The organism is Halapricum hydrolyticum (genome assembly GCF_025517535.1).
Taxonomy (GTDB): Archaea; Halobacteriota; Halobacteria; order Halobacteriales; family Haloarculaceae; genus Halapricum; species Halapricum hydrolyticum.
In genome coordinates this window covers 1-54,313 of record NZ_JAOPKC010000011.1, presented here as the reverse complement: position 1 = coordinate 54,313, position 54,313 = coordinate 1, and the positions used below count along the sequence as shown (strand labels likewise).

At 65.2% G+C, this 54,313-nt stretch carries 61 protein-coding genes and 1 pseudogene (1 of these 62 cut by a window edge); 34 read left to right on the top strand and 28 right to left on the bottom strand.

The window, feature by feature from the left end; translation table 11 throughout:
- Positions 1-161: the 5' end (the start) of an inositol monophosphatase family protein gene (locus OB916_RS10610; protein ID WP_315909270.1), read on the bottom strand. The gene continues 628 nt to the left of window position 1, outside the view; only the first 161 of its 789 coding nucleotides appear in the window; its start codon is at positions 159-161; the stop codon falls past the left edge of the window.
- A gap of 430 nt (positions 162-591) precedes the next feature.
- Here OB916_RS10610 and rdfA point away from each other — a divergent pair, with 430 nt between their 5' ends.
- Both rdfA and OB916_RS10600 read left to right on the top strand, forming a co-directional pair.
- Positions 592-1,212, top strand: a complete 621-nt coding sequence (gene rdfA / locus OB916_RS10605) for a rod-determining factor RdfA (protein ID WP_315909269.1) — start codon at positions 592-594, stop codon at positions 1,210-1,212.
- 72 nt (positions 1,213-1,284) lie between these two features.
- A complete protein-coding gene (locus tag OB916_RS10600) occupies positions 1,285-3,597 on the top strand; it encodes a DEAD/DEAH box helicase (RefSeq protein ID WP_315909268.1) in 2,313 nt (770 codons plus the stop codon).
- A gap of 171 nt (positions 3,598-3,768) precedes the next feature.
- On the opposite strand, the gene OB916_RS10595 is transcribed toward OB916_RS10600, so the two are convergent.
- Positions 3,769-4,122 carry a hypothetical protein gene (locus tag OB916_RS10595; RefSeq protein WP_315909267.1) on the bottom strand — a complete coding sequence of 118 codons (354 nt, stop codon included), beginning with the start codon at positions 4,120-4,122 and terminating at the stop codon, positions 3,769-3,771.
- Between the two features lie 181 nt (positions 4,123-4,303).
- On the opposite strand from OB916_RS10595, the gene OB916_RS10590 reads away from it, so the two are divergent.
- The 7 genes from OB916_RS10590 (at position 4,304) to guaA (ending at position 11,725) form a co-directional block, all read left to right on the top strand.
- Positions 4,304-6,109: a hypothetical protein gene (locus OB916_RS10590; protein WP_315909266.1), complete on the top strand. Its 1,806-nt coding sequence runs from the start codon at positions 4,304-4,306 to the stop codon at positions 6,107-6,109.
- Positions 6,110-6,213: 104 nt separating this feature from the next.
- Positions 6,214-6,339, top strand: coding sequence for a hypothetical protein (locus OB916_RS10585; protein ID WP_315909265.1), 126 nt, complete (start codon positions 6,214-6,216; stop codon positions 6,337-6,339).
- A gap of 30 nt (positions 6,340-6,369) precedes the next feature.
- Positions 6,370-6,708 (top strand): hypothetical protein, encoded by a 339-nt coding sequence (locus OB916_RS10580; protein WP_315909264.1) that lies wholly within the window; start codon positions 6,370-6,372, stop codon positions 6,706-6,708.
- 264 nt (positions 6,709-6,972) lie between these two features.
- Positions 6,973-8,220 (top strand): glycosyltransferase family 2 protein, encoded by a 1,248-nt coding sequence (locus OB916_RS10575; protein WP_315909263.1) that lies wholly within the window; start codon positions 6,973-6,975, stop codon positions 8,218-8,220.
- Positions 8,221-8,365: 145 nt separating this feature from the next.
- Positions 8,366-10,021, top strand: a complete 1,656-nt coding sequence (locus tag OB916_RS10570; protein ID WP_315909262.1) for a CTP synthase — start codon at positions 8,366-8,368, stop codon at positions 10,019-10,021.
- Complete coding sequence (locus OB916_RS10565; RefSeq protein WP_315909261.1) at positions 10,022-10,699, top strand: HAD family hydrolase; 678 nt, start codon at positions 10,022-10,024, stop codon at positions 10,697-10,699. It abuts the gene before it with no gap.
- 108 nt (positions 10,700-10,807) lie between these two features.
- Positions 10,808-11,725: a glutamine-hydrolyzing GMP synthase gene (guaA, locus tag OB916_RS10560; protein ID WP_315909260.1), complete on the top strand. Its 918-nt coding sequence runs from the start codon at positions 10,808-10,810 to the stop codon at positions 11,723-11,725.
- Positions 11,726-11,749: 24 nt separating this feature from the next.
- Here guaA and OB916_RS10555 read toward each other — a convergent pair whose 3' ends face one another.
- Positions 11,750-12,793, bottom strand: a complete 1,044-nt coding sequence (locus tag OB916_RS10555; protein ID WP_315909259.1) for a hypothetical protein — start codon at positions 12,791-12,793, stop codon at positions 11,750-11,752.
- A 57-nt stretch (positions 12,794-12,850) separates the two neighbouring features.
- Positions 12,851-13,831, bottom strand: coding sequence for a flap endonuclease-1 (gene fen, locus OB916_RS10550; protein WP_315909258.1), 981 nt, complete (start codon positions 13,829-13,831; stop codon positions 12,851-12,853).
- Between the two features lie 145 nt (positions 13,832-13,976).
- Here fen and OB916_RS10545 point away from each other — a divergent pair, with 145 nt between their 5' ends.
- Positions 13,977-14,582, top strand: a complete 606-nt coding sequence (locus OB916_RS10545) for a hypothetical protein (RefSeq protein ID WP_315909257.1) — start codon at positions 13,977-13,979, stop codon at positions 14,580-14,582.
- A gap of 17 nt (positions 14,583-14,599) precedes the next feature.
- On the opposite strand, the gene OB916_RS10540 is transcribed toward OB916_RS10545, so the two are convergent.
- On the bottom strand, positions 14,600-15,124 hold the full coding sequence (locus tag OB916_RS10540; protein ID WP_315909256.1) for a GNAT family N-acetyltransferase: 525 nt from the start codon (positions 15,122-15,124) through the stop codon (positions 14,600-14,602).
- A 75-nt stretch (positions 15,125-15,199) separates the two neighbouring features.
- Here OB916_RS10540 and OB916_RS10535 point away from each other — a divergent pair, with 75 nt between their 5' ends.
- On the top strand, positions 15,200-15,775 hold the full coding sequence (locus OB916_RS10535) for a class I SAM-dependent methyltransferase (RefSeq protein ID WP_315909255.1): 576 nt from the start codon (positions 15,200-15,202) through the stop codon (positions 15,773-15,775).
- A 23-nt stretch (positions 15,776-15,798) separates the two neighbouring features.
- The gene (locus OB916_RS10530) at positions 15,799-16,221 is read left to right on the top strand and encodes a DUF3054 domain-containing protein (protein ID WP_315909254.1); all 423 of its coding nucleotides are present in this window, start codon (positions 15,799-15,801) and stop codon (positions 16,219-16,221) included.
- Between the two features lie 31 nt (positions 16,222-16,252).
- On the opposite strand, the gene OB916_RS10525 is transcribed toward OB916_RS10530, so the two are convergent.
- Complete coding sequence (locus tag OB916_RS10525; RefSeq protein ID WP_315909253.1) at positions 16,253-16,423, bottom strand: DUF7331 family protein; 171 nt, start codon at positions 16,421-16,423, stop codon at positions 16,253-16,255.
- Between the two features lie 341 nt (positions 16,424-16,764).
- Here OB916_RS10525 and OB916_RS10520 point away from each other — a divergent pair, with 341 nt between their 5' ends.
- Positions 16,765-17,760: an ornithine cyclodeaminase family protein gene (locus tag OB916_RS10520; protein WP_315909252.1), complete on the top strand. Its 996-nt coding sequence runs from the start codon at positions 16,765-16,767 to the stop codon at positions 17,758-17,760.
- 23 nt (positions 17,761-17,783) lie between these two features.
- On the opposite strand, the gene OB916_RS10515 is transcribed toward OB916_RS10520, so the two are convergent.
- From OB916_RS10515 to OB916_RS10480, 8 genes and pseudogenes are all read right to left on the bottom strand, one after another.
- On the bottom strand, positions 17,784-18,869 hold the full coding sequence (locus OB916_RS10515) for a presenilin family intramembrane aspartyl protease PSH (RefSeq protein ID WP_315909251.1): 1,086 nt from the start codon (positions 18,867-18,869) through the stop codon (positions 17,784-17,786).
- Positions 18,870-18,956: 87 nt separating this feature from the next.
- Positions 18,957-20,060 (bottom strand): mechanosensitive ion channel family protein, encoded by a 1,104-nt coding sequence (locus OB916_RS10510; protein ID WP_315909250.1) that lies wholly within the window; start codon positions 20,058-20,060, stop codon positions 18,957-18,959.
- A gap of 178 nt (positions 20,061-20,238) precedes the next feature.
- Positions 20,239-20,469 (bottom strand): H/ACA ribonucleoprotein complex subunit GAR1, encoded by a 231-nt coding sequence (locus OB916_RS10505; RefSeq protein WP_315909249.1) that lies wholly within the window; start codon positions 20,467-20,469, stop codon positions 20,239-20,241.
- The gene (srp19, locus tag OB916_RS10500) at positions 20,469-20,747 is read right to left on the bottom strand and encodes a signal recognition particle subunit SRP19 (protein WP_315909248.1); all 279 of its coding nucleotides are present in this window, start codon (positions 20,745-20,747) and stop codon (positions 20,469-20,471) included. The genes OB916_RS10505 and srp19 overlap by 1 nt, the downstream gene beginning before the upstream one ends.
- A gap of 32 nt (positions 20,748-20,779) precedes the next feature.
- Positions 20,780-22,312 carry a cobyric acid synthase gene (locus OB916_RS10495; RefSeq protein WP_315909247.1) on the bottom strand — a complete coding sequence of 511 codons (1,533 nt, stop codon included), beginning with the start codon at positions 22,310-22,312 and terminating at the stop codon, positions 20,780-20,782.
- A 25-nt stretch (positions 22,313-22,337) separates the two neighbouring features.
- Positions 22,338-23,056: pseudogene (locus OB916_RS10490) on the bottom strand (cob(I)yrinic acid a,c-diamide adenosyltransferase).
- Positions 23,053-23,418 (bottom strand): hypothetical protein, encoded by a 366-nt coding sequence (locus tag OB916_RS10485; protein ID WP_315909246.1) that lies wholly within the window; start codon positions 23,416-23,418, stop codon positions 23,053-23,055. Before OB916_RS10485 ends, OB916_RS10490 begins: the two are co-directional and overlap by 4 nt.
- Before the next feature lie 7 nt (positions 23,419-23,425).
- Complete coding sequence (locus OB916_RS10480) at positions 23,426-24,595, bottom strand: PGF-CTERM-anchored ABC transporter substrate-binding protein (RefSeq protein WP_315909245.1); 1,170 nt, start codon at positions 24,593-24,595, stop codon at positions 23,426-23,428.
- Positions 24,596-24,656: 61 nt separating this feature from the next.
- On the opposite strand from OB916_RS10480, the gene btuC reads away from it, so the two are divergent.
- Both btuC and OB916_RS10470 read left to right on the top strand, forming a co-directional pair.
- Positions 24,657-25,757 (top strand): vitamin B12 ABC transporter permease BtuC, encoded by a 1,101-nt coding sequence (gene btuC / locus OB916_RS10475; RefSeq protein WP_315909244.1) that lies wholly within the window; start codon positions 24,657-24,659, stop codon positions 25,755-25,757.
- Positions 25,754-27,028: an ATP-binding cassette domain-containing protein gene (locus tag OB916_RS10470; protein ID WP_315909243.1), complete on the top strand. Its 1,275-nt coding sequence runs from the start codon at positions 25,754-25,756 to the stop codon at positions 27,026-27,028. Before btuC ends, OB916_RS10470 begins: the two co-directional genes overlap by 4 nt.
- An 18-nt stretch (positions 27,029-27,046) precedes the next feature.
- On the opposite strand, the gene OB916_RS10465 is transcribed toward OB916_RS10470, so the two are convergent.
- Both OB916_RS10465 and trxA read right to left on the bottom strand, forming a co-directional pair.
- Positions 27,047-27,484: a MaoC family dehydratase gene (locus tag OB916_RS10465; protein ID WP_315909242.1), complete on the bottom strand. Its 438-nt coding sequence runs from the start codon at positions 27,482-27,484 to the stop codon at positions 27,047-27,049.
- Positions 27,485-27,595: 111 nt separating this feature from the next.
- The gene (trxA, locus tag OB916_RS10460; RefSeq protein ID WP_315909241.1) at positions 27,596-27,997 is read right to left on the bottom strand and encodes a thioredoxin; all 402 of its coding nucleotides are present in this window, start codon (positions 27,995-27,997) and stop codon (positions 27,596-27,598) included.
- 333 nt (positions 27,998-28,330) lie between these two features.
- Between trxA and OB916_RS10455 the strand changes: the two genes are divergently transcribed.
- A complete protein-coding gene (locus OB916_RS10455) occupies positions 28,331-28,723 on the top strand; it encodes a helix-turn-helix domain-containing protein (protein WP_315909240.1) in 393 nt (130 codons plus the stop codon).
- A 144-nt stretch (positions 28,724-28,867) separates the two neighbouring features.
- Here OB916_RS10455 and OB916_RS10450 read toward each other — a convergent pair whose 3' ends face one another.
- A complete protein-coding gene (locus OB916_RS10450) occupies positions 28,868-29,065 on the bottom strand; it encodes a DUF7550 family protein (RefSeq protein WP_315909239.1) in 198 nt (65 codons plus the stop codon).
- A gap of 101 nt (positions 29,066-29,166) precedes the next feature.
- Between OB916_RS10450 and OB916_RS10445 the strand changes: the two genes are divergently transcribed.
- From OB916_RS10445 to OB916_RS10435, 3 genes are all read left to right on the top strand, one after another.
- Entirely contained in the window at positions 29,167-29,736 is a 570-nt protein-coding gene (locus OB916_RS10445; protein WP_315909238.1) for a hypothetical protein, read from the top strand.
- A gap of 56 nt (positions 29,737-29,792) precedes the next feature.
- The gene (gene hisF / locus OB916_RS10440) at positions 29,793-30,605 is read left to right on the top strand and encodes an imidazole glycerol phosphate synthase subunit HisF (protein ID WP_315909237.1); all 813 of its coding nucleotides are present in this window, start codon (positions 29,793-29,795) and stop codon (positions 30,603-30,605) included.
- A 305-nt stretch (positions 30,606-30,910) separates the two neighbouring features.
- The gene (locus OB916_RS10435) at positions 30,911-31,735 is read left to right on the top strand and encodes a hypothetical protein (RefSeq protein ID WP_315909236.1); all 825 of its coding nucleotides are present in this window, start codon (positions 30,911-30,913) and stop codon (positions 31,733-31,735) included.
- Here OB916_RS10435 and OB916_RS10430 read toward each other — a convergent pair.
- Both OB916_RS10430 and OB916_RS10425 read right to left on the bottom strand, forming a co-directional pair.
- Positions 31,717-32,001 carry a DNA-directed RNA polymerase subunit L gene (locus OB916_RS10430; RefSeq protein ID WP_315909235.1) on the bottom strand — a complete coding sequence of 95 codons (285 nt, stop codon included), beginning with the start codon at positions 31,999-32,001 and terminating at the stop codon, positions 31,717-31,719. The two genes, OB916_RS10435 and OB916_RS10430, sit on opposite strands and share 19 nt — an antisense overlap.
- A gap of 135 nt (positions 32,002-32,136) precedes the next feature.
- Positions 32,137-33,297: an NAD(P)/FAD-dependent oxidoreductase gene (locus tag OB916_RS10425; RefSeq protein WP_315909234.1), complete on the bottom strand. Its 1,161-nt coding sequence runs from the start codon at positions 33,295-33,297 to the stop codon at positions 32,137-32,139.
- Between the two features lie 312 nt (positions 33,298-33,609).
- Here OB916_RS10425 and OB916_RS10420 point away from each other — a divergent pair, with 312 nt between their 5' ends.
- Both OB916_RS10420 and OB916_RS10415 read left to right on the top strand, forming a co-directional pair.
- Positions 33,610-34,533 (top strand): DUF7139 domain-containing protein, encoded by a 924-nt coding sequence (locus OB916_RS10420; protein WP_315909233.1) that lies wholly within the window; start codon positions 33,610-33,612, stop codon positions 34,531-34,533.
- A 113-nt stretch (positions 34,534-34,646) separates the two neighbouring features.
- Positions 34,647-35,684, top strand: a complete 1,038-nt coding sequence (locus tag OB916_RS10415) for a cell division protein FtsA (RefSeq protein WP_315909232.1) — start codon at positions 34,647-34,649, stop codon at positions 35,682-35,684.
- A 62-nt stretch (positions 35,685-35,746) separates the two neighbouring features.
- On the opposite strand, the gene OB916_RS10410 is transcribed toward OB916_RS10415, so the two are convergent.
- Complete coding sequence (locus tag OB916_RS10410) at positions 35,747-36,247, bottom strand: hypothetical protein (RefSeq protein ID WP_315909231.1); 501 nt, start codon at positions 36,245-36,247, stop codon at positions 35,747-35,749.
- 83 nt (positions 36,248-36,330) lie between these two features.
- On the opposite strand from OB916_RS10410, the gene ubaA reads away from it, so the two are divergent.
- Together ubaA and OB916_RS10400 are read left to right on the top strand one after the other, a co-directional pair.
- The gene (gene ubaA / locus OB916_RS10405) at positions 36,331-37,152 is read left to right on the top strand and encodes an SAMP-activating enzyme E1 (RefSeq protein ID WP_315909230.1); all 822 of its coding nucleotides are present in this window, start codon (positions 36,331-36,333) and stop codon (positions 37,150-37,152) included.
- 111 nt (positions 37,153-37,263) lie between these two features.
- Positions 37,264-37,629 (top strand): hypothetical protein, encoded by a 366-nt coding sequence (locus tag OB916_RS10400; RefSeq protein ID WP_315909229.1) that lies wholly within the window; start codon positions 37,264-37,266, stop codon positions 37,627-37,629.
- 3 nt (positions 37,630-37,632) lie between these two features.
- Here the strand turns inward: OB916_RS10400 and OB916_RS10395 are convergent, their stop codons facing one another.
- A complete protein-coding gene (locus tag OB916_RS10395) occupies positions 37,633-38,532 on the bottom strand; it encodes a cobalamin-binding protein (protein WP_315909228.1) in 900 nt (299 codons plus the stop codon).
- 36 nt (positions 38,533-38,568) lie between these two features.
- Positions 38,569-38,859, bottom strand: a complete 291-nt coding sequence (locus OB916_RS10390; RefSeq protein ID WP_315909227.1) for a DUF6432 family protein — start codon at positions 38,857-38,859, stop codon at positions 38,569-38,571.
- Between the two features lie 109 nt (positions 38,860-38,968).
- Between OB916_RS10390 and OB916_RS10385 the strand changes: the two genes are divergently transcribed.
- Positions 38,969-39,877, top strand: a complete 909-nt coding sequence (locus OB916_RS10385; protein ID WP_315909226.1) for a DUF7093 family protein — start codon at positions 38,969-38,971, stop codon at positions 39,875-39,877.
- A gap of 41 nt (positions 39,878-39,918) precedes the next feature.
- On the top strand, positions 39,919-40,311 hold the full coding sequence (locus tag OB916_RS10380) for a DUF5611 family protein (RefSeq protein ID WP_315909225.1): 393 nt from the start codon (positions 39,919-39,921) through the stop codon (positions 40,309-40,311).
- 108 nt (positions 40,312-40,419) lie between these two features.
- Here the strand turns inward: OB916_RS10380 and OB916_RS10375 are convergent, their stop codons facing one another.
- The 4 genes from OB916_RS10375 to OB916_RS10360 all read right to left on the bottom strand — a co-directional run bounded on the left by OB916_RS10375 (position 40,420) and on the right by OB916_RS10360 (position 43,126).
- Positions 40,420-41,295, bottom strand: a complete 876-nt coding sequence (locus tag OB916_RS10375; protein ID WP_315909224.1) for a CheF family chemotaxis protein — start codon at positions 41,293-41,295, stop codon at positions 40,420-40,422.
- A gap of 100 nt (positions 41,296-41,395) precedes the next feature.
- Positions 41,396-41,821, bottom strand: coding sequence for a DUF7112 family protein (locus tag OB916_RS10370; protein WP_315909223.1), 426 nt, complete (start codon positions 41,819-41,821; stop codon positions 41,396-41,398).
- Positions 41,822-41,825: 4 nt separating this feature from the next.
- Positions 41,826-42,218 carry a 30S ribosomal protein S6e gene (locus OB916_RS10365; RefSeq protein ID WP_315909222.1) on the bottom strand — a complete coding sequence of 131 codons (393 nt, stop codon included), beginning with the start codon at positions 42,216-42,218 and terminating at the stop codon, positions 41,826-41,828.
- Positions 42,219-42,697: 479 nt separating this feature from the next.
- Positions 42,698-43,126, bottom strand: a complete 429-nt coding sequence (locus OB916_RS10360) for a dCTP deaminase (protein WP_315909221.1) — start codon at positions 43,124-43,126, stop codon at positions 42,698-42,700.
- Positions 43,127-43,235: 109 nt separating this feature from the next.
- Between OB916_RS10360 and OB916_RS10355 the strand changes: the two genes are divergently transcribed.
- From OB916_RS10355 to OB916_RS10345, 3 genes are all read left to right on the top strand, one after another.
- Positions 43,236-43,910, top strand: coding sequence for a helix-turn-helix domain-containing protein (locus OB916_RS10355; RefSeq protein ID WP_315909220.1), 675 nt, complete (start codon positions 43,236-43,238; stop codon positions 43,908-43,910).
- A gap of 96 nt (positions 43,911-44,006) precedes the next feature.
- Positions 44,007-44,909, top strand: a complete 903-nt coding sequence (cysK, locus tag OB916_RS10350) for a cysteine synthase A (RefSeq protein WP_315909219.1) — start codon at positions 44,007-44,009, stop codon at positions 44,907-44,909.
- A 102-nt stretch (positions 44,910-45,011) separates the two neighbouring features.
- A complete protein-coding gene (locus OB916_RS10345) occupies positions 45,012-45,866 on the top strand; it encodes an inositol monophosphatase family protein (RefSeq protein WP_315909218.1) in 855 nt (284 codons plus the stop codon).
- 6 nt (positions 45,867-45,872) lie between these two features.
- Here OB916_RS10345 and OB916_RS10340 read toward each other — a convergent pair whose 3' ends face one another.
- Entirely contained in the window at positions 45,873-47,207 is a 1,335-nt protein-coding gene (locus OB916_RS10340; RefSeq protein ID WP_315909217.1) for an alpha-amylase domain-containing protein, read from the bottom strand.
- A gap of 356 nt (positions 47,208-47,563) precedes the next feature.
- Here OB916_RS10340 and OB916_RS10335 point away from each other — a divergent pair, with 356 nt between their 5' ends.
- The 5 genes from OB916_RS10335 to hemL all read left to right on the top strand — a co-directional run bounded on the left by OB916_RS10335 (position 47,564) and on the right by hemL (position 53,621).
- A complete protein-coding gene (locus OB916_RS10335; RefSeq protein WP_315909216.1) occupies positions 47,564-49,459 on the top strand; it encodes a cation:proton antiporter domain-containing protein in 1,896 nt (631 codons plus the stop codon).
- Positions 49,460-49,905: 446 nt separating this feature from the next.
- On the top strand, positions 49,906-51,243 hold the full coding sequence (locus OB916_RS10330) for an ammonium transporter (RefSeq protein ID WP_315909215.1): 1,338 nt from the start codon (positions 49,906-49,908) through the stop codon (positions 51,241-51,243).
- Complete coding sequence (locus OB916_RS10325; protein WP_315909214.1) at positions 51,240-51,593, top strand: P-II family nitrogen regulator; 354 nt, start codon at positions 51,240-51,242, stop codon at positions 51,591-51,593. Before OB916_RS10330 ends, OB916_RS10325 begins: the two co-directional genes overlap by 4 nt.
- Before the next feature lie 25 nt (positions 51,594-51,618).
- Positions 51,619-52,104 (top strand): Lrp/AsnC family transcriptional regulator, encoded by a 486-nt coding sequence (locus tag OB916_RS10320; RefSeq protein WP_315909213.1) that lies wholly within the window; start codon positions 51,619-51,621, stop codon positions 52,102-52,104.
- A gap of 182 nt (positions 52,105-52,286) precedes the next feature.
- Entirely contained in the window at positions 52,287-53,621 is a 1,335-nt protein-coding gene (hemL, locus tag OB916_RS10315) for a glutamate-1-semialdehyde 2,1-aminomutase (RefSeq protein ID WP_315909212.1), read from the top strand.
- A gap of 142 nt (positions 53,622-53,763) precedes the next feature.
- Here hemL and OB916_RS10310 read toward each other — a convergent pair whose 3' ends face one another.
- Positions 53,764-54,000, bottom strand: a complete 237-nt coding sequence (locus OB916_RS10310) for a hypothetical protein (RefSeq protein WP_315909211.1) — start codon at positions 53,998-54,000, stop codon at positions 53,764-53,766.
- A gap of 112 nt (positions 54,001-54,112) precedes the next feature.
- Here OB916_RS10310 and OB916_RS10305 point away from each other — a divergent pair.
- Positions 54,113-54,313, top strand: a 201-nt coding sequence (locus OB916_RS10305; protein WP_315909210.1) for an SDR family NAD(P)-dependent oxidoreductase, incomplete at its 3' end; no start/stop codon positions are given.

The window sequence follows — 54,313 nt, the reverse complement described above, 5'->3', positions numbered from 1 at the left end:
ATCACCGAGACGATCTGCCGCTGCGTCCGCCGGTCTGCCTCGGTTACCGGATCGATCTGGCTCGATTTCGACGCTACGTCGAGATCGGTTCGGAAGTGCTTCGCGGCCACCATTGCGCCCGTACTGGCGATGGTCACCGCTGCTAGCTCGCGACTGTCCATGTTCTGTAGTCGCCCCAGACCGACAAATAACGAGGGGACGCTCGACGAAAATCCCTCCCGGTATTCGAAAATATATCAGAATACAATATAACTAGTCTATTTGTATTATACACCTGAATAGCGACTTTCGGCAAAGTATTCCTTACTTGTGAACTCATGTGGTGCAGTATGTGCCTAATGTGCTTAGTATCGACTTTAGACGCCTTTAAGTCCAATTTTCAGCACAAAAACTTGTTTTTGTATTCGGATATTTGTGCATATGAGGTAGATTTTGATGAGGGAGATCTACGATCTCTTGCTCCATAGTATATATAATATAGACTTTATTAAAGCATAATAATCAAAGGTCCGTTATTATACACGGGTTTCTAGTGCTCCGACTAGTACGGACACCGCAGAAGCTAAACGAGCCGCAAGAGGAATCAGACGTATGACGGAACCACAGGCCGGTCGAACCGACGGCGGACGGCCGCGGGTCAAGGTCGCCCGGGTCATCGAGGCGTACGGTCTCGACGAACTCGGAGCGGAGCTGGAGCGACGGTGGCTCGGGGAGGGCGACCAGCAGATGAGTCTCCGGGACCTCGCTGATTATTTCAACGAACAGGTGCTGGAAGCGGCTATCGAGGATAGCGACCTCAGTCCGATCGACACCGATGTCGGGACACTTTACGAGCAGTTGACCGGCGAGGACGTGAGCGCAGGGACCAGGACGCGTGTCGAGCGCCGCCTCGATCGCAACGGCGTCGACGTCGAGGCGGTCAAAAGCGACTTTGTCACCCATCAGTCGATGCACACGTACCTGCGGAAGTACCGCGAAGTCAGCCAGCCGGAAGCCACACCGGAGGAGCGACTGGACACCGCCCGCGAACGCGTCCAGAAGCTCCAGGACCGTACGGCAGCGGTCACCGAAGACGCACTCCAGAGTCTCCAGCGCGAGGGGATCGTCCCCGAAGGAGACGTCGACGTGCTCGTCGATCTGCAGGTGCTCTACACCGAGACCGGCGAACAGTACAGCGTCTTCGAGTTGCTCGAGAACGCCACCGAAGAGTGACGCTCCGGCGTACGGGAGCGCAACGCCCACCCGAGGCGGAATCGACTTATCTCTCTCGCCGATAGACCGGACGTGGACGAGACGATCGACTGGCTACGCGACCGGCCGTACTACGAGGAGCAGATCGTAGCCGAACGAACGCTCGACGGCCGAGACGCCACGTTTGCGGACCTAGAGCTGGACGCCCGGATCGGGAGCGTCCTCGAAACGGCGGGGATCGAGTCGCTCTACGGCCACCAGGCCGACGCGATCGAAGCGGTCCGGAACGGCGACAACGTCGTGCTATCGACTCCGACTGCCAGCGGCAAGAGTCTCGCCTACACCGTGCCCGCGTTCGAGCGAGCCCTCGAGGACCGGCGGACGACGCTCTATATCGCCCCGCAGGTCGCGCTGATCAACGATCAGGCGGAGACGCTCTCCGAATGGGCGCGCGGGCTCGGGTTCGCCTCCGGCGTGACCGTCGACCGCTACACCGGCCGCCTCTCGAAAGGCGAGAAGCGCGACGTCCGCGACCGTCAGCCGACGGTTCTGCTGACCACGCCCGACATGCTCCATTACGGGATTCTGCCTCACGCGCACCGCCTGTGGGACTGGTTTTTCGACCGCCTGGAGACGGTCGTCCTCGACGAGGTCCACGAGTACCGCGGGATCTTCGGCAGCCAGATCGCGCTCGTCGCCCGCCGACTCGACCGCGTCGCCCGGCGGTTCGACAGCCACCCGCAGTTCGTCTGCTGCTCGGCGACGATCGGCAACCCCGTCGAGCACGCCGCGACCGTCACCGGCCGGGACGCCGATTCGTTCTCGCTCGTCGACCGGAGCAGTGCCGCGACGGGGCCGACCCACTGGCTGCTGTGGAACCCGCCCGAGTACGACGGTGGCGGCTGGGGCGGCGGTCGCCGCAAGTCCAGCCACACCGAGGCCAAACGGCTGTTCGTCGACCTGCTCCAGCGCGGGCTCCAGACCGTTGTATTCACCTCCTCCAGGCAGGTCGCCGAGCGGTACGCGACCGAGAGCGCCGACGCATTGCGCGAGCGCGGCGAGCACGAACTGGCGGCCGGCGTCGGTGCCTACCAGGCCGCCCTTCGGGGCGAGCGACGGCGCGAGCTCGAAACCGGGCTCCGGGAGGGATCGATCCGCGGGCTCTGGAGCACGAACGCGCTCGAACTCGGCGTCGACATCGGCGGACTCGACGCAGTCCTCCTCGACGGCTATCCCGGGACGCGGATGAACGCGTTCCAGCAGGCTGGGCGGGCCGGCCGGGGGACCGACCCCGCGCTGGTCGCGCTCGTCGCCGGCGAGGACCAGCTCGACCAGTATCTCATGTCTCATCCGGACGCGCTGTTCGAGCAGGATCCCGAGCGAGCCATCGCGAACCCCGAGAACGAGTACCTCCTGCCGAAGCACGTGCTCGCGGCCGCCCGCGAGAACTGGCTGCGTCCTGGCGACGACCGGTACTTCGGCGGACGGTTCCCGGACGTGGTCGCTGACCTCGAGTCGACCGGCGAACTCGACCGCCGGGAGACGGGCAAAGGAATCCGATGGACGTACGCCGGTGACGGTAGCCCTCAGCACGAGATGTCTCTCAGGACGGCCGAAGACCGGGAGGTCGTCCTGCAGACCCGAGGTCGCGACGATCCCATCGCGACGCTGCCGTTCGGCGACGCGCTACGGGACGCCCATCCCGGCGCGATATACCACCATCAGGGGACGAGCTACGAGGTGACTGATCTGGATCTACGACACGACGTCGCCACGCTCCAGCGAACCTACGCCGACCACTACACGCAGGTGCTCCACGACAAGGAGATCACCGTCGAACGCGACCGCGAGGAGAAGCCCTTCCCGGCTCACGAGGGCGTCACCGTCAGGCTCGCCGACGTGACGATGCGCAAGCAGATCACGGGCTTCGAACGCCGGGATGGATCCTCCGGCGAAGTTCTGGGACGGGAATCGCTGGACCTGCCCGAGACCAGCCTGGAGACGACGGCGCTGTACTACACGCTCCCGCCGGCGTTGACCCGTCGCCTGGAGTCGATGGGCGATTTCGCGGGCGGCATCCACGCGGCCGAGCACGCCATGATCTCGCTGTTCCCCTTCGAGTTCCTCTGCGATCGCCGGGATATCGGGGGACTCTCGACGCCGATCCACCCCCATACCGATCGGAGCACGGTCTTTATCTACGACGGCTATCCCGGTGGTGTCGGCCTGGCCGAACGCGGCTACGAGGAGATCGCCGATCTCGCGGCGACGACGCTGGAGATGTTGCGATCCTGTGGCTGTGCGGACGGCTGTCCAGCGTGCGTTCAGTCACCACATTGTGGCAACGCCAACGACCCGCTGGACAAGGACGTCGCGATCGAACTGCTGTCCGCGCTCGTCGCATAGTGTGTCAGCGGCTCTTGCAGGCGCTCGTCGCATAGTGTGTCAGCGGCTCTTGCAGGCGCTCGTCGCGTAGCGTGTCAGCGGCTCTTGCAGGCGCTCGTCGCGTAGCGTGTCAGCGGCTCTTGCAGGCGCTCGTCGCGTAGCGTGTCAGCGGCTACGGCAGGCGCTCGTCGACTACCGCGTCACGACGAGCACTCCTGCCCCGGCCAGTGCGCCGGCGACGGCACTTGCGGAGAGCGCGAGCTGGAGGTCGCCGCTCGCGGCGTAGCCGACGAGAAACACGCCCAGAAACGTCGTGCCGAAGGCGCCGCTGGCGAAGGCGATGCGGTACTCCCGGCTGCCGGCTCGCCCGGCCAGCCCCATATACGTTCCCGTCATCGCGGCCATCCCGAACCCGAGCGCGATCGGCATGCTCACCTGCTCGGGGTTCGGCAGCGCCGCTCCGACTATCGGGACGGCTGCCGCGAACACGAGCGCGAACGCGGCGATTCCGGCGGCAGTCGCGAGCACGGCGTCGGTATAGCCCATCGAAAGCCACGTTCTCACGACTGGGGTATAGTGGTTCTGCCTGTCACACGTCTCAGATTGACGCACAACCCGAGCCCTGCTTGACGACTGCTGTCGTCCCGTCCGCGCGACGATCGGCGCCACTATCAAAACTGATGAACGAGGGTGAAGATTAAGACCCTACTCCGGGCATATAAGGACAATGTCGAACGCAGCCGAACGCGACAACGTCGAACAGCAGCTCACGACCGTCGCCGAGACGCTCTCGCTGCCGAGTAGTACCGTTCAGATCACCCGCGTCCGGCTCAACCAGCTCGGATCCGAACCCGAGATCGAAGATAGCTCGCTGTCGATCGTCGGCGCGACGACGCTGGCGCTGTCGGCGCGCGAAGACGGGCTGCCAGTGACAGTATCGGACGTCGCCGAGGCGTGGTCGGAGGCGCTCGACGGCACGACGATCGAGCCCGGGGCGATGACAGCGTTGTTCGAGGACGTCGCGTCCAACCTCGACATCGACGGCGTCCCGCCCGAGCCGCGGGCGCTGATCGAACGGTTCGGGACGGAACTGGACCTGGCCGACGGCATCGTCGTCGTGGCGAAGCGAATTCTCGAAGACGCCTTCGAGGCCGACCCACAGATGATCGCCGGCGGCACCTCGCCCGCCGGGACTGCCGGCGCTGTCCTCTATCTCGCTGCGGACGTCAACGACGTCGACGGTGCCGACGAGGACGCGCTCGGAGACGTCACCGGGACGAGCCCGGTCACAGTCAGAAACCGCTACAGGGAGTTGCGAGATCTGCTCGGCGAGCAGCACCTTGAGTCGGCACAGCGATATCGACTCGATCCCGACACCGGCGCGCCGATGGCGACCAGCAGTGCGCCCGCCGCGAGCCCCGAGCGCACGTCCGAGGCAGACGACGAACCCGTGCCCGAAGACGGAGACGACGAACCCGCGCCGGAGACGGCCGACGAGCACGCCCCCAAGGCAGATAGCGACGCGGACGGCGAATCCAGGGCGGCCGAGGCGACCGACGACGACAGCGAGCAAGGCGGGAAAGCGGAGGCAGACGTGCTCAAGGTTGTCACGGCGCTGTTTCCCGACGAGTTGCCGACGACCGACCGCGTCGCCGACGAACTCGACGCGGACCCGGACGCGGTCGCGACTGATCTGGACGGGCTCGCCGACGACGGGGCGGTCGAGCGCAAGCGCGCCGGTTCGACGGACGTCTGGCTGCCCGGCGACCGGGACGCGCTCGGCCCGGACCTCACCGAGGACGCCGTCCAGCGGGAGGTCGACGCCATCGCCGACGAACTGGATCTCGATGCGTCGGTGCGACTGTTCGCCCGGGGGCTTGTCAGCGACGTGGTCGAAGACATCGACGTCGAGAACGCGGGCGAACTCGGCGGCGCGGCGCTGCTTGCGGCCAGTCGGATCAACGACGTCGACGTCGATCCGGAGGCGGTTGCGACGGCTGGCGAGTTCCGGAGCCGGGCGCTGTACGACTGGCTGGCGGAACTCGAAGCGGCGGCCGACGTCGAGATCCCGACTGCCGACGCCGAGACGTACGTCGATCGGCTGGCCGACGCGCTCGATCTCGACGACGGGGTTCGCGAGGAGAGTTTGCGCGTCCTCGAACAGTACGAACCGCGGTCGGACGATCCAGCATACACGCCGCCGGAACTGGCCGCCGGTGCGACCGTCTTCGCGGCGACTGTCCGGGGTGCGGAGGTCGACCCGGAGGAACTCGCCGAGGCCAGCGGAGCCGACCCCGAGTTCGTCTCCGAGGCGACCAACTCCGTGCTGGTCTCGCTGTGTCTCGGTCTCGTCCAGGAGGACATCGACTACGAGGAGACCGCCTGGACGAGTGACCTGCTGGAGTCGGAACTCTCCCCGGAGTTCGGCGACTCGGAGACCGGCGCGGCGATCGCGCTGGCGAAAGCCTACGCTGCCGGCCGCGAATCTCAGCCCGTCGATCAGACGACGATCGACGTGCTCATCAATCGGTGACCCGTTTGGTAGTCAGTCATATGTGTTCTTCAGTTAATCAAAACATAATATCCTATGCTTTAATTAAACTACGGATTGATGCCCAATTGCGGAGTCCGCAGTATGTGCTTCTGACATATTGGCGCGAACTCGCGGGCTCCCTGCCGTATTTAGTCGATGGACAGCGTGGCGTCGGAGACGCACGGGCAGACGGCGATGCCGTCGACATCGAGATGCTCTCGGTGAATTAATACGCGTTGACGGCGACCCTCAAAGCGAGAATGTCCGACGACGACATCGACGCCATCGCGGACGCGCTGGGTGCGGTCAAGGCGGGGGCGAGCCGCTCGCGACTGCCGGTCGTTTCGGTCGCGGATGACGGCCAGACGGTCACGCTCGTCCTCCAGACGCCGGGTGGGAACAGCGTCGAGCGTGACTTGAAACGGCCGCCGGTGTGGGGACCGAACTGTAAACTGAAGACGCTGCTCGAGGCGTACGATCTCGGTCCCGACGAGGTCGAACAGCTGCAGGGCAAATCGCTGCCTGTCGATCGCGAAATCGTCGACGGGCGGCCGCGGTTCGACCTCGATTTCGACAGGCTCGCCGACGAGACCGCGTAGCTCCTTCGGGGAAGTCCGCTGAATTGCCCCGCCTCGATACTTTCTGGAACTGACGCGCCCTGGGTAGCAACCGGTCGCGACGGAGTCCTCGGACGGATCGAGTCGCGTGTGAACGCCCTTCGTGTCACGACTAGCCACAGACGTTCAGCCGTGCGGTTCCTCCCAGTTAAGCCCGTTTTAGGCCTCAAAACCGGGGCCAAAACAGGTGTATTCGGGCCGGACGCCTGGCCCGTTCAAGGGCGTGTAGCGACTGGATCGGGCACGATGAACACGGAACGATTCGCGCTGATCGTGGTCACGCTGGCGCTGCTCGTCGGCGGGGCTGCGACGCTGCTGGCACCGGCCGTCGTGTCGGGGCCCGGGAGCGCTCCCGGCCAGGCTGCTCCGACCACGACAATCACTACTGATGCCGGTCTCGGATCGCTGTTCGGGATCGCACTGTGGGGCGTGACGATCCTCTTTGGCGGCACCGCGATCCTGTGGGTCGTATTGACCTACGTGATCGGCGTGGGGTACGAGGCCCCGCCCGTCGAGTACGGCCCCGAGAACGTCCAGGTCCGGATCATGACCGTCGACGCCGCCGCGGTCGTCCAGGAGACAGTCGACTCGCTCCCGAACGGGCTCGACGACGTCCACGTGATCGCCGAGGAGGCCATCGACGTGGCTGGCGCGAGCGTCCACGTCGTGGCCGAGGACTTCGAGTCCCGGGCCGTCCGGAAGGGACGCGCCCAGGAGTGGGCGCGCCAGGCCATCGACACCGACCGGGAGTTCGTCCTCTATCTGGACGAGGACAGCCTCGTCGAGTCCTTCGAGGGGCTGCCCGACGCCGACATCGTCCAGCTCCGGGAGAAGCCGCGACGGACGGATTCGAGTCTGAGCTTCCTCGCGGACGTCTACCGGATGGGCGTCCAGATCGAACAGCGGGCGTTCGCGCGGCTTTCGATCCCGCTTTTCGCCTGGGGTGGCGGGATCGCCGTCCGAAGCGAGGTCGAGGACGCAGTCACCTGGGACCGCGAGACGCTCGTCGAGGACACCGCCTTCGTCTGGGCGGCCTTCCGTGAGTACGACGTCGACTTCGCGCTGTCGGAGTCGGTCTGTCGCAACGAGGCGCCGCCGTCACTGTACGAGATCTGCCAGCAGCGCCGGCGTTGGTCGGCTGGCAACGTCCGTGCTGCGAAGCTGCTCCCGCTTCGCTACGAGATTCTGACCCGCGTCCGCAACTACGCGTGGGCGCTGTCGCCGATCGTGACGCTGGTCGTGTTGCCCCTGTCGATACTCGGCGCGTCAGTCGCCTACGGCGGCGCGCTGCTTCTGGCGTCGCTGGGACTGGGGCTGTTCACGGCTTTCTGGTTCCTTCGCGGGGTCGCCTACTACGGAGAGGGACACGCCGGCTGGCTGCTGGCGCTGCCGCTTGCTCCGCTCGTGACCGTCGTCCACTCGATGGGGACCGTCGCCGGCATCGTCAACCCGCCGCAGCACTTCCGGGTGACGACGAAGGTCGGCGGCGACTGATCGTGACTGTTGGAGGTCCGCTCCGGATCGGTCGAACGCTGTCATGCGGTCTGGCGGATACATCGTCACAATTGACCGTATGCCAGACGTCCACGAACGCGATCGGTCCCGAAATCGTTTTGACCCGCGCGAGCGCACCGTCAGTATGCCCACAGAATCCGACACGGGGTACGACCCCACCCTCGGAAACAAGTTCGTTTTCGTCACCGGCGGGGTGATGTCCGGGCTCGGCAAGGGGATCACGGCAGCCAGCACCGGCCGCCTCCTGAAAAACGCCGGGTTCGACGTCACTGCCGTCAAGATCGACCCGTATCTGAACGTCGACGCCGGCACGATGAACCCCTTCCAGCACGGGGAAGTGTACGTCCTCAAGGACGGCGGCGAGGTCGACCTCGACCTGGGGAACTACGAGCGGTTCCTCGACGAGGACATGACCTTCGACCATAACGTCACTACGGGCAAGACCTACCAGCACGTCATCGAGAAGGAACGTGCTGGCGACTATCTGGGCAAAACTGTCCAGATCATCCCACACATCACCGACGACATCAAGCGACGGATCCGCGAGGCCGCCGAGGGGACCGACGTCTGTCTGGTCGAGGTCGGCGGCACCGTCGGCGACATCGAGGGCATGCCCTATCTGGAGGCGCTCCGGCAGTTCGCCCACGAGCAGGACGACAACGATATCCTCTTCGCGCACGTCACGCTCGTCCCCTACTCGAAGAACGGCGAGCAGAAGACCAAGCCGACCCAACACTCCGTCAAGGAACTCCGGAGCATCGGTCTCCAGCCGGACATCCTGGTGGGACGCTGCGAGGACAAGCTCCACCCGGACGTCAAAGAGAAGATCGCGCTGTTCTGTGACGTGCCCGTCGACGCCGTCTTCTCGAATCCGGACGTCGAGGACATCTACCACGTCCCGCTGATGGTCGAAGAAGAGGGGCTGGACGAGTACGTCATGGAGGAACTGGGCCTGGCCGATCGAGCCCTCCCCGCCGAGGAGCGGGACAACCGCTGGCGGGAACTGGTCACCCAGGAGCGGACCGGCGAGGTCGACATCGCCCTCGTCGGCAAGTACGACCTCGAAGACGCCTACATGAGCGTCAACGAGGCGTTGAAACACGCCGGACTGGAGAAGGGCGTCGACGTGAACGTCCGCTGGGTCGACTCAGATGAGGACGACGTCACCGAGAGCACCAACCTCACCGAGGCTGACGGAATCGTCGTCCCCGGCGGCTTCGGGGCCCGCGGAACGGAAGGGAAGATAGAGGCGATCCGGTATGCCCGCGAGAACGACGTCCCCTTCCTGGGGCTCTGTCTGGGTTTCCAGATGGCCGTCGTCGATATCGCGCGCAACGTCCTCGGGTACGAGGACGCCCACTCGGCGGAGATGGACGAGGAGACGCCCCATCCGGTCATCGACATCCTGCCCGAACAAGAACACACCGAGGACATGGGCGGGACGATGCGGCTGGGCGCACACCAGACCGACATCACACCCGGGACGCTGGCGGCGGATCTCTACGAGAGCAACGTCTGTACGGAACGGCACCGCCACCGCTACGAGGTCAACCCCGAGTACTTCGAGGACTTCGCCGAGACCTCGCTGGTCTTTTCGGGTCGGGCCGGCCGCCGGATGGAGATCCTCGAACTGGCGGACCATCCGTACTTCATCGGGACGCAGTTCCACCCCGAGTTCCGCTCGCGGCCCACGCGGGCCTCGCCGCCGTTCGTCGGCCTGCTCGAAGCCGTGCTGGGCGAGCGTGACTGGAGCGCACCCGAAACAGAGGTAGAGGCCTGAATGGCACGAATCGACACGGTGTTGTTCGATCTCGACGACACGCTCTGTCAGTACGAGCGGTCGCCGGCGGACGTGTTGGCTATCGCGTTCGAACGCGCTGGCGTCCAGCCGTTCTTCGAGGCGACGGAGTATGTCGACCGCTTCACCGAGTTCTCCCAGGCAGGCGACGACGTCCGGGACATCCGACGGGCGGCCTTCGAGACGTTCGCCGAAGAGGCCGGTCGGGATCCGGACTGCGGACGGGCCGTCGCCGAGGCGTTCGCCGGGGAGCGAGACCAGTCCAGAGTCGAGTTCCGCGCGGGCGCTGACCAAGCGGTCGAGTCGCTCGCGGACGCCTACAGGCTGGGGGTCGTCACCGACGGCGATCCCTGGATGCAGTCACAGAAGATCGAAGCGCTTGGAATCGGCGACGCCTTCGAGACTGTGGTCCACGGCGGCCACGACGCACCCACGAAACCCGATCCCGAACCGTTCGGCCTCGCCCTCGAAGCACTCGATGCCACGCCGGGGTCGGCGGTCCACGTCGGCGATTCCGTCGCGTCGGACGTACGGGGAGCCAACAACGCCGGACTCACCTCGGTGTGGGCACCACTCGACCCGAAAAGACCCGATCCGTCTGTCGAACCCGACTACCGGATCGACTCGTTGCGCGACCTTCTCGACGAGCCCTGGCAGTGATCCGCCGTCGATCCCGGGGTTTCACAACCGTTTTGGTCGTCCCTCGGCGAGTGGTGATATGCACAACGACAGCGTTCGCCGGGTTCAGGGCTGGAGAGGTGGTCGTTGATGGTCGACGTCGAGAGCTTCATCGACGAGAAGATCGACGAGATCGGCGACGAGGTCGGCGACAAAAACGCCGTCATCGGTCTCTCGGGGGGCGTCGACTCCTCGACGGCCGCCGCGCTGGCCTACGAGGCCATCGGCGACCAGTTGACCGCCGTCTACGTCGACACCGGTCTCATGCGCAAAGGCGAGACCGACCAGATCCGCGAGACCTTCGAGTACATGGATTCGTTGCGGATCATCGACGCCAAAGACCGCTTCCTCGACGAACTCGAGGGCGTCACCGATCCCGAGGAGAAGCGTCACATCATCGGCGAGCAGTTCATCCGGGAGTTCGAGAAAGTCGCCCGCGATGTCGATGCCGACTACCTCGTCCAGGGGACGATCTACCCCGATCGGATCGAATCGGAGGGGACGATCAAGTCCCACCACAACGTCGGCGGTCTGCCCGAGCGGATCGACTTCGAGGGGATCGTCGAACCCATGCGCGACCTCTACAAGGACGAGGTCCGGGAGGTCGCCCGCGAACTCGACCTCGAAGAGATAATCTCCGAGCGAATGCCGTTCCCCGGACCGGGACTCGCGGTGCGGATCATCGGCGAGGTCACCGACGAGAAACTCGAGGTCGCCCGGGAGGCCAACCACGTCGTCGAGGAAGAGTTAGCAGAGTACGAACCCTGGCAGGCGCTGGCGGCGGTTATCGGCAAGGCCACGGGCGTAAAAGGCGACAACCGCGTCCACGGCTGGGTCGTCTCCGTCCGATCCGTGGAATCCCGTGACGGCATGACCGCCCGCGCCCAGGAAATCGACTGGGAGACCCTCCAGCGGATCCAGTCTCGTATCACCGGTTCCCACGAGAACGTCGCTCGCGTCGTCTACGACGTGACCCACAAGCCGCCGGCGACCATCGAGTACGAGTGACATCGGCGGCTCCGATGTGATCCCCTACTTTTCGGAGACGACGACGCCGTCGGCCGGATCGACTAGCCTCGCCCGGAGCTCGTTCCCGGTCTCGATGGCTTCGAGCAGTGCCGGCGCCCGATCGCTCTCGACCGCCACGACGATGTCCGCTCCGATCGCTCGCGCACCGTCGGCTCCGTGTTCTCTTGCCGTCTCGACGATCTGCTCGGCCCCAGGTGCGTCCACAGTGACGTTCTCGGCCAGATCGTGATGTGCTTCATCGAGCAACTCGCCGAAGCGGTCGAGTTCGCCGTCGTCCAGGGCCGTCGCCGCCTGACTCGCGCGGGCGTTCTCCCGGACGAGATATCCCAGCCGATCGGCTCCGGGACTGTCCAGCCTGGGGAGCATCGTCAAATCGACCGCCGGCGAGGACTCGACGCCGAGCTCCTCCAGTGCCTGCCGGACGCTGTCGCCGTCCTCGCCGGCACCTGGCGCGGGCGAGTCCGTGCCAGTCGAAGCCGTGAGTATCTGTAGCCCGTTCGGCACGGCGACCCGGGCGTAGGTGCCCTCGCCCGCGTCCAGAAAGAGCGCCGAGCCGGCTTTCCCGAGCGCGATCGCGAACGGCGCGGCGGTCGGACGGTCGCGTCCGAGAAACTCGGTTTCGACGCGCCGGGCGAGTCGGGCGATCTCCAGACGCGAGAGGTCCAGCTCGTAGGCCGCCCCCAGCAACGCCAACACTGCAAGCTCCAGGCTCGACGTGGCGTTTGCGTCGGCGGGGACACCCCCTTCTGTCGCGTCCGACCCGAACAGCTCACCGTCGACGACTCCCTCGAATCCGCCGGGCTCGAACCCGGCGTCCGCGAGTACGGCGTAACAGCCACGGATCGGATCCGCCCAGTCGCCGGCCGGCTGTGGATCCGCGGTCGCAAACGCCCGCGTGTCGTCTCCGAGAGAGACGGTCACGTCCTCGGCCGGCTTCGCTTCCATCGTCGTCGATCGATCGGTCGCTACCGCTAGCGCGTAGCCGTCGCTGTCGGGCGTCCGATCGCCGAACAGGACCGCCGCGCCGGGGGAACGCACCTGGTACATGGGGCTACGTTCGGCTTCGACCGTTGGTGAGTGTTGCGACCGGCCAGCCCGCGACCGTCACGACCACCGGTCGAGGCCAGTCTGGACCTGCGACTCCTCGATCCGATCGAACCCGCGCTCGACCTCCTCGGGATCGACTTCCCACGTCTCGGTGACGTACTCGCGGGCCGCGTCCACGTCGGGCGAGATATCGAGATCTAGCTCCGGTGTCTCGACGACCGGCGGGTCGCGAAAGAGCTGTCTGATCCTGTCGGCGTTCTCGATCTGGAGACCTTCGGCCTCGATGACGCCCCACAGATCACCGTGCTCCCTGATCGCTTTGACTGACGTCTTCGGCCCGTAGCCGGAGACGCCGTCGTTGAAGTCGGTGCCACAGAGGATCGCGACGTCGATCAACTGCTCCCAGGTGAGATCGTGTTCGGAAAGCGTCGCGTCCAGGACCATCAGCTCGGGATCGCCCTTGCTGGTCAACTGCCGGAGCGTCAGCGGTGCGCCGAACAGCAGGGCGTCGTAGTCTTCCGTGCCGGCGTAATCGACGTCGCCGCGGCGAGCCATCACGGCCGCCTGGGCCTCGCCCTCCGCGGGGGCGTCGACGATCGGCACGTCCAGCAGTTCGAGCAACTCGCGGGTCGTCTCGACGATCGTCTCGGTCAGCCGCTGCGTTCGACTCTCCAGGCGTGCAACGGCGAGTTCGTCGCCGCGCTCGCGCGCCTCTTCGAGGCGCTGCTCGGCGGCCTCGCGTTTCTCGCGTCGCTGTTGCACCTCGTCGTCTTTCAGCTCGGTGACCGCGCCGTCGAAGACGAACACCGGCGTCAGGTCGTGCTCGAAGAACCTCGGGATCCCTTGCACGACGCCGACGAGATTGGCGACCTCCTCGCCGTCGCTCGTCGTGTAGATCTCGTCGCGCGTCCACTTCACCGTCGTCGTCAGATACCGATACAGCCAGTTGTGGGCGTCCACGGCGACGACCGAACCCTGCAGGTCGGCGAACGGAACGTCCTCGATGACCGCCAACTCGCGGAGCGCTGCGTTTCCCATCGATCGACTGTAGGACGGACAGCGGCTTGAATCCCCTGACGCAGGCCCACTGTTGCCATCTACCCGGCGCTGAAGCGCAGGCCTTCGCCTCGAAATTCCGGTAAAGAGGATTAACTTACAAGAGTGGGCGTTCAATCCGACGCATATGACGGATCGAGATCGACGTTCGGGATCGTCACGACAACCTGTTCGAACCGATGGGGGGGCTACCGAGGGTCCGAGAGTCGAGGATCCCGAGGCCGAACTGCTCGCGGCAGGGGCTCTCGAGGAGGCGTCCTCGGGCGACCTGCAGGTCACCTCGACGTTCAACGAGGCCTGGCAGGCAGAGATCCAGGACGTAAAAGCCGACGAAGACGCCAACAGGCAGGAACTGGTCGACGTCATGGGGATCGATTCGGACGGAGAAGTCGAACTCGAGGCCGTCAACGACGCCTTCCGCATCACGATCGACGGCGCCCTCATCGGCTCACTGGAGTCGGAGGCCGCCTTCTACGCGGACCTGGCCGCCGCTCGGTTGCTCGAGGACCGACTCCAGGCGTGGCACGAGCTGCCGGTCGCCGACCGGAGTCGCCTCCTGAAGGGGCTGCGGCTGTTCCTGGAGATTTGTCCCGAGTGCGGGACAGAGGTCGTCTTCGACACGAAGACCGTCGAGTCCTGCTGTGGCAGCTACCAGGTCGCGGCGGTCGACTGTGACGGGTGTGGTTCGCGGCTGTTCGAGTCGGCACCGATCGACGAAGACGCGATGGACTAACGCCCGTAGCGCGCGCTTCACCCGGGGAACGGGTCGACGACCGACGGGGCCGTCTCGCGGGAATCGACGAACGCGACCGCGTCCGGTTCGAGGTCGTCCTCGCGGAAGCTTTCCATCCCTTCCCGGTACCGTGTCTCCCGGTCCGGGTCGGGCCAGGCCATGACGCGTTCGGTCAGCCCCGTCTGCTCGCCCGTGTAGCCGAACCCGGCCTTCGAGGCGGCCTCGTAGGCGAAGGGATTGTTTACGGCGGCCACGACCCGATCGAAGCCGTGGTCAGCGGCCCGACCACGGACCGTCCGGAGCAGCCGCGAGCCGATCCCCTCGCTCCGTCGGTCGCGCCGCACCGTCACGTACCGGATCCGAAGCGTCGAGTCGTCTGTCCGGTCGGCGTCGAACGCCGCCGCGGCGACGATCTCGTCGGCCTCGCGAACGACGGCCTTACCGGTCGAAGACATGACGAACTTCCCGGCGTAGCTGAACTGCTCGTAGTCGAGCCGCAGCGTCGGTCCGTCAGCGGGCCAGCCGAGCAGTTCGAACTCCATACGCCCGCCAGGCCCTCCGGCGGCAAAGACGTACTGCTCCGCGTCCCTTTTGCTCGTCCGGGCCCTCTCTGTCGTATGTCCACTGGCGACGTCGCTCTCTTCGACCGGTTCGCGCGCTACTACGATCTGTTTATGCCTGGCGCGAAGGCGACTGCCCTCTCTCGCGGACTCGAACACGCCGGACGACCCGTCGAACGCCTGGTCGACGTCGGTGGCGGGACCGGGCGCGCGGCGCGAGCACTCGGCGTCGAACGTCGGTTCGTGCTCGACGCATCCCGTGGCATGCTGGCGCAGACGACGCTCCCGAGCGTCCAGGGCGACGCCGGACGACTCCCGCTCGCGACCGACGCCGTCGACGCGATCACGATCGTCGACGCGCTCCATCACATCTACGAGTGGGACACCGTCTTCGAGGAGGCGTATCGCGTGCTTGCGCCGGGTGGCGTGCTCGTGATCAGCGACTTCGACCCGACGACCGTCCCGGGTCGGGTGCTGGCGTTCGGCGAGCGACTCGTCGGGTTCGACTCGGCGTTCGTCTCGCCCGCCCAACTCCGGCAGCAGCTCGAAGACGTGGGGTTCGAGACCCACCTCATCGAGGGTGGGTTCGGGTACACGGTCGCGGCGGTCGTCCCGAAACGCGAAGGCACATAGGCCCGGCGTTCGAGAGGTCAGATATGTCACAGGTGGTCGATGAGCTCGATCGCCGGGTCGATCGGACGCGACTGTCCGTGCTGGTCGCCTTCGGTGACGTCGCCTTGATTGCACTGTTCGTCGCGATCGGTGAGATAACGCACGGTTCCCCGCCGTGGGAGTACCCGGTTCGGGCCGTCGAAGCGTTCGTTCCGTTTCTGCTCGGCTGGGTGATCGCGACGTTCGTCGGCGGACTCTATACGACTGACGCCTGGAAGTTTCCCTTGCGGGCGATCTCCTGGACGACCCCCGCCTGGATCATGGCGGTCCTGATCGCGATGGCGATCCGGGCGCTGCCGTTCGTCCGCGGTGGCGTTCAGCTCTCGTTCGTCGCCGTCTCGATGGCCGTCGGACTCGTGCTGCTGGTCCCCTGGCGGACGGCGATGGCGCTGCTGTACGGCGAGTAGTCGGCAGAAAACGATCGTCCACTGGGGATGCCTACCGATAATCTTCGATCGGGACCGCCACGGTCGACTGGATCCAGGCCTGATGGTTCTCCCGATCGTAGATGACGAACGCGTCGTCATCGAGTGTCAACTCGGCGCATCGCTGAGACTGGTCGTCGTCCGTCACCGGCCCGTCCGTGTTGTCCGTGGCATTGCCGCTCATTGTGCGTCGTGGACGGGGTTTCCGTCTCACTGCCTCCATCCACAACTCGTCTCTCTTCCCGTATAAGCGCTCTCCCCAAATTATCATTCGATAAAACAGTAGTTTCGGACGGTTTCGAGACGGATCTCGACGATCGGGTGGCTGATCTTCTATGTCGGCGGTTGTCCGTTAGTCCTCGCAGATATAGCTTTCTTTTCGACCGCTACGCCCGTTATCGCGCTCGATAATCGGTCTCGTGCCGCGCTGACCGTCACCGACGGCTCCCGGATCGACGGCACGACACCTGGCCGGTTTCCCGAACGGGACTACACCTACAAGGATGGGAGGCCAACAGTCGCAAGATGATCGAGATACCGTTCTACCGGAGCAGCGAGACGCGTGGACTCGCGACGCCGGCCGAGTACGTCACGGCCGTTCGCGAGGGGTATCGCCAGCGCGGCGAGGGCGCACCGGCCGAGCCACGGACCGCACTGACCAACGAGGATCCGCCAGGGCTATTGACGGGGTATCTCGCGGTCCTCCCGGAGACGGGTGCGATGGGCGGGTACACCTACGCCGCCGGATTCGGCGACGGGGACGCCCACTTCGTGTTGCCGCTGTACGATTCCCAGTCGGGACAGCCGCTGGCAGTCTTCGACGGGGCACATCTCAACCCCTACAAGACCGGCGCAGCCGGGGCCGTCGGCGTGGACGCGCTCGCCCGTGAGGACGCCAGTACGGTCGGACTGTTCGGCAGCGGCACGCAGGCACGGGGACAGCTCCGGGCGACGGCAACCGTCCGCGACCTCGATCGCGTGGCCGTCTACTCCCCGACGCCCGACCACCGCGAAACGTTCGCCGCCGAGATGAACGCCGAACTCGACGCGACCGTCGCTGCCGTCGCCTCGCCCGCGGCCGTCCTCGAAAACGCCGACGTCGTCATCACCGCGACCCGATCCAGCGAACCACTCTTTGACGGTGACCGGCTCGAACCCGGCACGCACGTGACGGCGATGGGTCAGTACCACCCCGAGCGTCGCGAACTCGACGCGACAGCGGTCGCACGGGCAACGTACGTCCCTGACCTGCGCGCGCGGACCGAACAGGACGCCGGGGCGTACATCCAGGCTCGCGAGGACGGAGCGATCGGTGACGACCACGTCCACGCGGAACTGGGTGAGGTCGTCGCCGGAAACGCGCCCGGCCGCACCAGCGACGACGACATCACGGTCTTCGACAGCGGCGGGACGGCCATCGAAACTGTCGCCGCCGCTCACATGCTCTACGAAACGGCAGTTGATCGCGACGACCTGGGGCAGACGATCACGTTCGCGCCGGCGAGCGAAGCGATGGACTAGGCGCCGGCGAGCGAAGCGAGGGATCAGACGCCCGCGAGTCCGATCGCCTGTGCGAGCGAGAGCCCGCTCGCCACCGCAGCCAGAAGGTAGCCGGCGATCGCGCCGCCGTTGAGCAGCGGGAGTCCGGCGTGTGCACGCCCGCGAAGGACCATCCGGAGCAAGATAGCGAGCCCGACGAACGTCCCGACCATCGCGCCGGCGGCCGTCGCCGGGATCGCGAGCCCGCCGGCGACGACGTCCGGAACCGCTTCGGGGGCAAACGCGGCCGCGCTCGCGACCAGCACGGTCGGGATCACGGCGTCGCCGAGGCCGATGAACAGCGCCTCTCTGTCGAGCGCCTCCTCGCTGGATTCGGCATCCGACTCCCCGTCTGTCTCTTCGCGATCAGACTCGCCATCGGAATCCGGCCTGTCCTCCGGATTTTCGCCTCCCTCTCCCGAGCCGTCCGCCTCGGTGATGCTATCCGTCGCGTCCGCCTCGGAGACGCTGTCGGGCGCGTCTGCTTCCAGAAACGAGTACGACAGCGTCAGCGGGACGACCAGCACGACAGGAATCCGCAGGTCCATCACACCCTCGGCGAGCGTGAGCATGTGTTCGGTCCCGTAGACGCTGATCGCGTCGTACACTGCCAGCGCGCCGAGCAACAGAAGCGCCGGGAGCACGCCGAAAGAGATCCCGAACAGCCCCGCCGCGCCGGCCCCCATCACGATCCCGGCGGCGTCGATGACGTACCACTCGGGATGGACGAGGAGTCCGAGGACGATTGCGCCCGCGGCCGCCCAGGCGAGCGCGCTGGCCCCTGCGACGGGAACGACCGATGCCGGGACGATCGACGCGAGGACGATGAAGCCGATGTATCCGCCGACGAAGACGACCAGCCCTCGGATCACGACGTCGAGGTCGTACTTGAACGCCAGCAGCATGAACCCTGTCATGACCAGCAACGCGCCGACGTAGATGACGCTGTTCGTCGCGTTTTGCGGATTCTCGGTCGCCTGCAGCCCCGCCTGCTCGAACGGCTCGACGAGCGCGAGTGCGCCCAGTTGCACCAGCAGGAAGATGGCGGCGATCCCGAGCGCGGCGACGGCCGCTCGCGTCCGTTGTTCCATGGACGGCCATCCGACAGCGAGCCGAATAACACCTGCGAGTCGCGATCGGGGAGACGTTGCGCGCATGCAGCATATCGAGTTAACACATCATTCGGTGTCGACTTCACCGAACTGGTCCGTCGTAGGCGGCGACTCCCTGTCTCCTTCGGAGAACGTCACCACCCGCTGGGGGAACGGAATCTCGATGTCGGCCGCCCGGAGCGCGTTGTAGACTCCGGTATTGAGTTTGTGAGTCGCTCGCCCCCGGAGGACGGGGTCGTTGACCCAGCACAGCAGTTCGTACTGCAACGCGGAGTCACCGAACGAGCGCAGGCGGACTCGGGGTTTGGGTCGGTCGATCACCAGTGCTTCCTCGTCGGCCACGGCCAGGAGCGTCCCCTCGACTTCGTCGGTGTCGCTCCCGTAGGCGACGCCGATCTCGATTCGGACGCGGCGCTCGCGGTCGGGCGTCGATTCGTTGATGATCCGCGCAGAGTTGAGGACGCTGTTCGGTACTGTGACGAGCATGTCGTCACGGGTCCGGATCACCGTCGATCGGATCGAGATGTCCTCGACGCGGCCGCGCTCGCCCGTCTCGAGGACGATGTAGTCGCCGACTTTGTAGGTCCCGTCGAAGTAGAGGGCGATCGAGCCGAAGAAGTTCGCAATGGTGTCTCTGGCCGCGAAACCGATGACGATACCGATGATCCCCGCGCTGGCGAGGAACGGCGTCGGGTCGATGCTCCACAGCGCGAGCAGGAGGTAGATCGTCACGGCGACGACGATCACGCTCCAGACGTTCTGGAAGATCGGGACGACCTGCGTGTTGACGTGGCTGTTCTCGGTGAGTTCGTTCGAGACCTTCCGGCCGACTCGAGTCAGCGTCAGCGCCCACATCACCGCCAGGATCGACAGGATCAGCGCCTCGACCTGAGCGTTGACGTCGGGTGCCATCCCGAGCACGAGCACGGCGAGGTATCCGCCCGTCAGGACGACTGTGGCGTACAGCGGCGGATGGATCGTCTCGAAGATGACGTCGTCGACGTCTGTCGGGATCCGACGGGTAACCCGCCTGATCAGCACGTCTCCCCCGACCTGAATGGCTTTCGCTAACAGGACCGTCGCCAACACCAGCAACAGAAATCCCTGCCATCGCGGGAGGGAGAGGATCCACGACCAGAGGTCGTCCACATATGGAACCGCGTTTGCCATGCAGAGGGAGTCGCGGCCAGAACAGATAACTCCGCCGTCACGATCCGCTGGCGGAACTGCGGGGGATGGGTCCGACAGAACAGGCCGTCAGCTGACAGCATTGCATACGCGACGCGCAACGGGAACAGATGTCTCGAAGACCTGTCCGGGCTGTCTCGCGGGCTATCTCTCGGTTTCGCTACTCGCGGTAGTACAGGACCGCCCCGAGGAGCGGAGCGAGGCGCACGCCGTCGTCGGGCGAGACCGCCAGGAACGGTCGCTCGACAGGACCGAACACGTCGACGACCCGGCCCACCGTATCGAGGTTCTGGTCAAGCAGCGCCGTCCCGAGATCGGGATGTCCCTCGTCGGGACAGCGCACGACGGCGACGCTCTGGGCGACGTCTTCGACGGTGCCGGCGCGTTGCATCATTCGCGAAGGACCTGGAGATAGGCTGCGACGGCCCCCAGGAGGTCGCTCTTGGTCGCGTCGTCGGCGTTCGTGACGACGACCCGTCCGCGCGGTTCGTGCTCGCGAGGATAGGTCTTGTCGCGTTCGATCCGGGCGTCGTAGCCCACCTGCTGGACGGCTTTGGCGATCTCCTCGACCGTCGGTTCCGGGACGGCCAGATCCTCGGCGACCCGTCGCCCCTCGCTGCGGGTCAGGGTCGCGTCGAGGGCCGCGGGCCAGATGACGTTCTCGACCATATATTCGGGTGGGCGGGCCGGACGTAAACGCCTTACTGGTCAGGCGAACGCAGTCGATCACTGCCGTTCTCGACCCTCTCGAGATCGACTGCCTTCCTGAGATCGATCCCCTCGACCAGTTCGGCCGCGCGATCGAACGGTGACGGCGATTCCGCGTCGCCCCCTTGCCGCTCTCGGCCGGCACACTCGAAGACCGCCTCGACGAATGCCTCGCGGACGGACTCCGCGTGGAACACCCCGTGGAGATACGTGCCGAGCACTCCCTCGGTCGCGGCGCTATCCGGCCCGATCGGTGCCGGCAACGGCCGTTCGACGCGCGTTTCGCCGGCGTGGATCTCGTAGCCGGTCGCTGTCCCGCTCGCACCGTCGATCGGGCCGGCCCCCTCGACCGTCCGGATGACCTGGCGGATGGTCTTCTCGTCGCCGAAGCGAGTGACGACGGGCAACAATCCGAACCCACGGAGATTCTCGTGCTCACCCGTCCCCTCGCGGTCGGCCCCGCGAAGCTCCTGGCCGAGCAGTTGATAGCCGCCGCAGATCCCGACGATCGGCCCGTCGAACGCTCGCAATCGCTCGTCGAAGCCCGCCTCCCGGAGCGCGAGCAAATCGTCGACGGTGTTTTTCGTCCCCGGCAGGACGACCGCGTCCGCGTCGGCGAGCGTCGCGTCCGGGGACCGGATCGCCACTCGCACGCCCGGAACCCGGGCCAGCGGATCGAGGTCAGTCGCGTTCGAGAGCCGCGGCAGTCGCGGCACGGCGATCGTCACTGCTCGCGACTCGGCCACGCCGTCCTCTCCGCCGCGCACCGCCGACCCCTCGCGGGCCGGCAGCGAGAGACTGTCCTCCTCGGGCAGTCCCGGATCATCGTGGGGAAGCACGCCCAGCACGGGCACGCCCGTCCGTGCTTCGAGTTCCTCAATACCGTCGGCCAGCAGTGATCGATCGCCGCGGAACTTGTTGACCACCAGTCCCGCGACCCGGTCGCGGACGTCCTCGGGCAGGAGCTCGAGCGTCCCGTAGAGGCTCGCGAAGACGCCGCCGCGCTCGATGTCGCCCACGAGCAGTATCTCGGCGTCCCCGAATCGCGCGGTCTCGACGTTGGCCAGATCCCGATGCTGGAGGTTGATCTCCGCGATCGAGCCCGCGCCCTCCGCGACGATTACGTCGTGGTCGGCCGCCAGTCGCTCGTAGGCTGCGACGGCCGCCTCGCGGGCGCGCTCCCAGCGGTGTTCGTAGTAGTCTCCGGCCGAGACGTGCCCGCCGGGGCGGCCGTCGATCAGCACCTGGCTCTCGGCGTCGCCGCGGGGTTTGAGCAACACGGGGTTGTGATCGGTCGTCGGGACGACGCCGGCCGCCCGGGCCTGGACGTACTGGGCGACGCCGATCTCGCCGTAGGCGGCGTCCTTACCGACACAGACCGCCGCGTGGGCGTTGTTGCTCATCGTTTGGGCCTTGAAGGGAGCCGCGTCGACCCCCTCGCTGGCCAGCCGTCGGCAGAGTCCCGCGACGACGGTGCTCTTGCCGACGTGGCTGGCCGTCCCGGCGACCAGAAGCGTCGTCGTCATTCGAGGGGTCACCGCACTCCGGACATCAGTACTCCGTTCCTTTCCGGGCGCGCTGGCCGTCCGCCTCGAAGGGGTGGCGGTCGGCGCTGACGTGGCTCAACAGGTCGACATCCCCCTCCAGGTACGTGGGTCGCTCGTGCCCACCGGTCAGTACGAGTTCCAGACCGTCGGGTCGGGCGTCGATCAGCGTCCGCAGGTCTTCGGGATCGACGAGTCCCCGGTTGGCCGCGTACAGCACCTCGTCGAGGATCAGCATGTGGACGCCGGCCTCGGGATCGCCGTCAAGTGCCAGCGGGGACGACAGGTCCGCCTCGCCAGCGGTGTCGACGAGCTCGCGGGCGCGCTCGAAAGCCGCCTCGGCCGTCGCGGCGTGTTCGTCGTCGCTGGAGCCGTCGAGCAGCCCGTGCCAGCCGTAGTGGCCGCTGTTCTCGTAGCTCAGGCCCGGCACCTGAGCGATGGCGTTGTACTCGCCCCGGGTGGCCTCGACGCTGTCGGCCCCGCCTTTCATGAACTGCAGGACGTGGACGCGATAGCCGTGGCCGGCCGCCCTGAAGGCCATCCCCAGCGCGGCGGTCGTCTTGCCCTTGCCGTCGCCGTACCAGGCCTGGACGAGGCCGAATTCCTCGGGTGCGGCGGCTCGATCCCCTCCGCGGTGGGCCTGATACCGCGGCCCGGCGTCTCAGCGTGGTGGCTCGCTGACTGCGTGTTTTCGTCTCCTTGCCGTCGATCGTTGCTGTCTGTCATGGATCGAATACCTCCGCTGTCGTGGTAGTGACGGCGCCGTAGTCGGCGTCTGCGACGCTCGTCGGTGGCTGCTCGTCGGCGTAGCGCGACTCGACCCCTTCCAGCACGCCCATCCGGACGGTCTCCATCGGTGGATCACGACCGCGACTCCGGAGTGCGTCGACGACGTGTCCGACCAGCGACCGTTCCCTGCCGGGCTCGACCTGCCGGTGCGGCTCCGCGTAGGCGCGTGCCCAGTCCTCGGGGACGTCGATCCCCTGCCGGTCGAGTCCTTCGGCGACGGCAGCGGCTGGATCGGCCGGCCGATCGACCGAAAGCAGCGTACCGAAGCAGTCGAAGGAGGTGGCGTCGTGAGGCTGCACGCGTCACTCAGCGACGGTGTGCGAGCAGTCCCGAGGCGGCCAGCGCGAGCAGTGCGGCGACCGGTCCGAAGCCGGGACCGAAGCCGTCTCCGGCCTCGGTCGTCGGTTGGTCGGTGGTGGTGACGCCGGCCGTCGTGTCGTCGCTTTCGGTCGTGGTCTCCTCGTCCTCGGTCGTTTCAGTGGGGGTTGCAGCCGAGCTATCGGGGTTGAACGCCTCCGAGAGCGTCACCAGCGGCCCGGTCACGCGCGGACCGGGCTGGCTGATGAAGTTCGCGTTCACCCTGATGATCTGGTCGTTCTGCACGGCCGTCGTGGCCTCGATCGCAGCGCTGTCGCGGAGTTCCCCCCCTTCCGGCATGACGATCCAGTCCGGGTCCTCCGCGGCGATCACTTCCTCGCTGATCTCGCCGTAAGTCGGGATGTCCGCCGCGGCCGCGATGTTGTCACCGCCGGCCGTCGCGATCACGTCACCGATGAACGTGTCCGGGCCGGCCGTCCAGCCGCCGCCCATCGCGTAGTAGACGGTCGGGTTCTCTCCGTCGGCCGCGCTCGCGCGCACCTCCTGGACCGTCGCGTTCATCTCGTCGCTGACAGCTGCGGCCTCCGCGCACGCACCGACGAGCTGGCCGGTCAAGCGGGTCTTCGCGGTCACGTCCACGATCGAGCTCGCCCCCTCGAAGTAGACGACTGTCAGGCCGTTCTCACGGAGCGTCTGAACGTCGTCTTCGCTGATGATGTTCGCCGCCAGCACCACGTCGGGGTCGAGATCGACGATGTTCTCGACGATCGGGTTCATGTTCGTCCCGAGGACGTTCGTCCGATTCTGGGAGCCGTTCAGGTACGCCGTCGTGTACCCGGTCGGCAATCCGACGACCTTCTCCTCGGCGTCGATCGCCCACATCGTCTGGGCGACGCTCGCACCGATCGCGACGACGCGCTCTGGCTCTTCCTCGATCGTGACCGTCTGACCGGTCGCGTCCGTCACCTCGACGGGGAACGAACAGCTCTCTGTCTGTGACGCGGCTGTCTGCCCCGGATCGAGCGATCCCGAGTGGGTCTGCAGTGCCTGTGCCTCTGTCGCTGCGACCGATTGTGCCGGAGCGTCCGCCGCGACTGCGCCGGTCGAGACGACCAGCAACAGCACCGTCGCGACGACCGCGATCCGTGATCGTGTCATCACTCCCCCGGTTACAGACAGTCCAATAAATATTTACCTAAAGCAAATAGACTTGGAGTAGATGCGGATCCGACGCCGAGCCACTCTCTGGTCGAGCGCGCTTCTCGCGGCGCTGGCCGCGGTCGTGCTCGTGAGCGCGACGATCGGTCCCGTCGAGCTTAGCCTGTCGGTCGTCACGAAGGCGGCACTGAACGCGGTCGGAGTCCCGTCGGGGCTGTCCCTCTCGGTCGGGACGGCGTCGTTCGCCGGCCTCCCGCTGCCGTGGCCGGCGATCGACGTCCAGTATACCTATCCCTTTGCCTTCAGCGTGCCCGAGACGAGCGAACTCATCGTTCGGGAGGTGCGGCTGCCGCGGATCGTCCTCGGAGCGGTCGTCGGGTTTGCGCTCGGCGGCGCGGGGACGGTCATGCAGGGGTTCTTCCGGAACCCGATGGCCGACCCGTCGATCATCGGCGTCTCGACCGGCGCGGCGGTGGGTGCGGTCGCGACCATCGCGCTCCCCGCGCTGATTCCGTTCGGACTCCAGCCGGCGGCATTCGTCGGCGCGGTCGTGACGGCGTTCGCGGTCTACCTGCTCGCGACCGAGGGCGGCCGGACGCCGGTCGCGACGCTGTTGCTCGCCGGCGTGGCCGTCCAGACGTTCCTCGGCGCCGTCGTGTCGTTTCTCCTCCTGCAGAGCGGCGAGAGCCTCGAAGAGGCCGTCTACTGGCTGATGGGGAACCTCTACGGTGCCGGCTGGGGAGACGTCGAGATGACGCTGCCGGCGATCGTCGTCCTGTTCGTGGCGCTAGTCCCGTTCGCGCGCGATCTCAACGTGCTCATGCTCGGCGAGGAGGACGCCCGCACGCTGGGGATCCCGGTCGAGTGGACCAAGCGCCTGCTGCTGGCGCTGTCCAGTCTGCTGACCGCTGCTGCGGTCGCCGTCGCCGGTGTCATCGGCTTCGTCGGCCTCATCGTCCCGCACATGATGCGGCTGGTCGTCGGCCCGGATCACCGCCTGCTATTGCCGACCAGCGCGCTCGCCGGGGCAGTCTTTCTGGTCGTCACCGACACGCTCGCCCGTGCGAACCCCCAGGAGCTCCCGGTCGGGATCGTCACCGCCGCGCTCGGCGCGCCTTTCTTCCTGTTTCTGCTCCGTCGCCGGGAGGTGCACGAGCTGTGAGCGGGCTACTCTCGGTCTCGGACGTCTCGGTCGCGTTCGGCGAGGCACGCGTCCTCGATTCGGTCTCGCTGTCGGTCCGGCGCGGGGAGTTCGTCGGGCTGGTCGGGCCGAACGGCGCCGGCAAGACGACGCTGCTGCGGGCGATCAACGGCGTCCGCGAACCCGACGCCGGGACCGTCAGCGTCGACGGCGACCGGCAGGCCGACTGTTCGGCCAAAGCGTGGAGCCGTCGCGTCGCGACTGTCCCCCAGGACACCAGCGTCTCCTTCGCGTTTCGCGTCGAGGACGTCGTCGAGATGGGACGCGCCCCCCACCGCAGGCGCACTCAGTTCGGGACCTCCGAACGCGACCGCCGCCGAGTGGAGGACGCCCTGGAGCTGACGAACACTGTCGACCTGCGCGACCGGCGGATCGACGAACTCAGCGGCGGCGAGCGCCAGCGCGTGTTCGTCGCCCGGGCGCTCGCCCAGGACACGCCGCTGCTCGCGCTCGACGAGCCGACGGCGAGCCTCGACGTCAACCACCAGGTCGAGATCCTCCGGCTCGTCCGTGATCTCGTCGGCGACGGCCGGGCGGGCCTGGCGGCGATCCACGACCTCGAACTCGCAGCGCGCTTTTGCGACCGGCTCGCGCTGCTGTCGGACGGTGTGATCAGGGCTGTCGGTCCGCCCGAGACAGTGCTCCGGTCCGGGGCGCTCGATCCGGCCTTCGAGACGACGACGGCGATCGCGACGAATCCCGTCACCGGCACGCCGACCGTGACCGCCGGGGCCGATATCGACGAGGGGCGTGCAACAGTCGTCAGCGACGCGCGGCGCGTCCACGTCGTCGGCGGCGGACGGATCGGTTCGCACGCGATCGCGAGCCTCCGGCGGGTGGGCCACGAGCCGAGCGCGGGCGTCCTTCGGACTGGCGACGTTGCGTTCGAGACGGCCGAGTCGCTGGGCGTGCCGATCGTGACGACGCCGGCCGCCGGCCCCGTTGATCCGGACGCTGTCGCGACCGCACACGAACTGGCTGGCGACGCGTCGGTCGTCGTCCTCGCTGACGTCGAGATCGGCCCGCGCCAGTGGACGCTCGATCTCGCCGAGGGCGCGCCGGCAGTCGTCCTGCTTGAGGAGCGATCGCTGTCGGAACGTCTCCACAGCGGCGACCGTGCCCGCGAGCGATACGAACGGCTCCGGGAGCGAGCGACGATCGTCGATCCTGGCGACGTTCTCTCCGCGGTCGAGGCTGCCGCAGGGCCGGTCGAGCAGCCTGCCGACGATTGATCGTGGCTGCCGTTTTCGTCACGACTCTCGCTTCGCGAACAGGATCAACCCGATCATCGAGCAGACGACGTCGTCTTCGACGCGCGTCTCGACGCGGACGTCGGCTTTCCCGTAGTCGTCGCTCCAGGACTCGGTGGCGAGGACTTCCGACCGCGCCGATAGCGTATCGCCTGGACGAACGGGGTCGTACCACCGGAGTTCGTCGACGCCGAGCGCGCCTCGCGTGGCGGCACGCGCAAGGAAGCCGTCGACGAGCACCCGCATCGTCATCGCGGTCGTGTGCCAGCCGCTGGCGACTAGCCCGCCGAACGGCGACTGCGCGGCGGCCTCGGGGTCGACGTGGAACGGCTGGGGGTCGTACTGGCGGGCGAACTCGACGATCTCCTCGCGTGTGACCGTGTAGGTGCCGAACGTCTCCGTGTCGCCGACGGACAGGTCCTCGAAATAGATGGGCATACGACTGCTACAGCTAGTTCGGTCAAAAAACGACGGGTCGCAGAAACTGCTACGATCGGCCGGTCCGAAGCTGGGAGCGTCTCCACGGCACTGGGGCCGGTCGGCGGTCGTCTAGTTCGTGTGCTGCTGGATCTGGGCGACGTAGTGGGACTTGTCGCGGACGCCGACCATCTGCTCGGCCGTCTCGCCCTCGACTGCCAGCACGACCGTCGGCACGCCACGGACACCGTACTCCGCGGCGAGTTGCTGGTGTGCGTCGACGTCGACCTTCGCGACAGCGGCGTCGGTCTCGGCGGCGATGTCCTCCGTGATCGGCTCGAGCATCTGGCACGGACCACACCAGTCCGCGTAGAAGTCGACGAGGACGACGTCGTAGTCTCCGAGGATCTCCTGATAGTGCTCGGAGCTCTCTACGTGGATCGGCTCGTCCGGTGCCTGTGTGTCCGTCTCCTCGGACTGCAACTCCTGCATCTTCTGTTGCTTGATCTCCTCGATGTCGTCTGCTTCACTCATTGTATCTCTCTGTAGTCGGTCACCCGTCTTAATAGTTTTGACCTTATCGTACAATATTATACGGGCACGTATGGCACAGGCCGTGGCTACGCGGAGCGATACTCTCCTTCGCGTGCTGATAGCGCTTTAGAGATTCGCTGCCGGCGCAATACGGTCGGAGCGCCGCTGTTCCGAACGCGACGTGTCCCCTGCCGATGAACACAGACAATCCGTCCGGCCGGAAGCCATCCGAACTGTCGATTTCGTCGTCGAGAGTGAGTATAGCGCGAATTTAGCGGTAATGCACATTACTCACAAGGCTTTTAGGCTGGGTCCGCCAATAGTCTAGTACAAATGCCAGAGTCGATGAGCGAGTACCTTTCACAGGATATGCACTGTGAGGGGCTTCTCGAATGTATTCACGGGCTCAAGGAACTCGACAAGGAGGTCTTCCGGGCGCTATCGGTCGCCGAGGAGCCGCTGACTGTCGACGAGATCGCCGAGGAAGTCGAACGCGAGCGCTCGACGGCCTACCGGTCGGTCCAGCGTCTCCTCTCGTCGGGTTTCATCCAGAAAGAACAGGTGAACTACGATCAGGGTGGGTACTACCACGTCTACCACCCGACCGATCCGGACCAGATCGCCGACGACATGCAGCGGGTGCTCAACGACTGGTACGCCAAGATGGGACAACTCATCAGCGAGTTCCGCGAGCAGTATCGCGACTCCACGCCGGTCGAACAGTAACCACCGTCGCTGTGGACGTTCCGGATTGATCGCTCGTCACGCCAGTCGACACCGCGCCGAGTCTGGCGCTCGTCATGTCAGTCGACGCCGCGGTGAATTAACCGCTCGTCATGTCAGTCGACGCCGCGGTGAATTAACCGCTCGTCACGCCAGTGCTACCGGCAGTCCAAACACCACGACGAGTCCGACAGCGAGTACGAGCGCACCGATCGCGACCTGTCGCGTCGTGAACTCGCTCTGGGGAGCCGTGCTCCGTAACGGCGGTGCCCGCGACGGCAGCGAGACGTTCTCCGGGTCGTATTCGGCCTGTTCTCCGTCGCCGTGGGTCGTCTCCTCGTCCATGTGCCGTCGTTTGATCGCGGATCCCTTCTAGATGTCGGACGACGAACCCCTCCGACGGACACACCGATGGTCTCTTTGTCGATGTCCCTCTCTGGACACGTATGTGGCGAAACCGACTGCCGGTCGCTTCACTCCCGGACGGCTCCCCGCGGCGCGGACTTCTCGCAGGGGTCGGGGCTGGCGCGCTCGCGTTCGTCCTCACAGCGCTCGTCCGACTGTTCGAGATCCATCGCAGTACGGCCGGGTTTCGCCTCTACCTGCGGCCTGACGGGGCCGACGGCATACTCGCGGTGCTCGGCGGCACCTTTTACGCGGCGCATCCGGGCGCCTACGACCCTCCGATATGGCTCGCCACGGTACTGGCGCGGTACGACGCGCTCCCGGAGGCGACGTACGTCGCGATCGTCGCCGCCGTGCTCGTGGCCTCGGGCTGGCGGCTGGCCGCTGCAGCGCGTGAGACCGGAGCGACCGACGGCGCAGTTCGAGGCGCGGCCGTCACGCTCGGATACGCGCCGACGGTGGTTCTCGGTGCACTCGCGCTGGAACTGCTCGTCGATCTCGGACGGCCGACGGTCGTGATGAATCAGCTCGTCACGATCGCTCTCGTCGGCGTCGCCGCCCCCGCCGTCGCGGGCGCGATCGGTGGTTTCCTCGCCACGTGGGCCCGGTGAGAGATCGGCCGAGCGAAACCGTCATACCCGTCTCTATCGAACCAACGGACAGGAGCATGCTCACCAAACGGATCATCCCCTGCATCGACGTGGATCTCGACGAGGACGGGAACGCGGCGGTATACACGGGGGTCAACTTCGAGGACCTGCAGTACACGGGCGATCCGGTCGAGATGGCGAAACGCTACAACGAGGCCGGGGCCGACGAGTTCGTCTTCTTGGACATCACGGCTTCTGCCGAGGGACGAGCGACGATGCTCGAGACGGTCGAACAGGTCGCTGACGAGGTGTTCATCCCGCTGACGGTCGGTGGCGGTATCCGTACCCGGGAGGACATCAAAGAAACGCTGCGTGCCGGCGCGGACAAGGTCTCGATCAATTCCGGTGCGATCGCGAACCCCGAACTGATCGAAGAAGGTGCGCGGGCCTTCGGCAACCAGTGTATCGTCATCAGCGTCGACGCCCGCCGGCGGTTCGACGAACAGGGCGAACATTACGTCGACATCGACGGCGAGTCAGCCTGGTTCGAGTGCACCGTCAAGGGCGGTCGCGAGGGGACGGACATGGACGTCATCGAGTGGGTCCAGGAAGCCGAGGAGCGCGGTGCCGGCGAGCTGTTCGTCAACTCGATCGACGCCGACGGCACCAAGGAGGGATACGACATCCCGCTGACGAAGGCCGTCACCGACACCGTTTCGACGCCCGTGATCGCCTCCTCTGGCTGTGGCGGCCCCGAAGACATGTACGAGGTGTTCACCGAGGCCGACGCCGACGCCGGACTGGCGGCCTCGATCTTCCACTTCGGTGAATACTCGATCCAGGAGACAAAGGAGTATCTGGACGAGCGCGGTGTGCCTGTCCGGCTATAAAAGACGACCATCCAGCGGTGGCGCGCGCTGTCGCGGTCTCGTACCGCGACGAAACTGCGCGAGGGATGAGTGAACGAATCGGCTGGGGAGGCGCGTGGCGGTCGCGGTGCTGTGCGGGGATGCGTTTGCCGACGAATACCTTGAACACCACAATCGTGAGTTTCGAGTGATCGGGTTTATGACAGCCTGTCGGAGGCATATCTACCCCGGCCGGGCGGCGGAGTTCGATTTCACAGCCGGGATCTGATCGTTCCGAACGATCTCGTGCCGTCCCGTTTATTACGGACCGGCCCCGAATCCGAGTCGTGAAATGGCGCTGCCCACAGTGTGGCAAACCCCACGAGCGCAACGATCCGCCGTGTGACAATTGTGGGCACCACCGATTCGAGCGCGCAGTCGTCCCGCAGGCGACCGCCGACGAGGAGCGCGAGCAGTTCGTCTGGGCCTGTGTGGACTGCGGCCGTCACCACCAGCGCAACAACCCGCCGTGCAGTCGCTGTGGCGGGACGACCTTCGAGAAGCAACCGCTCGACTACGGCGACTTCGAGACCGGCGAGACCCCAGGCTATGCCGACCTCGCCGGTCGGTTCGAAGCGGGGGCGGCACTGGTCGTGATCGCGATCGTGACTGTCGGCGTCCTCGGGTACCTCGGCGTCGTCGACGTCCCCGGACTCACGCCGCAGGGGCCACCCAGCGTCGAGGACGTGCCCGGCAACGAAACAGCAGTCGGTGACCTCTCGCTGGCCGACGTCGAAGCGGCAGTCCTCACTGAACTGAACGACGGGCGCGAGTCGCCGCTGGATCGCACTGACGGGCTGGATTCGATGGCGACCTATGTCAACCAGCGGCTGGTGAAAAACGACTACACTGACGAAAACGAAGAGATAACCGGCGATCAGATCCGGCAATTCGACTCACAGTGTTCTGGATCAGTGACGATACAGCAAGCAGAGACTCCGATGGCTGTCGCCGACGATACTGAACCCGAGACGGTCGCACGAGAACTCCTGGCTCAGTTTGTGATGAGTAACCAGTCAGATCCCATCCAGAGCGTCGGGATCGACGCGCACGCAGGCCCAGACGACCGCGTGTTCGTCACCGTCGCGTTCTGTCAGGCTGCGGACTCGTAAGCCTCGGTCAGCGCGTCCGTCTTCTCGATGACACGGTCGGTTCCGGCTTCCAGTGCGTCGAGCGCGTCGGTGCCGTCCTCGGTCTTGATCGTCAACACCGGGTCGGTCTGCCCGCCCGACTGCTCGGGGTTCATGTCGTAGGTCGCGGCGGCGACGCCGTCGGTCTCCAGCAGTGCCCCCTTGAGTACGTTCATGAAGGTGTGATCCTCGCCCGCGATCTCGATAGAGAGCGCGTTGTCCTCTTTCTCGATGACCCGCAGATCCATATCCACACCTACGTGCGGGACGGAATAAGTCTCACGACCTGCGACGCTCCACTCTGGGCTGCCGGCTGTGCGGTTTCGAAGGCATTCGACGTCCCGTCTGCAGAATATCTATCCGAACGCACAGACGATAGCAGCCTACATATCGCCCCAGGCGGCGATCGCACGTGACGGGGACGTGATGTCGGCGATCCACCGGACGGCGATCGCCTTTTTCAGCAAACGGGCGGGGAATCCGTCGAACGTCGAGATCGGGATGTTCAGCACGTCGTGTGCGACGGCGTCCTCACCGATGGAGATTGCCGTCCCTTTGTCTTTGTAGGTCCAGGCCTGGAGTGGCTGCCCCCGGATCGCGCGAGCGACGTTCTCGCCGGCGACCTCGGCGGCGTCCCAGGCGGCCTGCGCGTTCGGCGGGACCGGCTCGCCGGACGGCTGTTCGACGAGTGCGGCGTCGCCGATCGCGAACACGCGATCGTCGTCGGCCTGGAACGTCGTTTCGACTTTGACGCGATTGGAGTCGTGGTCTTTCTCGAGGTCGACGTTCGCCATCTCCTTGCGACCGGTGATGCCCCCGGTCCAGACGAGCACGTCGTAGCCGACCCGTTCGTCGCCGACCGTCACCGAGTCCTCGTCGGCCGCACGGATGAACTCGCCTGTCTTCATCCGAACGTTTCGTTCCTTCAGGCGGCGACGCAGCGCTTCCTGGAGTTCACTGTCGCTGTTCGGGAGAATGGAGTCAAGAGCCTCGACTAGCACGACGTCCAGCGGGGCGTCGACCTCGTCGCGAAACCGCGCGATCTCGCCGGCGGCCTGTATTCCGGAGAGTCCGGCACCGCCGACGATCACGCGGGCAGGGTCGTCGTGGCTCGCCTCCCGTGCCGCGTCCCGGATCGCGTCGTGGATCCCGAGGGCGTCGTCAAGGCTCTTCAGCGTATGTGCGTGTTTTTTGAGTCCGTCGAGCCCGAAAAACGCAGTTTCGCTCCCGATCGCAACGAGCAGGTAGTCGTAGTCGATCGTCCGCTCGTCCGCCAGCTCGACCTCCCGACCGTCGACGTCCACGTTTTCGACGTGACCCTCCACGAAGCGCGTACTCGGGGACTTGATCTCCTCGACCGGGATCGTGATCTTCTCCTGGACGGTCGGATCGCTGATGCAGCGGTGCACCTCGTGCAATACGAGGTGGTAGTCGACCTCGGAGATCCACGTGATATCCGCTTGTCCGCGTAATTCGTCCTCGAGGCTCTTGATCGCACCAGCACCGGCGTATCCCGAGCCCAGGACGACGACGTGCGCAGCCATACCCGTCCTTCAGAAGGGGCCCGATACAAAGCTGTTGAAACCGTCTGGACGTAATCGTCGTAGCTCTGTTCCGCATCGACCGCCACCGGGATGACGCTCGCTGTGACTCCCTGTCTTCCTGACTGATCCCCCGTTTCCTCAGATTCGGTGGCCCTGTCCTTCCCGCCCGAACGTCCCGCGGCCCCTCGAATCGGCCACCGTTCCGTCCCCTGCTCGCATATAATCGCATTCGGAACTATACGTAATATTTTACTACTGGAACGGGCACATTTGGGGGAACAATAATTACACAGGGGCGGGAAACACAGTTTAATGGCAGACGACGACCCCTCTGACGAGGACCTCCCGGACAACGTTCTCTTCGAGTTGTACCGGCAGTACATTGGCGAACCCGACGATCAGATCGACGTGTACCTCGGGTTCGGACTGTTCTTCGGCGGGATCGCGCTGGCGGCGTTCGGGCTCGTGTTCTTCCTGACTGGGGCCGCGTTCGAGCACGGGAGCGACACGTTCTGGCTGTTCCGCGAGATCGCCTTCTCGATGGGGATGCTGTCCGTCCCGACGCTGCTGCTCGGCGTACTGGTGCTACTGCCGGTCGATGCCCGGGCAGTCTATACTGGCCTCCTCGGAACGGTGATTACTGTCGTCGCCGTCGGCGGGTTCGCGTACCTCTATCCCTGGGAGTTCAACGTCGAAGGTGCGGAGTACACTATCCACGTCGTCCTCGCGTATGCGATCGGGATGGCACTGGTACTCGTCTCGACCGGTGCGGCACTGGTCGCCCACCAGATCGAGCGCGCCAAGCCCAGCCCGGCCGACATCGAGCCGATGGAGGAGCCCGAACCCACAGAGTCCTACACCGACGAGGAGATCCGCCAGGACATCGAGGAAGCGATGTCGGACGTCGACATCACGTGGGGCGGCGTCGAGCGTCACGAGGGCCAATCACTAACGCTCGATATGGGCGACGCCGACTACGACCTCTCCGGGATGGATGTCGACGCCGAGCGGATCACCAGCTCTTCCTCGACCGATACGCAGGTACAGGGCCTGAAGGCGCTGAAAGGCGGCGAAAAGAAGACTGCCACCTCGACATCGACGGTAGACGATCAGACCACGAAACTCAACGAACTCAGACAGCGCCGCAAGGAAGAACAGCAGTCGAAAGCCGTCACAGAATCCAGCGAAGGGCTCTTCGCAAAAATCAAAGCGTTCCTCGGCGGCCGGTCTCGGTAAATCCGCCGGTACATACTCTCACACCCTCGATTTCAGTCAAGAAAAAATTACAGTCATAATCTATTTAGACTGTTTCACATAGTTTTATTAGACCGCCCTTAGATGTCCAGAACATGGCGAAAGGACTAGACGTCGGCACGATGAACATTATTTCGGCACAACAGGAAGGCAACGAGACAGTCTTCGTCCAGCAACGAAACTCGTTCGTCGAGATCGAGTACTCCGACATGGCAGAGCAGATGCTCAGCCGGTCGGACGTACTCCACATCCGTAAGGACGACAAGGTGTACGTGGTCGGCGACGACGCGCTGAATTTCGCGAACATCTTCAACAAGGAGACCCGCCGGCCGATGAAACACGGGATCCTCTCGAGCGACGAGAAGTCGGCGATCCCGATGATGAAGCTCATCATCGAGCAGGTCGTCGGCTCGCCGGACCATCCAAACGAGAAGATCTATTTCTCGACGCCGGCCGACCCGATCGACTCGGACCTGTCGACCCTGTACCACCAGAAGACGATCGAGAGCTTCCTTGACGAGATGGGCTACGACGCCGAGCCGATCAACGAGGGGATGGCCGTCATCTACTCCGAGCTGGCGGACAACGACTTCACCGGGCTCGGGATCAGCTTCGGTGCCGGGATGACCAACGTCTGTCTGGCCTACTACGCGGTGCCCGTGATGAAGTTCTCGGTCGCCCGCGGTGGCGACTGGATCGACGAGCAGGCCGCCCAGGCGACGGGGACGCCCGTCGACAAGGTCACCTCGATCAAAGAGGAGGACTTCGAACTCGACTTCACGACCGACGTCGGCGGCGTCGAGGGCGCGCTGTCGATCTACTACGAGAACCTGCTGGACTACGTCATCGATCTCATCCAGCGCGAGATCGACGAGGAAGACGTCGAAGAGGGACTGGACGTGCCGGTCGTTGTCACCGGTGGCACGTCCACCCCTGACGGGTTCACGAAGCTGTTCGAGCGACACCTCGAAGAGGCGAACATCCCCTTCTCGATCAGCGGCGTCTCACACGCTGACGAGCCGATGTACTCGGTCGCCCGCGGTGGACTGGTCGCCGCCCGGTCGGACGAAGAACAGCCCGAACAGGAAGAAGTCGAAGAAGAAGAGCCTGAAGCTGCCGAAGCTGAAGACTGATCTGTTAGAAATTCGGGTTTCCGGCTATTCCCAACCTGTATTCGCGCCGTTCAGGATAGGGTCTATTGCGCCTTCTTGTCCGCCGTCTCGTCACTCTCGTCGATCGCTTCATCGGCTTCGTCACTCTCGTCGATCGCTTCATCGGCTTCGTCACTCTCGTCGATCGCTTCATCGGCTTCGTCACTTTCGTCCGTCGATTCATCGGCTTCGTCACTTTCGTCGGGTTCGTCCGCTATTTTGTCGCCGTCCGCTCGTTGCCCGTGTTCGTCATTCTCGTCTGCTGTTCGCCCCTCTTCGTTCGCCGAGCGGTCGCCAGACGCGTCGTCCGCGTTCGATTCAACCTCGACCAGGGCTGCAGTCTCTCCGGAGCCGACGATAGCGGCGTCGCTGTCGATATGCTTCTGGTAAAACCGTTCCAGGGCACGCTCCCACGGCTCCTCCGGTCGCGTTTGCACCTCATGTTCGACTGGCGTGTCGACGAATCCGCAGTCGGCACACACGTAGGCTTTCTGCTCGCCCAGCGAGTAGACCTCTAGGTCGCCCCCGCACCGGGAACAGTCCATACTGACGGGTACAATTGTGAGGAATATAATTCTCCCGCTGTCGATCCGGTCGTTTATTCGCCCTGGAGGGCAAAACCCGCGTCATGTCACTCGGGCTCGATCAAACGCAACTCGACCGGTACTCTCGACACATCATCCTCGACCACGTCGGCCCGGCGGGACAGGCCGCGCTGCTGAATAGCTCGGTCCTCGTGGTCGGGGCGGGCGGGCTCGGATCGCCGATCGTCCAGTATCTCGCCGCGGCCGGCGTCGGCCGACTCGGAATCGTCGACGACGACCGCGTCGAACGGAGCAACCTCCAGCGCCAGGTCGTCCACGGCGAATCCGACATCGGCCGACTGAAAGTCGAGAGCGCCGCCGAGTTCGTCGCCGAACTGAACCCGGATGTGACCGTCGAGACCCACGACCTGCGAGTCGCGCCGGACAACGCGATGGAGTTGATCGACGGCTACGACGTCGTCGTCGACGCGACCGACAACTTCCGGACGCGGTTCCTGCTCAACGACGCGTGCGTGCTGACGGAGACGCCACTGTCACACGGTGCCGTCTATCGCTTCGAGGGGCAGGTCACGACCTTCGAACGAGAGGAGGGGTCGCCCTGCTACCGCTGTCTGTTTCCGGAGGCACCACCCGAAGGAGCCGTGCCGGACTGTGCGACCGCCGGCGTCCTTGGTGTCGTCCCCGGGCTGATCGGTACCATCCAGGCCACCGAAGTAATCAAGCTCCTGATCGAGTACGGCGAGACTCTCGACGGACGACTGTGGAACGTCGACGCCGCCGGAATGGACGTCGAGACGGTCCCGCTCCGCCGCAACCCCGACTGCCCGGTCTGCGGTGACGATCCCGCGGTCACTGCCATCGAGGACGTCAAATACGCCGATCGGTGTCGAGCCCCCTCCGAGTAGCCGGCCCTGCTCTGCCTCGATATCCTCTCTTTTCTCCCCTTAGTTATCAGAATAGATAATTTGGTGCCGGAATTTATACCAGTATTGGCCGTCCTTTCGGATGGAAATCCGATGTCTGTCCGACGAATATCACGGCCGAAACTCGATCACCAGATTTCGGAGTACGTCGGACTGGTCGTCGCACTCGTCCTCGTGTGGGGGGTCGGTGACGCGTTGTCGACGCTATGGGCCATCGAGGCGACGGGATCGATCCACGGCGAAGCCAATCCGTGGATCCAGGCCGTCCTCGAACACGACCCGGCTCTCTTGCTCGTCGTCAAATCCGGGGTCGTCGTGATCACCGGCGGGCTGTTGCTCTCCCAGCGGGAGTTCGTCGAGAGCGTGCCGGGCTGGCGGCTCTGGTTCGGTTCGCTGCTCGCCGTCGGTTCGATCATCGTCGCCGGCAACGTCTACGTCGGTCTCGCTGCCGTGCTGTGATCGTCACCCGCTCAGTTGCCTCGCGACGTTTCTCGGCGGTTGCGGAAATTCCTCCGGGTGGATCAATCCGGCCAGGTGTTCGGCCGTCTCGATCAGGCGCGGCCCCGGCCGGTTGACGTAATGGTGGCCGTCGAGGGCGTACACGCGGTCTTCGCGGACGGCCCTCAGATCGTCCCAGCCCGGACGGTCCGTGAGTTCACGTCGGTTCTCGAGCGTCTGCTCCAATCCGTAGCCGCACGGAGCCGCGATCAGTACGTCCGGGTCCGCGTCGCGGATCTCGCCCCACTCGCGCGGCCGCGAGCGCTCGCCCGACGCGGCCAGTGGATACGTGCCGCCGGCCGCAGCGACGAGATCCGGCACCCAGTGGCCGGCGACCATGACGGGGTCCATCCAGTCCAGGACGGTCACTGATGGCGTGTCGAGCGCGGCCGTTCGATCCCGAACCGTCCCGATCCGGCTTCGCCACTCCGAGACGAGTTCGACGGCCTCTTGCTCGCGGTCTGTCGCTCGCCCGATCCGTCGCACGTCCTCGTAGAGGTCCGATAGCGAGTGCGGGTCGGCCGTCAGGATCTCCGTCTCCAGATCGAGGTCGTCGATCACCTCCACGACGAGCACGCGATCGACCGCACAGACGTCACAGATCCCCTGCGTGATCACGAGATCCGGGTCGAGTTCGGCCAGCAGCTCCGCGTCGATCTCGTAGAGACCGCCGCCCTCCTCGGCGGCTGCGACCTGTTCGTTGATCGCGGCGCTGTCGGCCGCGTCGCCGATCCGGGAGCGCTCGACGGCCGGGATCGATCTGGCTGCCGGCGGGTAATCACACTCACTGGAGACGCCGACGGGTTCGATCCCCAGCGCAAAACAGATCTCCGTGGCCGCCGGAAGCAGTGACACGACGCGCATGCCTGCGTTTCGGGCCGCCGTGGGAAAACGTCGCCGCTAGAAGGGGAGGCGATCGCGAAGCCGGGAGAGTCGCGATTTTTCGTCTTGCTGTTCCGGACCGATGACGTTCTCGTCGGGGACGATGACTGTCCGTTCGTCCTCGTCGTCTGCGGAGATCAAGCCGTCGGCCTTCAGCTGGGCCAGCGCTTCTTCCAGGTCGTTGATGTCGAGGTCGACGTGCGACCGCAACTCGAAGATCGTCATCCCCTCTTCAGCCCTGTCGGCGAGGGCGTCGAGCACCACGACTTCGTCGTCGTCGCGGTCGCGGTACTCCGGCTTGGCTTGCATGTGCGCCCCTTCGACCGCGACTCTCTTACGCTTATTCCTCCCGTGCCGGGAAGGTTCGTTTGCCGGCCAAGCAGTACGCTTATGGTTCGAAGGCGGCCACGTATTGACAATGAGTCTCAAGTGTTCGATCTTCGGGCACTCCTTCGAAGAGTCTACCGTCGAGCGCGAGCGCGAAGAACAGGGGAGTGAGGTGGTCATCACGATCCGTGAAGTCCAGACCTGCACGCGCTGTGGCGAGACGCGCGTCGTCTCCGAGAACAAGGAGGTCACGACACTCGAAACACCCGACGACGTCGGTATGGTACCCGAGGAGTCTGCCGACGACGGCGTCGACTCCGCTGGCGATCCCGACGCTGCCGTCGAGTCCGATCCGGAAGCCGCCGTCGAGTCCGAGTCCGACGCCGACGTGACTGCTGCGGACGATGCCGATCCCGAACCGGCGGCCGAGGGGAGCCCGCCGTCTCAGAGCGAGACCGGGGAGGGCCCGCCGTCTCCGAGCACGAGCGAGGAGAGCTCGCCGCCTCAGAGCGAGACTGAGGAGCGTTCGTCGTCTGCGGGGAGCGACGGGACGACGCCGGAGGCGAGTGAAGAGCCGCCGGTCACTGACGACGCGGAGATTCTCGAGGACGATCCGGAGACGCCTGATCGCGAGCCGGGCCAGTGGCCACAGGAGGCCGATGAGAATGGTTCGGAACCGACAGGTGAGGTCGGACCGGATCTGGGCGCGATCGAGGAGGCCGAATCCGACGTCGACGAGAGCAAGACCGACGCGGAATTCATCGACGAGAGCGACGAGTCGGACGCCCAGCCACAGACGAACGAGTGGCCCTCCGAAGAAGAGATCGACGCCGCGAGCGAACCCGACGCCGGCGGTCCCGGGGCAGTCACGGTGCCAGGGGGCTCGTACGTCTGTCGGGAGTGTGGCTTCTCGACGCCGGTCGAAGAGTCGTCGCTTCGGGAGGGCGACTTCTGCCCGGAGTGTCACCGTGGGACGCTCGTCCACGTGGAGGGTCAATAGAACGCGAAAAGAGTATACCGTCCCCCGGCCAACGACCGCCCATGCGAGAGTACAAGATGCGGAGGGGCGAATATCTCTCCGACCGCATCCCCGACATGGAAGCGACCGTCGAGGAGTATTTCGGGTCCATCACGGGGACAGAGGAATACAAGGGTAACGAACTCTACGTCGTCGACAATCCGGACAACGCGGTCTTCGAGCGTGTCGTCGCCGGGACTGTCGAATACGGCAGCAAGAAGGACAAGCTGGCGCTGGAAATCGAAGAGCGTCCGGCGGAGGAAGTCATCGCGTCGGGCGACGTCGATGACGCCGAGGAAGCCGTCTCGCTCAAAAACGAGTTCCTGCTCGAAGCGACCGGCCGCGACGCCAAGGCTCGCCGTGACTCGATGAAACGCTCCGTCGAGGACGAACCGGACAGCGTCGACGACGTCTAGATCCTGCCGCGTCGCCCCCGACATTCGTCATACGGGCGGCTGTACGCTTGGAAAGACGTTCCCCACCTCCGGGTGGCGATTCATTTCGAAATGGTACAGCCGGCCGTATCAGTCGTTGACGTCTTCGAGGTGGTTGTTGACGACGACGCGGCCGGCAGGCGTCAGCTGGAGTCCGTCCTCGCTGTCGGTGAGCAATCCCTTCTCTTCGAGCCGGCTGCGCAGGAGTTCGACCTCGCTGGCGTCCATATCGAGTACGGCAGGGAGTGGAATCCCCTCCATGTCCCCGGCCGAGTAAACGGCCACCAGCAGCTCTTTTTCGGGCTTCGAGAGGTCGACGTCCCGTATTTCCTCCATGACCTCGCGGTACTCTCGCCGGAGATACCGTCCGAGAATGCTCATCTTCCGGGTCGAGGGGAGTGCGGCCAGCGTAACGGTCGCGTTCCCGTTCCGGTTGTGCGTCGTCGACAGAACCGGGCGTGACGCCCCGGCGATCTCCCGTGAGAGGCGCTCGAATCCGGTGACCGTCGCGAGCCGGATCGTGAACTCCCCGTCCTGTCGCTTGAAGCGGATCTGCCGTGGCTTCACGAACAGCTTCGCGGGTGTGAACTCTGCCCCGGTGACCCGACCACCGATCCGGGCGGGGTGTTTGACTGTCGCTTCGGTGCCGTTGAGCAGCGCCTTGTACAGCACCGAATTGAACTTCTCGATGGTGTCGCCGTCGGCTTCGATGGCGGCGACGTACTGCTGGTCGTTGCGCTCGAACGCGATCGTCACCGTCGAATTGAAGAAGTCACCCAGTTCCTCGGGCACCTGGCCGACAGCAACGTCGACGATCGAAGAGAGCGGAATCTGGGTCTTTCCCTCCCCGGCAGCCAGCACGAGCCGCTTGCGGCTAAGGAGGATGCGGCCCTTGATGGGCTCGGAACGAGCGGACTTCTGGGAGTTGAACGTTCCGACGAAGTCCGCGATGATCGATTCCGACATCTCTTGACTACCCAGTACTTGTGCCGGATGAATCTTGAGGGTTTCGAGCCACTAGCACGCGAGAGAACGCCGCGGTCCGACTGGAACGACCGACAGCTTCCTACCCGAGCGAGTCGGCGATGTCCGAGAGCGACCCCTGCGGGGGCTCGTGGACCGTGTAGACGACTCGCTGCCCGGGCTCGCGCAGCCCGTAGTGATACCCCTCCGAAAGCACGTCCAGCAGGAGCGAGCGCCCCGGTTCGGCCTCGCTGTCGTCGATCCACTCGACCAGGCGGTTCTCGCCCTCGTCCTCGCGAGCGAGTCGGGCGTTGTCGAAGGCACCGCTGACGTGGCATGTGTCGTCCAGTCCTGCGTCGACGCGGGCGTGATACGCCTGCCCGTCGAGCGTGATACGGACGACATCGCCGTCGCTGGCGTCGATCGACTCGGGGAGTTGGAGTTCCGGACGTGATGTCCGACCGGCGGTGCCAAGCGTCACGCGGTGGGTTTCGACCGCCTCGTGGTCGCTGGCGATCCGGTCGGCCATCGCCTTAGTCTTCGTCGGATTCGCCCAGCAGCTCGGTGACGTCGCTGCTTCCAGCTTCGGCGATCACCGCGTTGATCTGGCGGACCTCGTCGCTGATCTCGCGACCCCGGACGGTCACGCGCTTGCGCTCGCCGTCACGCGACGGCTCGTAGCCGACGCCGCCCTCCAGCAGGACGGACTTGAGGCTCGGGCCGCGCACGTCCCCGCGGAGCGGACGGCCGGCCGTGTCCGAGCCGCCCGTTATCTCCAGCGTGTAGCCGTCGAGCCCGACGGCACCGCCGTCGACCTCGTCGCCGATCTCTCGGCCTACGAATCGGTTCGCGTCCTGTCCGTCGACGTCGATCTGGTACGTCTCGCCGCTGTCGGGATCCGCAACGGCGACGGTGAAATCTGCCATGCCTGTAACCTGCCAGTCGCGCTTAAAAAGCCCGTCGAACCGCAACGGCGGTCATTCGACCCGTGTTACCTTACATCTTCCAACAGCGAGAGAATCCCGGCGTTTACGCCGGGCGTGAATCGCGTCACAGCAGCACATTTTTGCCTGCCGCGCCCGTTTGCACACCCAACCGAGGCGGCACGGCCGCCCCCATGTCGGGACAATTGGACAATTTCGGGATTCCAGCCCGACTCTCGCAAGGTATCCCTTGCGGGAGCGGCGAGGATACCGACAGAAAACAACAAGGTGCCTCCGAATCCCCTACGGGATAGGAGTAACGGGGGCGTGGCACTCCCTGCACTCGTCGGTGTGCGAACGTAAGTTCCCAACGCTTCCGCTTTCCGGCGGTGAGGGGAAGCCGCGCCGTGAACGGCGCGGAGGATGTCACTGTACCGTCACAGGCGAGCTGCTGTCGAACCGCAACGGGTCGTCCAGACGTGTCAACGACGGTCGATCCCGACGATCGTCGAGACGCGCGCGTTCTCTTTCAGGTACAACCCCGAACCGCCGACCGACAGCGGCACGCGACCGAGCGATTGCACCGAGAGCGTCGGGTGGAAGGCCCCGCGTTCGCGGACGGCCTCCCGAGTCTGGACCTTGGCGAAGAGGTCGTCCGGGAGCGTCAGCGACTCGTTGTACTCTAGCAAGTACTGGCCTGCATTGAGGTGCCACCATTCGTAGTCGTCGTCAGGGTTGCGGAGCGTCCGCTCGTGGGGTGTCAGCTCCGCGTCTTCGAGTTCGCCACCGCCGAAATCGACCCGCCCCGGCGCGTCGACCTCGTAGACTTCCGCGACGGTCAGGTCGAATCCGCGTCCCGAAGCTTGGCTCGGTTCGTGGACGATGTCCTCGACGAACTGTGTCAGATCCATGTTCGGGCCGACGGCCGCCAGCGTGAAAAATATCGGTCCAGAACGCCACTCGCGGATTTGAATGATAATCCCTGCTAGTTTTCAATCGATGGGAACGCACGCGAGGGTTATGGCCGGAACGCACCGAGTAGAGGATACGATGTCCGGGATGCGCGCCGAACTCGAGATACCGGCGACCGAGGCCTGTCCCGTCGCCAGGTTCACCGAACGGACTGACGGGTCGGTCACCTCGGTTCGCCGTGCGAGGAACGGGGACGGGGAGTACACCGAGGAGTTCACCGCGACCGGAAACGTCGATCCGGGTGCGTTCGATCAGGACCTCGAATCGCTGTTCGAGTACCAGTCCGCACAGGTCTTTCAGTTCACCCACGACCTGAAGGACTGCGTCTGTGAGTACGTCGAACAGCACGAACACCCGATCGCCGACGTCCGCGCACAGGACGGTTCGCTCGTCCTGACGCTTCACCTGACGAATATCACCGATCTGCGCGATCTCGTAACCGATCTCCGCGAGCAGTTCGGCTCGGTGCGCATCCGCTATCTGCTGCAGGTCGACAGCGACGAGGAAGGTGCCGACGACGTCGTCCCGATCAACCGCGCTCGCCTGACCGACCGCCAGCTCGAAGTCCTGGAAACCGCCCACGAGATGGGCTATTTCTCTTATCCGCGCTCGGCCAACGCCACCGACGTCGCCAACGCACTGGGGATCGACGCCTCGACGTTCACGGAACATCTCGCCGCAGCCCAGTCGAAGTTGATGGACGAGATCCTCACGACGCCATAGCCGGGCGAGTTCGACCGTGGTAACGCCGATCCCTTTTAAAACTCCTTTATTCTTTAGGGTAACCTAATACAGTGGTCGGCTCGAAACGGTCCGACGATGCACGTAGCAGCCGACGTGACAGAGTTGATCGGAGAGACGCCGCTGGTTCGAGCCGATTCGATCGCCGAGAACCTGCTGGTGAAACTAGAGTCGTTCAATCCCTACTCGGTCAAGGATCGGATCGCCCGTGAGATGCTCGATGCAGCCGCCGAGGCGGGCGAGTTGACAGCGGAGACGGTCGTCATCGAGCCCACGAGCGGGAACACTGGGATCGGCCTGGCGGCGGTCTGTGCCGCACGGGATCAGGAACTGATCTTGACAATGCCCGAATCGATGAGCGAGGAGCGGCGCAAACTCCTCCGGGCGCTCGGGGCCGAGCTGGAGTTGACCGACGCCGACGGGGGGATGGGCGGCGCTATCGATCGTGCCGACGAACTCGCCGAGGAGTACGACGACACCTTCATCCCCCAGCAGTTCGAGAACCCCGCCAATCCGCAGGCTCACCGCAGGACGACGGGCCCGGAACTGGACGAGGCGACCGACGGCGAACTCGACGTCTTCGTCGCCGGCGTCGGCACCGGCGGGACGATCACCGGCGTCGGCACGTATTTCCAGGAAGCCGACGCCGACGTCGATCTGATCGCCGTCGAGCCCGAGGACTCCGCGGTGCTGTCCGGCAGGGAAGCGGGCAGCCACGGCATCCAGGGGATCGGCGCCGGATTTATCCCCGATATCCTGGAACGGGACCTGCTTGACGAGGTCCGCACGGTGGGCAAGGACGACTCGATCGAGATGGCCCGTCGTCTCGCCAGCGAGGAGGGGATCGCCGGCGGGATCTCGACGGGTGCGAACGTCCACGTCGCCGCGGAGGTCGCGCGCGAACGTCCGAACAACCTGGTCGCGACGATCGTCTGTGATCCTGGCGAGCGATACCTCTCGACGGACCTGTACGATTTCTAGCTCCCGCCGATTCGCTTTCGGACCTGGCGGACTTCCAGCCCCACCGACTCGCTCTCGTGGCCGGATCGAGAGCTTTTCGCCCGTCGCCCGCCAGCTACTGGTATGAACTACGAGGCCGAACTCGACGCGGCGATCCGGGCCGCGGCCGTAGGAATGGAAGCCATGGGCGCCGAGCGCGGCGACCTCCGCGATGTCGGCGGAACCGAGACCAAATCGAGCGTCAACGACATGGTGACGGCGGCCGACCGAGCCAGCCAGGACGCCATCCTCGAGGTGCTGAAGTCCACGTTTCCCGACGATAGCGTCGTCGGCGAGGAGGGAACCGGTGAGCAGTACAGCGGCGACGGCCGGGAGTGGATCGTCGATCCGATCGACGGGACGGCCAACTTCGCGGTCGGCTTTCCGTACTATTGTGTCTCGATCGCGCTCGCCGTCGACGGCCTCGTGCAGGTCGGGGTCGTCGCCTCGCCCCCGCGGGCACTCGATCGACTCTGGTACGGCGTCCGCGGAGCCGGGGCGTTCGTCCACCACGGGGTCGACGGGGTGGACGACGCGGACGACCTCGACGGCACGTCCCTCGCGGTCAGCGACCGTGACGCACTCCCCGGTGCGGTCGTGTTCGGCCGGTTGAGCGAGCGCGACGCTGGCGTCCGGGCCATCGACGAAATCACAGTCCGGGGGATCCTCGACCGGGACGGCCAGTTCCGCCGACCGGGAAGTGCCGCGATCAACCTTGCGCAGGTCGCGGCGGGCCACGCAGACGGCTACCTCATCCTCTCGATCCAGGAGTGGGACGTCGCGGCCGGGGCCTTGCTGGTCGAAGAGGCCGGCGGGACCGTGCGCCGCCGTCCGTCCCGGATCGAGGAGGGGTCGATCGAGATCGTCGCGTCGAACGGCTCGATCCAGGCCGATCTCGAAGCGGTCGCTGCCGAGGCGATCGAACAGGCCGAAGAGTAACGCGCTTCACGCAGGTGCGTAACAGACCCAGCCCTTCGCCGGAACAGTCAGCTCGACCCAGCCGTCCTCGTCGGTCTGGATGTCTTTCCCGGTTTCAGTGTAGTCTTTCAGCGTGGTTTCCTCCCAGCCGGTGTAGACCCACTCCGTACGCGGACAGTCGGCCTTGTTGATCCCCGTCAGGAGGTTCCGGTAGCGCTCGTGGACGAACAGGTCCCGATCGGCGTGTCTGATGAACTGCTCACCGCTGGCGAGCGTGCGCTTGATCCAGACGAGATTCGACAGCCACTCGGCGTCGTACTCGATGCCCTCGGCCGTGGCGTGGTTGCTGTAGACGAACGGGTAGCCGGGTGCCGTGAGGATGAACGCATACGCCAGCCGTGAGAGTTGTGGTGGCCCCTCGTCGTGGTTGGCGACAAAGGTCACGGCACGATCGGGGTCGCGCCCGAGCAACGAGTCCTCGTGCTGGAGTGTCCCCTCCAGCCAGCGGAAGTCGCCGCCCTCGTGGAAGGCATCGTGCATCGTGAAAAAGAGCGGGTAGTCGAACGCGCGCATTCCCGTGTCGGTGTAGGCCTGCAGGAAGTCGGTATCGCCGTCGAAGACCTCGCCGACCCGGAAGAAGTCGTGCTGGTCGGCCCACTCGTTGAGGAACTCCTCGAAGTACCACATCGGGACGTGCTTGGCTGCGTCCCAGCGAACCCCGGCACAGCCGGTCTGGGCGATCTTCTCGACGTACGCCCGGAGATGGCGGGTAACCTCGGGGTTCGTCTGATCGAGGTCCCACAGATCGAACAGTTGCATCGTTGTCCGACCGCCCTCGTGGGGGTGGTGGTAGTAGTCGGGATCGTCGAGGTGTGCGTAGGTGTCGTCGCCCGGAGCGTCCGTGGCCGTGTGGTTGACGATCGCGTCGATGTAGACCTCGACCTCGCCGGTCTGGACGCTGGCGAGTTGCTCGACCATCTCCTCGAACTCGTTTTCGGTGCCGAGCGGCGAGTCCCAGGTGAGGTGATCCCGGGGGTTGTACCCGTTGCTGTCGGGCGTGTTCGGCTCCATCGGCGGCTGGACCCACACGGCGCTGTAGCCCGCGCGAGCGATGCGATCGGCCTCGCTGGCGATCCGGTTCCAGTGGTCGCCGTCCGGTCCCAGATCATCGTCGTAGTCGAAATACTGGAGCCCGACGGGTTCGCCCGTGGTTGGAGTCCGCTCGTCGACGAGCGGGGCGCTGACGGGGAGACTCGCCGCGTCCGCCGCGTCCCAGTCACTCGCTTCGTCCGACACTGCCGTGCCCTGTCTATCCCTGTGCATGAGTTTGGTGCCCCGAGCGCGGATATCGGGGTATGTCATCAACCTACGTACCGAGGGGCATATATGTCTTTCATCAATTATCTATACTTATTCGGATGGAAAAACCCGCATAGCGTCGTGCGGATGTCTGACGCAATGTCGCTCTCTCTGTGCGCCCGGGCCGCGTTCTCCTAGGATCAACGACAAGTTGAGGGAACGAGCACGCACGGGTCGTCGTCGCGATATCCGGAAGAGGGCCGAGGGCCAGACGGCAGGGATGGGGGACAGTTTCGCCCCGTTTTTGTACCATGAGCTTCGACGCGATGGCTGCGGAGTTCGAGACTGGCAGGGATGGGGGACAGTTTCGCCCCGTTTTTGTACCAGGGCGGCAAACAACCCGCCATGGAGCGTGTCCGATGAGTGCTGGAGCGGCAACGCTGATCGCGCTCGTTGCAGGCATCATCGCGCTGGGCGTCCTCGCACAGTTGCTCTCTGCCCGGCTGCAGCTCCCGAGCATCATTTTCTACATCTTCGCCGGGCTCGCGCTCGGCCCGGCCGCCGAGCTGATCCTCGGCACACGGATCATTTCGCTGTCGACGTTCGGCGGCGAGGAGACCCTGTCGGCGGTCGTCGGGCTCGCGGTCGCGATTATCGTCTTCGAGGGGGCATTCCACCTGCAGATCGATCGGATCCGCGAGGCGCCGACGGCGTCATTCCGGCTGGTCACAGTCGGCGCGGCGATCGCGCTGGTCGGGACGGCGCTGGCCGTTCATCTGGTCTATCCCGAGGTCGGCTGGGGGATCTCGTTTCTGATCGGGGCACTGCTCGTCGCGACCGGCCCGACCGTGATCGCGCCGATCCTGCAGGTCGTCCCCGTTCGCGATCGGGTGGCGGCCACGCTCGAAACGGAGGGGATCGTCAACGACGTGACCGCGGCGATCCTCTCCGTCGTGGTCTTCAAGGTGATCGTCATCCAGGGCGAGACGCCGGCCGACATCTTCACCGAGTTCACGGCACGTCTCGGTCAGGGACTGCTCGTCGGCGTGATCGTCGCCGGCGTCGTCTACTACCTCCTGCGATACGTGGATCTCTCCCCCGGCGACGCGCCGCGCAACGCGCGGCTGCTCGTGCTCGCCGGGGCGCTGGTCGCGTACGCCGGTGCGGACTTCCTGGCCGGCGAAGCCGGTGTGGCTTCCGCCGCGACGGCCGGCTTTCTGCTCGGGAACGCCAACGTCCCCTACGAGGAAGACATCGTGGACTTCAAAGGCGACGTCACGCTGCTGGTCCTGTCGTTCGTGTTCATCATTCTCGCCGCGCTGCTGGAACTGGACGCGCTTGCCGACGTCGGATTGCCCGGGTTGCTGGTCGTGGCCGCGATCGCGCTGGTGATCCGGCCGCTGCTGGTGCTCGTCTCGCTGGCCGGCGATCGATTTACCGTCAGCGAGAAACTGTTCGTCGGGTTCGTCGGTCCGCGCGGCATTATCCCGGCGTCCGTGGCCACGTTGTTCGCCATCCAGTTACAGGCGCAGGGGGCCGTCCACGACGCGAACGTGCTGCTCGGCGTCGTGTTCCTCGCTATCTTGCTGACGGCCGTCTTCGAGGGCGGTCTGGCGCGGTACATCGCGGAATACCTGGACGTGATACCAATGCGAGTCATCATCGTCGGAGGCGGGAGAGTGGGCCGTGCGCTCGCCGACCGCCTCGAAGAACGCGGAGAGAACGTCGTACTGCTCGAACGCGACGAGACAGTCGTCGAACAGGCACGCAACCAAGGCTACACCGTCGAACACGGTGACGGCACTGACACCGACGTACTCCGGTCGGCTGGAGCGAACGCTGCGAAGATCGTCGTCGCTGCGACAGGTGACGACGACGCGAACCTGCTGATCTCTCAGCTAGCGTCCTCGAAGTTCGACGTCGAGAACGTCATCGCGCGAGCGAACAACCCCGACAACGTCGAACCGTTCGAGGAACTGGGCGTGCAGACGATCTCCTCGTCGCTGGCGATCGCCTGGGCGATCGACAACCAGATCGAGCGCCCTGCTCTCTCGCACTGGATGACCGATCTCGATCGAGTCGGGGACGTTCAGGAGGTCGAACTCAGGAACCCGGCGCTGTTCGATCGTCCCGTCCTGGAGATCGGACCGGAACTGCCGGACTCCTGTCTGATCGCACTGGTCTACCGCGACGGCGAGGCCGTCGTCCCGACGGCAGACTACACGATCCATAAGGGCGACCGACTCACGCTGCTCGGCCGGACCGAAGCAGTCCGCGAGGGGATGGCGCTCTGTCGGGGCGAAACCGAACGGTAGTCTACGCCGATTGGTCCGTCAGCGGTGTGGTGTCCGCTCCATCGCCCAGAATACACAGTTCTTGCTGTTTGTGATAAAATATTAGATTTGATCGGACCGAGATAAGATACTGAACCAGCAATATTTGCGCCAGATTACTGGCTGGGACGGGCGCGCGCACCGAAATTCTCCCTCGTATCGGAGATTCTAGTCGGCCGCCGGTTGACAAACGTCCATATTTCCCCGGGAATACCCGTAGAGATATTGACGTCCGATACCCTTATACACATATTATTCTGCCCAATATTGGACGATCGTCTACCAACACCTCTCAATTTTATCGATCTTGGTGGCAATCCTTATGTACCAGTCTTTCTATGGGCTCACCCGTGAAGCGCAAAACGAACGTAGCAAGAATCGTCGAGAAGTTGGACGAAGAACAATCAAAAATCGATATAGACTGAAATATGATCGAAGCAATACCACTACAGGTCGAACCAAGCGCGATCACTGATGCCGTCAACCAGACGTGGATTCTGACGGTCTCGTTCCTGATCTTCTTCATGCACGCCGGTTTCGCGATGCTGGAGGCAGGTCAGGTACGGGCGAAGAACGTCGCTAACCAGTTGACGAAGAACTTGCTGACCTGGAGCGTCGGCGTCACGGTGTTTTTCTTCATCGGGGTCGGAATCTCCGGGCTCGTCGGCGGCGATCCGTTCACCGAGTCGTTGCCGTACCTCGCTGACGACCCCAGCGGATACATCGGCTGGCTGTACGGCGCGGTTTTCGCCATGACGGCGGCGACGATCGTCTCCGGGGCGGTCGCTGGCCGGGCGAGACTACGCGCATACGTCACGTACACGTTCCTGCTGGCGGCGATCATCTACCCTGTCGTCACGGGGATCACCTGGGCGGGCGCGTACATCCAGGTCGGCGACGCCGTGTTCCACGACTTCGCCGGCGGGATGATCGTCCACGGGATGGGCGGCATCGCTGGCCTCACTGCGGCGTGGATCCTCGGACCGCGCATGGATCGCTACAACGCTGACGGGTCGGCCAACGTCATCCCCGGCCACTCGCTGACCTTCGCCGTCCTCGGGACGTTGATGTTGGCCTTCGGCTGGTACGGATTCAACGTTGGGACGGCCGCGGCGATGTACGAGACTGAAGCGGGACTGATGGCGTTCAACGGCGCAGTGCTGGGACGAGTCGCGATGGGAACGACGATCGCCATGGCCGCCGGCGCGATGGGCGCCGGACTGGTCGCCTGGCTCAGGACCGGCAAGGTCGACACGCTGTACGTCGCGAACGGCCTGCTTGCTGGCCTCGTCGGCATCACGGCCATCCCTGACACCACCCACTACCTCGGTGCGCTCCTGATCGGCGGAATCGCAGGCGCACAGCTTCCGATCGTCTTCAGCTTCGTCGAGAAACGCATGAAAATCGACGACGTGTGTGCCGTCTTCCCGGTCCACGGCAGTGCCGGGATCATCGGCACGCTCGCGTTTCCGTTCGTCCACTACGATCTGGGCGTTCCGCTCGCTGAAGCGGCACTCACGCAGCTGCTCGGCGTCGTCGTGATCGCGGCCTGGACGGTCGGTGCCACGGCAGTCGTCTGGTACGCCCTGAAGGCGGCCGGTCAGGCCCGGGTCACGCCCGAACACGAGCGTGACGGACTGGACATCTCCGAGCACGGCGTCGACACCTACCCCGAGTTCGGTGACGAGGAAGGCGTTGTCGCTGACGGCGGCCGCGTCCGAACCGACGGTGGGGTCCGCTGCACCACGCGAGGTGATTCCGAATGAGCGACACTGACATCAAGATGGTCGTCGCGATGATCCGGCCCGACAAACTCGGAGACGTCAAGAAGGCGCTGGTCGAGGCTGGCGCGCCCTCGCTGACGGTCACGAACGTCTCGGGTCGTGGCTCCCAGCCCGCGAAGAAAGGCCAGTGGCGCGGCGAGGAGTACGTCGTTGATCTCCACCAGAAGGTCAAAATCGAGTGCGTCGTCGCCGACACGCCCGTCGAGGACGTCGTCGAGGCGATCAAAGACGGTGCGCACACCGGCGAGAAAGGCGACGGGAAGATCTTCGTCATGCCCGTCGAGAGCGCCGTCCAGATCCGAACCGGCAAGGAAGGCCCCGAGGCCGTCTGATCGACCGAGTGACGGGGCCGTGACCATGACATCGACCGACGTCGACGCCGATGGACTGTCGGAGCTGGACGACGACGACCGGGCGGTGCTGGAGGCACGGATCCGCGACGCCCGGACCGACGCCGAGACGATCGCTGTCGAGACGGGGATCGCGGCCGATCGCGTCGAAGCGAAGCTCACCCGTCTCGAAGATGCCGGTGTGATCGACGGCTACACGACCCGCCTCGACTACGGGGCGCTAGGATACGACGTGACGGCCCTGTTCCGGCTGTCGGTCGCCGACGATTCGGCGCTCGACCGCCTCCGGGACGACCTGCGGTTCGTCGCGCTCTACGCGGTGACCGGTGGTGACGACGCCGTCGCGATCGGGAAGTTCGGCGACACTGACGCGCTCAATACGGTCGCCACCGAACTGCTGACCGACGACGCCGTCCGCTCGCTGACCGTCACTGTCGTGCGGGACGTGCTCCGGGAGTTCGAGCCGACTGTCCCCGACGGGGAACTCCCCTGATCCGGACCGCTCGCGAGTCGGCCGTCGTCACCTCATGACTCCCGGCTGGACAACTCGCACACGAGAGTACTCGCGAGCCGGCCGTCGTCACCTCATGACTCCCGGCTGAGCTACTCGCGGACGAGACCGCTCGTGAGCCGGCCGTCGTCACCTTCTTTCCACTCTGGTCCGAACCACCCTCCATGAACCACGACGAGTCACGCGACCTGTACGACCGTGCACTGTCGGTCATGCCCGGCGGGGTCAACTCCTCGGTCCGGGCGACTCGCCCCTACCCATTCTTCGTCCAGAAGGGCGACGGCGGCCACGTGATCGACGCCGACGGCAACCGCTACATCGACTTCGTGATGGGCTACGGCCCGCTCCTGCTCGGCCACGACCTCCCCGAACCGGTACAGGCTGCGGTCCAGCAGCGGGCCAGCGAGGGGCCGATGTACGGCGCACCCACCGAAGTCGAGGTCGAACTCGCGGAGTTCGTCGCTCGGCACGTCCCCAGCGTCGAGATGGTTCGGTTCGTCAACAGCGGGACCGAGGCGACTGTCTCGGCCGTCCGTCTCGCCCGCGGCTACACCGGCCGCGATAAGATCGTCATCATGGAGGGGAGCTATCACGGCGCCCAGGAATCGACGCTGGTCGACGGCGAACGCGACGACACTGCCCCTTCCAGTCCGGGCATCCCCGAGAGCTTTGCCGAACACACCCTGACTGTCCCGTTCAACGACGAGACTGCCATCCACGAGGTCTTCGAGGAACACGGCGAGGACATCGCCGCGGTGCTCACCGAACCGATCCTGGGCAACCACGGCATTGTCCACCCTGTCGAGGGCTACCACCAGACGTTACGCGAGTTGACCGACCAGTACGGCGCGCTGCTGATCTTCGACGAGGTCATCACCGGCTTCCGCGTCGGCGGCCTCCAGTGTGCCCAGGGGAAGTTCGGAATCGACCCCGACATCACGACGTTCGGTAAGATCGTCGGCGGCGGCTTCCCGGTCGGCGCGATCGGCGGGAAAAGCGAGATCGTCGAACACTTCACGCCCGCCGGCGACGTGTTCCAGTCGGGGACGTTTTCGGGTCACCCCGTGACGATGGCTGCCGGCCTCGAAACGCTGCGGTACGCCGCCGAAAACGACGTGTACGACTATGTCAACGATCTGGGCGAGCGGCTGCGCTCCGGGATCGCCGACATCCTCGAGGATCAGGCACCGAGCTACACAGTCGTCGGGACCGATTCGATGTTCAAGGTGATCTTCACTCGCGACGGCGCGTTCGGCGAGGAACACTGCGAAAGTGGCTGCACCCAGGACCCGACCTGTCCGCGCTACGAGCACTGTCCGAAAAACGGCGCGGACGTCGATCGCGCCGAGACCGAACGCTGGGAGCGCCTGTTCTGGCCCGCGATGAAAGACGAGGGGATTTTCCTGACGCCCAACCAGTTCGAATCGCAGTTCGTCTCTGCTGCACACACCGCTGACGACGTCGAACAGGCGCTGGAAGCCTACAAGCGCGTGCTGTGAGACCTCGCCGCAGAAATCTCCGTTCGGCTTCAGGTTGGTCTCGCAATCGGTCGCGCTCCTCATACGGATGATTGTACGTCTGTTCCGTATCGACCGCCCGAAGTGGGGCGATCGGAGCGGTAAACCGTTACAATAATCCGTATCACTCGAAGAGGTACGCGTCGAGTTCCCCGATCGCGATCGCGCCCGCGACGGCGAGTAGCGCAGCCCCGACTGCGAGCAGTCCCACTGCGACGGCGATGTTGGCCTCTGCCATCAACGTCGCTACACCCGCGACGACAGCCAGGAAACCCGTCGCAAGGACGATCGCGAAAACGACCGACCGCTGGCGGCCGTGCTTGTCCGACTCGAACAACTGTCCATCACTGAGTTCGGCCATGGTCGGCGGTACACAATCATCTGTGAATAATGTTGGGGGATCGATTCGTCGTGTTGTCAGACTATTCCGGCCCCTGAACTATAAGAGCGACTCGGCCGTTGATGGACACGCAATGCATCACTTTGACTTCGAGGACCGCGTGGTCGCCGTCACCGGCGGCGCATCGGGGATCGGGCGCGAGACAGCCGTCCAGTTTGCCGAACACGGCGCGTCAGTCGTCGTCGCCGACGTCGACGACGAGGGCGGACAGGACACGGTCGAACAGATCGAGAGCGACGGTGGAGAGGCCGTCTACGTCAACACCGACGTCACG

What these genes read in the sequence shown, in the direction of transcription:
- OB916_RS10465 (WP_315909242.1), bottom strand. Translation starts at nt 27,484, where the DNA reads ATGCCCATCTATTTCGAGGACCTGTCCGTCGGCGACACGGAGACGTTC.
- OB916_RS10390 (WP_315909227.1), bottom strand. Translation starts at nt 38,859, where the DNA reads ATGCAAGCCAAGCCGGAGTACCGCGACCGCGACGACGACGAAGTCGTG.
- ubaA (WP_315909230.1), top strand. Translation starts at nt 36,331, where the DNA reads ATGTCACTCGGGCTCGATCAAACGCAACTCGACCGGTACTCTCGACAC.
- OB916_RS10325 (WP_315909214.1), top strand. Translation starts at nt 51,240, where the DNA reads ATGAGCGACACTGACATCAAGATGGTCGTCGCGATGATCCGGCCCGAC.
- OB916_RS10535 (WP_315909255.1), top strand. Translation starts at nt 15,200, where the DNA reads ATGTCCACTGGCGACGTCGCTCTCTTCGACCGGTTCGCGCGCTACTAC.
- hisF (WP_315909237.1), top strand. Translation starts at nt 29,793, where the DNA reads ATGCTCACCAAACGGATCATCCCCTGCATCGACGTGGATCTCGACGAG.
- OB916_RS10335 (WP_315909216.1), top strand. Translation starts at nt 47,564, where the DNA reads ATGAGTGCTGGAGCGGCAACGCTGATCGCGCTCGTTGCAGGCATCATC.
- trxA (WP_315909241.1), bottom strand. Translation starts at nt 27,997, where the DNA reads ATGAGTGAAGCAGACGACATCGAGGAGATCAAGCAACAGAAGATGCAG.
- OB916_RS10595 (WP_315909267.1), bottom strand. Translation starts at nt 4,122, where the DNA reads ATGGGCTATACCGACGCCGTGCTCGCGACTGCCGCCGGAATCGCCGCG.
- OB916_RS10540 (WP_315909256.1), bottom strand. Translation starts at nt 15,124, where the DNA reads ATGGAGTTCGAACTGCTCGGCTGGCCCGCTGACGGACCGACGCTGCGG.
- OB916_RS10445 (WP_315909238.1), top strand. Translation starts at nt 29,167, where the DNA reads ATGTGGCGAAACCGACTGCCGGTCGCTTCACTCCCGGACGGCTCCCCG.
- OB916_RS10425 (WP_315909234.1), bottom strand. Translation starts at nt 33,297, where the DNA reads ATGGCTGCGCACGTCGTCGTCCTGGGCTCGGGATACGCCGGTGCTGGT.
- OB916_RS10450 (WP_315909239.1), bottom strand. Translation starts at nt 29,065, where the DNA reads ATGGACGAGGAGACGACCCACGGCGACGGAGAACAGGCCGAATACGAC.
- OB916_RS10310 (WP_315909211.1), bottom strand. Translation starts at nt 54,000, where the DNA reads ATGGCCGAACTCAGTGATGGACAGTTGTTCGAGTCGGACAAGCACGGC.
- cysK (WP_315909219.1), top strand. Translation starts at nt 44,007, where the DNA reads ATGCACGTAGCAGCCGACGTGACAGAGTTGATCGGAGAGACGCCGCTG.
- OB916_RS10495 (WP_315909247.1), bottom strand. Translation starts at nt 22,312, where the DNA reads ATGACGACGACGCTTCTGGTCGCCGGGACGGCCAGCCACGTCGGCAAG.
- OB916_RS10520 (WP_315909252.1), top strand. Translation starts at nt 16,765, where the DNA reads ATGATCGAGATACCGTTCTACCGGAGCAGCGAGACGCGTGGACTCGCG.
- OB916_RS10580 (WP_315909264.1), top strand. Translation starts at nt 6,370, where the DNA reads ATGTCCGACGACGACATCGACGCCATCGCGGACGCGCTGGGTGCGGTC.
- OB916_RS10330 (WP_315909215.1), top strand. Translation starts at nt 49,906, where the DNA reads ATGATCGAAGCAATACCACTACAGGTCGAACCAAGCGCGATCACTGAT.
- OB916_RS10370 (WP_315909223.1), bottom strand. Translation starts at nt 41,821, where the DNA reads ATGGCCGACCGGATCGCCAGCGACCACGAGGCGGTCGAAACCCACCGC.
- OB916_RS10340 (WP_315909217.1), bottom strand. Translation starts at nt 47,207, where the DNA reads ATGACATACCCCGATATCCGCGCTCGGGGCACCAAACTCATGCACAGG.
- OB916_RS10415 (WP_315909232.1), top strand. Translation starts at nt 34,647, where the DNA reads ATGGCGAAAGGACTAGACGTCGGCACGATGAACATTATTTCGGCACAA.
- srp19 (WP_315909248.1), bottom strand. Translation starts at nt 20,747, where the DNA reads ATGGTCGAGAACGTCATCTGGCCCGCGGCCCTCGACGCGACCCTGACC.
- OB916_RS10530 (WP_315909254.1), top strand. Translation starts at nt 15,799, where the DNA reads ATGTCACAGGTGGTCGATGAGCTCGATCGCCGGGTCGATCGGACGCGA.
- fen (WP_315909258.1), bottom strand. Translation starts at nt 13,831, where the DNA reads ATGGGAAACGCAGCGCTCCGCGAGTTGGCGGTCATCGAGGACGTTCCG.
- OB916_RS10590 (WP_315909266.1), top strand. Translation starts at nt 4,304, where the DNA reads ATGTCGAACGCAGCCGAACGCGACAACGTCGAACAGCAGCTCACGACC.
- OB916_RS10420 (WP_315909233.1), top strand. Translation starts at nt 33,610, where the DNA reads ATGGCAGACGACGACCCCTCTGACGAGGACCTCCCGGACAACGTTCTC.
- OB916_RS10375 (WP_315909224.1), bottom strand. Translation starts at nt 41,295, where the DNA reads ATGTCGGAATCGATCATCGCGGACTTCGTCGGAACGTTCAACTCCCAG.
- OB916_RS10480 (WP_315909245.1), bottom strand. Translation starts at nt 24,595, where the DNA reads ATGACACGATCACGGATCGCGGTCGTCGCGACGGTGCTGTTGCTGGTC.
- OB916_RS10385 (WP_315909226.1), top strand. Translation starts at nt 38,969, where the DNA reads ATGAGTCTCAAGTGTTCGATCTTCGGGCACTCCTTCGAAGAGTCTACC.
- btuC (WP_315909244.1), top strand. Translation starts at nt 24,657, where the DNA reads ATGCGGATCCGACGCCGAGCCACTCTCTGGTCGAGCGCGCTTCTCGCG.
- OB916_RS10565 (WP_315909261.1), top strand. Translation starts at nt 10,022, where the DNA reads ATGGCACGAATCGACACGGTGTTGTTCGATCTCGACGACACGCTCTGT.
- OB916_RS10395 (WP_315909228.1), bottom strand. Translation starts at nt 38,532, where the DNA reads ATGCGCGTCGTGTCACTGCTTCCGGCGGCCACGGAGATCTGTTTTGCG.
- OB916_RS10570 (WP_315909262.1), top strand. Translation starts at nt 8,366, where the DNA reads ATGCCCACAGAATCCGACACGGGGTACGACCCCACCCTCGGAAACAAG.
- OB916_RS10360 (WP_315909221.1), bottom strand. Translation starts at nt 43,126, where the DNA reads ATGGATCTGACACAGTTCGTCGAGGACATCGTCCACGAACCGAGCCAA.
- OB916_RS10505 (WP_315909249.1), bottom strand. Translation starts at nt 20,469, where the DNA reads ATGCAACGCGCCGGCACCGTCGAAGACGTCGCCCAGAGCGTCGCCGTC.
- OB916_RS10380 (WP_315909225.1), top strand. Translation starts at nt 39,919, where the DNA reads ATGCGAGAGTACAAGATGCGGAGGGGCGAATATCTCTCCGACCGCATC.
- OB916_RS10575 (WP_315909263.1), top strand. Translation starts at nt 6,973, where the DNA reads ATGAACACGGAACGATTCGCGCTGATCGTGGTCACGCTGGCGCTGCTC.
- OB916_RS10400 (WP_315909229.1), top strand. Translation starts at nt 37,264, where the DNA reads ATGTCTGTCCGACGAATATCACGGCCGAAACTCGATCACCAGATTTCG.
- OB916_RS10555 (WP_315909259.1), bottom strand. Translation starts at nt 12,793, where the DNA reads ATGTACCAGGTGCGTTCCCCCGGCGCGGCGGTCCTGTTCGGCGATCGG.
- OB916_RS10355 (WP_315909220.1), top strand. Translation starts at nt 43,236, where the DNA reads ATGGCCGGAACGCACCGAGTAGAGGATACGATGTCCGGGATGCGCGCC.
- OB916_RS10320 (WP_315909213.1), top strand. Translation starts at nt 51,619, where the DNA reads ATGACATCGACCGACGTCGACGCCGATGGACTGTCGGAGCTGGACGAC.
- guaA (WP_315909260.1), top strand. Translation starts at nt 10,808, where the DNA reads ATGGTCGACGTCGAGAGCTTCATCGACGAGAAGATCGACGAGATCGGC.
- OB916_RS10545 (WP_315909257.1), top strand. Translation starts at nt 13,977, where the DNA reads ATGACGGATCGAGATCGACGTTCGGGATCGTCACGACAACCTGTTCGA.
- OB916_RS10365 (WP_315909222.1), bottom strand. Translation starts at nt 42,218, where the DNA reads ATGGCAGATTTCACCGTCGCCGTTGCGGATCCCGACAGCGGCGAGACG.
- rdfA (WP_315909269.1), top strand. Translation starts at nt 592, where the DNA reads ATGACGGAACCACAGGCCGGTCGAACCGACGGCGGACGGCCGCGGGTC.
- OB916_RS10515 (WP_315909251.1), bottom strand. Translation starts at nt 18,869, where the DNA reads ATGGAACAACGGACGCGAGCGGCCGTCGCCGCGCTCGGGATCGCCGCC.
- OB916_RS10510 (WP_315909250.1), bottom strand. Translation starts at nt 20,060, where the DNA reads ATGGCAAACGCGGTTCCATATGTGGACGACCTCTGGTCGTGGATCCTC.
- OB916_RS10410 (WP_315909231.1), bottom strand. Translation starts at nt 36,247, where the DNA reads ATGGACTGTTCCCGGTGCGGGGGCGACCTAGAGGTCTACTCGCTGGGC.
- OB916_RS10345 (WP_315909218.1), top strand. Translation starts at nt 45,012, where the DNA reads ATGAACTACGAGGCCGAACTCGACGCGGCGATCCGGGCCGCGGCCGTA.
- OB916_RS10430 (WP_315909235.1), bottom strand. Translation starts at nt 32,001, where the DNA reads ATGGATCTGCGGGTCATCGAGAAAGAGGACAACGCGCTCTCTATCGAG.
- OB916_RS10455 (WP_315909240.1), top strand. Translation starts at nt 28,331, where the DNA reads ATGCCAGAGTCGATGAGCGAGTACCTTTCACAGGATATGCACTGTGAG.
- hemL (WP_315909212.1), top strand. Translation starts at nt 52,287, where the DNA reads ATGAACCACGACGAGTCACGCGACCTGTACGACCGTGCACTGTCGGTC.
- OB916_RS10525 (WP_315909253.1), bottom strand. Translation starts at nt 16,423, where the DNA reads ATGAGCGGCAATGCCACGGACAACACGGACGGGCCGGTGACGGACGAC.